The sequence below is a fragment of the Rhizobium sp. NFACC06-2 genome (genome assembly GCF_900101425.1).
In the GTDB taxonomy this organism is placed as follows: Bacteria; Pseudomonadota; Alphaproteobacteria; order Rhizobiales; family Rhizobiaceae; genus Agrobacterium; species Agrobacterium leguminum.
Genome location: NZ_FMVA01000001.1, coordinates 275620 through 332809, shown reverse-complemented (window position 1 = coordinate 332809; position 57190 = coordinate 275620). Strand labels below are relative to the sequence as shown.

52 protein-coding genes and 1 other RNA gene (2 of these 53 running past the window's edge) are annotated in these 57190 nt (G+C 60.3%); 38 read left to right on the top strand and 15 right to left on the bottom strand.

What is annotated here, in order from left to right:
* The 3 genes from F3H58_RS01805 to F3H58_RS01795 all read right to left on the bottom strand — a co-directional run.
* On the bottom strand, positions 1-162 hold the 5' end (the start) of the coding sequence (locus F3H58_RS01805) for a thiamine pyrophosphate-binding protein (RefSeq protein ID WP_188128733.1). Its footprint begins 1506 nt before the window's first position; 162 of the gene's 1668 nt are visible here — the first part of the coding sequence; it begins with the start codon at positions 160-162; its stop codon lies beyond the left edge, outside the window.
* Positions 159-1361 (bottom strand): succinate--glutarate CoA-transferase, encoded by a 1203-nt coding sequence (gene caiB, locus F3H58_RS01800; RefSeq protein ID WP_149741008.1) that lies wholly within the window; start codon positions 1359-1361, stop codon positions 159-161. The genes F3H58_RS01805 and caiB overlap by 4 nt, the downstream gene beginning before the upstream one ends.
* 62 nt (positions 1362-1423) lie before the next feature.
* Positions 1424-2410 (bottom strand): alpha/beta hydrolase, encoded by a 987-nt coding sequence (locus F3H58_RS01795; protein ID WP_149741007.1) that lies wholly within the window; start codon positions 2408-2410, stop codon positions 1424-1426.
* A 147-nt stretch (positions 2411-2557) separates the two neighbouring features.
* On the opposite strand from F3H58_RS01795, the gene ettA reads away from it, so the two are divergent.
* The 3 genes from ettA (at position 2558) to metF (ending at position 6276) form a co-directional block, all read left to right on the top strand.
* Entirely contained in the window at positions 2558-4207 is a 1650-nt protein-coding gene (gene ettA, locus F3H58_RS01790) for an energy-dependent translational throttle protein EttA (protein WP_149741006.1), read from the top strand.
* A gap of 160 nt (positions 4208-4367) precedes the next feature.
* Entirely contained in the window at positions 4368-5381 is a 1014-nt protein-coding gene (locus F3H58_RS01785) for an ArsR/SmtB family transcription factor (protein ID WP_149741005.1), read from the top strand.
* A 1-nt stretch (position 5382) separates the two neighbouring features.
* Entirely contained in the window at positions 5383-6276 is an 894-nt protein-coding gene (gene metF, locus F3H58_RS01780) for a methylenetetrahydrofolate reductase [NAD(P)H] (protein WP_003522177.1), read from the top strand.
* A 466-nt stretch (positions 6277-6742) separates the two neighbouring features.
* Here metF and F3H58_RS01775 read toward each other — a convergent pair whose 3' ends face one another.
* The 7 genes from F3H58_RS01775 to F3H58_RS01745 form a co-directional block, all read right to left on the bottom strand.
* Positions 6743-7969, bottom strand: a complete 1227-nt coding sequence (locus F3H58_RS01775) for a lytic murein transglycosylase (RefSeq protein ID WP_065655800.1) — start codon at positions 7967-7969, stop codon at positions 6743-6745.
* Positions 7970-8091: 122 nt separating this feature from the next.
* On the bottom strand, positions 8092-8871 hold the full coding sequence (locus F3H58_RS01770) for a glycoside hydrolase family 25 protein (protein WP_149741004.1): 780 nt from the start codon (positions 8869-8871) through the stop codon (positions 8092-8094).
* 235 nt (positions 8872-9106) lie between these two features.
* A complete protein-coding gene (locus F3H58_RS01765; protein WP_162935840.1) occupies positions 9107-9826 on the bottom strand; it encodes a class I SAM-dependent methyltransferase in 720 nt (239 codons plus the stop codon).
* Complete coding sequence (locus F3H58_RS01760) at positions 9823-11073, bottom strand: BtaA family protein (RefSeq protein ID WP_149741003.1); 1251 nt, start codon at positions 11071-11073, stop codon at positions 9823-9825. Before F3H58_RS01760 ends, F3H58_RS01765 begins: the two co-directional genes overlap by 4 nt.
* A gap of 199 nt (positions 11074-11272) precedes the next feature.
* Positions 11273-12358: a lytic transglycosylase domain-containing protein gene (locus F3H58_RS01755; protein WP_149741002.1), complete on the bottom strand. Its 1086-nt coding sequence runs from the start codon at positions 12356-12358 to the stop codon at positions 11273-11275.
* Positions 12359-12494: 136 nt separating this feature from the next.
* The gene (locus F3H58_RS01750) at positions 12495-13130 is read right to left on the bottom strand and encodes a LysE family translocator (RefSeq protein WP_149741001.1); all 636 of its coding nucleotides are present in this window, start codon (positions 13128-13130) and stop codon (positions 12495-12497) included.
* Positions 13131-13182: 52 nt separating this feature from the next.
* On the bottom strand, positions 13183-14394 hold the full coding sequence (locus tag F3H58_RS01745; protein ID WP_149741000.1) for a pyrophosphate--fructose-6-phosphate 1-phosphotransferase: 1212 nt from the start codon (positions 14392-14394) through the stop codon (positions 13183-13185).
* 319 nt (positions 14395-14713) lie between these two features.
* On the opposite strand from F3H58_RS01745, the gene F3H58_RS01740 reads away from it, so the two are divergent.
* The 19 genes from F3H58_RS01740 to F3H58_RS01650 all read left to right on the top strand — a co-directional run bounded on the left by F3H58_RS01740 (position 14714) and on the right by F3H58_RS01650 (position 35349).
* Positions 14714-15454: a J domain-containing protein gene (locus tag F3H58_RS01740; protein ID WP_003522185.1), complete on the top strand. Its 741-nt coding sequence runs from the start codon at positions 14714-14716 to the stop codon at positions 15452-15454.
* Positions 15451-16230, top strand: a complete 780-nt coding sequence (locus F3H58_RS01735; RefSeq protein WP_003522186.1) for an N-acetylmuramoyl-L-alanine amidase — start codon at positions 15451-15453, stop codon at positions 16228-16230. Before F3H58_RS01740 ends, F3H58_RS01735 begins: the two co-directional genes overlap by 4 nt.
* A 247-nt stretch (positions 16231-16477) precedes the next feature.
* Positions 16478-17017, top strand: a complete 540-nt coding sequence (locus F3H58_RS01730; protein ID WP_149740999.1) for a lytic transglycosylase domain-containing protein — start codon at positions 16478-16480, stop codon at positions 17015-17017.
* Between the two features lie 92 nt (positions 17018-17109).
* On the top strand, positions 17110-18297 hold the full coding sequence (locus F3H58_RS01725; protein ID WP_149740998.1) for an FAD-dependent oxidoreductase: 1188 nt from the start codon (positions 17110-17112) through the stop codon (positions 18295-18297).
* 59 nt (positions 18298-18356) lie between these two features.
* Positions 18357-19547: an NAD(P)/FAD-dependent oxidoreductase gene (locus F3H58_RS01720; RefSeq protein ID WP_149740997.1), complete on the top strand. Its 1191-nt coding sequence runs from the start codon at positions 18357-18359 to the stop codon at positions 19545-19547.
* A gap of 56 nt (positions 19548-19603) precedes the next feature.
* An RNA gene (rnpB, locus tag F3H58_RS01715) (RNase P RNA component class A) lies at positions 19604-20005 on the top strand.
* 402 nt (positions 20006-20407) lie between these two features.
* Positions 20408-20848, top strand: coding sequence for a division/cell wall cluster transcriptional repressor MraZ (gene mraZ, locus F3H58_RS01710; RefSeq protein WP_149740996.1), 441 nt, complete (start codon positions 20408-20410; stop codon positions 20846-20848).
* Between the two features lie 14 nt (positions 20849-20862).
* Positions 20863-21888 (top strand): 16S rRNA (cytosine(1402)-N(4))-methyltransferase RsmH, encoded by a 1026-nt coding sequence (gene rsmH, locus F3H58_RS01705; protein WP_149740995.1) that lies wholly within the window; start codon positions 20863-20865, stop codon positions 21886-21888.
* Between the two features lies 1 nt (position 21889).
* Entirely contained in the window at positions 21890-22444 is a 555-nt protein-coding gene (gene ftsL / locus F3H58_RS01700; RefSeq protein WP_149740994.1) for a cell division protein FtsL, read from the top strand.
* Positions 22444-24186: a peptidoglycan D,D-transpeptidase FtsI family protein gene (locus tag F3H58_RS01695; RefSeq protein ID WP_149740993.1), complete on the top strand. Its 1743-nt coding sequence runs from the start codon at positions 22444-22446 to the stop codon at positions 24184-24186. The genes ftsL and F3H58_RS01695 overlap by 1 nt, the downstream gene beginning before the upstream one ends.
* 57 nt (positions 24187-24243) lie before the next feature.
* Positions 24244-25713, top strand: coding sequence for a UDP-N-acetylmuramoyl-L-alanyl-D-glutamate--2,6-diaminopimelate ligase (locus F3H58_RS01690; RefSeq protein ID WP_149740992.1), 1470 nt, complete (start codon positions 24244-24246; stop codon positions 25711-25713).
* Positions 25710-27143 (top strand): UDP-N-acetylmuramoylalanyl-D-glutamyl-2,6-diaminopimelate--D-alanyl-D-alanine ligase, encoded by a 1434-nt coding sequence (locus F3H58_RS01685; protein WP_065655810.1) that lies wholly within the window; start codon positions 25710-25712, stop codon positions 27141-27143. The genes F3H58_RS01690 and F3H58_RS01685 overlap by 4 nt, the downstream gene beginning before the upstream one ends.
* Before the next feature lie 23 nt (positions 27144-27166).
* Positions 27167-28267 (top strand): phospho-N-acetylmuramoyl-pentapeptide-transferase, encoded by a 1101-nt coding sequence (mraY, locus tag F3H58_RS01680; protein WP_003522196.1) that lies wholly within the window; start codon positions 27167-27169, stop codon positions 28265-28267.
* A 3-nt stretch (positions 28268-28270) separates the two neighbouring features.
* The gene (gene murD / locus F3H58_RS01675; RefSeq protein ID WP_149740991.1) at positions 28271-29680 is read left to right on the top strand and encodes a UDP-N-acetylmuramoyl-L-alanine--D-glutamate ligase; all 1410 of its coding nucleotides are present in this window, start codon (positions 28271-28273) and stop codon (positions 29678-29680) included.
* 5 nt (positions 29681-29685) lie between these two features.
* A complete protein-coding gene (ftsW, locus tag F3H58_RS01670; protein ID WP_149740990.1) occupies positions 29686-30840 on the top strand; it encodes a putative lipid II flippase FtsW in 1155 nt (384 codons plus the stop codon).
* Between the two features lie 6 nt (positions 30841-30846).
* Positions 30847-31983, top strand: coding sequence for an undecaprenyldiphospho-muramoylpentapeptide beta-N-acetylglucosaminyltransferase (murG, locus tag F3H58_RS01665; RefSeq protein ID WP_003522199.1), 1137 nt, complete (start codon positions 30847-30849; stop codon positions 31981-31983).
* On the top strand, positions 31980-33395 hold the full coding sequence (murC, locus tag F3H58_RS01660) for a UDP-N-acetylmuramate--L-alanine ligase (RefSeq protein WP_149740989.1): 1416 nt from the start codon (positions 31980-31982) through the stop codon (positions 33393-33395). The genes murG and murC overlap by 4 nt, the downstream gene beginning before the upstream one ends.
* Entirely contained in the window at positions 33392-34357 is a 966-nt protein-coding gene (murB, locus tag F3H58_RS01655) for a UDP-N-acetylmuramate dehydrogenase (protein ID WP_065655815.1), read from the top strand. Before murC ends, murB begins: the two co-directional genes overlap by 4 nt.
* A gap of 182 nt (positions 34358-34539) precedes the next feature.
* On the top strand, positions 34540-35349 hold the full coding sequence (locus F3H58_RS01650; RefSeq protein WP_149740988.1) for a GGDEF domain-containing protein: 810 nt from the start codon (positions 34540-34542) through the stop codon (positions 35347-35349).
* A 75-nt stretch (positions 35350-35424) separates the two neighbouring features.
* On the opposite strand, the gene F3H58_RS01645 is transcribed toward F3H58_RS01650, so the two are convergent.
* On the bottom strand, positions 35425-36729 hold the full coding sequence (locus F3H58_RS01645) for an MFS transporter (protein ID WP_003522203.1): 1305 nt from the start codon (positions 36727-36729) through the stop codon (positions 35425-35427).
* 543 nt (positions 36730-37272) lie between these two features.
* On the opposite strand from F3H58_RS01645, the gene F3H58_RS01640 reads away from it, so the two are divergent.
* The 9 genes from F3H58_RS01640 to F3H58_RS01600 all read left to right on the top strand — a co-directional run bounded on the left by F3H58_RS01640 (position 37273) and on the right by F3H58_RS01600 (position 49561).
* On the top strand, positions 37273-38199 hold the full coding sequence (locus F3H58_RS01640; RefSeq protein WP_149740987.1) for a D-alanine--D-alanine ligase: 927 nt from the start codon (positions 37273-37275) through the stop codon (positions 38197-38199).
* Entirely contained in the window at positions 38187-39119 is a 933-nt protein-coding gene (locus F3H58_RS01635) for a cell division protein FtsQ/DivIB (protein WP_188128732.1), read from the top strand. The genes F3H58_RS01640 and F3H58_RS01635 overlap by 13 nt, the downstream gene beginning before the upstream one ends.
* Entirely contained in the window at positions 39116-40447 is a 1332-nt protein-coding gene (gene ftsA, locus F3H58_RS01630; RefSeq protein ID WP_149740985.1) for a cell division protein FtsA, read from the top strand. The genes F3H58_RS01635 and ftsA overlap by 4 nt, the downstream gene beginning before the upstream one ends.
* 92 nt (positions 40448-40539) lie before the next feature.
* Entirely contained in the window at positions 40540-42300 is a 1761-nt protein-coding gene (gene ftsZ / locus F3H58_RS01625; RefSeq protein ID WP_003522207.1) for a cell division protein FtsZ, read from the top strand.
* Between the two features lie 265 nt (positions 42301-42565).
* A complete protein-coding gene (lpxC, locus tag F3H58_RS01620; RefSeq protein ID WP_149740984.1) occupies positions 42566-43525 on the top strand; it encodes a UDP-3-O-acyl-N-acetylglucosamine deacetylase in 960 nt (319 codons plus the stop codon).
* A gap of 233 nt (positions 43526-43758) precedes the next feature.
* Complete coding sequence (locus tag F3H58_RS01615) at positions 43759-44625, top strand: outer membrane protein assembly factor BamD (RefSeq protein WP_003522209.1); 867 nt, start codon at positions 43759-43761, stop codon at positions 44623-44625.
* A gap of 15 nt (positions 44626-44640) precedes the next feature.
* Complete coding sequence (recN, locus tag F3H58_RS01610; protein ID WP_020810274.1) at positions 44641-46314, top strand: DNA repair protein RecN; 1674 nt, start codon at positions 44641-44643, stop codon at positions 46312-46314.
* A gap of 114 nt (positions 46315-46428) precedes the next feature.
* Positions 46429-48603 carry an NAD-dependent DNA ligase LigA gene (gene ligA / locus F3H58_RS01605; RefSeq protein WP_149740983.1) on the top strand — a complete coding sequence of 725 codons (2175 nt, stop codon included), beginning with the start codon at positions 46429-46431 and terminating at the stop codon, positions 48601-48603.
* Between the two features lie 64 nt (positions 48604-48667).
* Positions 48668-49561 carry an aminoglycoside phosphotransferase family protein gene (locus tag F3H58_RS01600; RefSeq protein ID WP_149740982.1) on the top strand — a complete coding sequence of 298 codons (894 nt, stop codon included), beginning with the start codon at positions 48668-48670 and terminating at the stop codon, positions 49559-49561.
* Between the two features lie 6 nt (positions 49562-49567).
* Here F3H58_RS01600 and F3H58_RS01595 read toward each other — a convergent pair whose 3' ends face one another.
* Both F3H58_RS01595 and F3H58_RS01590 read right to left on the bottom strand, forming a co-directional pair.
* Positions 49568-50101, bottom strand: a complete 534-nt coding sequence (locus F3H58_RS01595; RefSeq protein WP_149740981.1) for a GNAT family N-acetyltransferase — start codon at positions 50099-50101, stop codon at positions 49568-49570.
* Between the two features lie 182 nt (positions 50102-50283).
* A complete protein-coding gene (locus F3H58_RS01590) occupies positions 50284-51213 on the bottom strand; it encodes a DMT family transporter (protein WP_188128731.1) in 930 nt (309 codons plus the stop codon).
* A gap of 197 nt (positions 51214-51410) precedes the next feature.
* On the opposite strand from F3H58_RS01590, the gene gcvA reads away from it, so the two are divergent.
* From gcvA to F3H58_RS01575, 3 genes are read left to right on the top strand one after another with little or no spacing between them, the layout of a single operon-like run.
* Positions 51411-52313: a transcriptional regulator GcvA gene (gene gcvA / locus F3H58_RS01585; RefSeq protein WP_065655819.1), complete on the top strand. Its 903-nt coding sequence runs from the start codon at positions 51411-51413 to the stop codon at positions 52311-52313.
* 22 nt (positions 52314-52335) lie between these two features.
* A complete protein-coding gene (locus F3H58_RS01580) occupies positions 52336-52989 on the top strand; it encodes a 3'-5' exonuclease (protein ID WP_502706408.1) in 654 nt (217 codons plus the stop codon).
* Positions 52990-53012: 23 nt separating this feature from the next.
* Positions 53013-53504 (top strand): CreA family protein, encoded by a 492-nt coding sequence (locus tag F3H58_RS01575; protein ID WP_020810267.1) that lies wholly within the window; start codon positions 53013-53015, stop codon positions 53502-53504.
* A 31-nt stretch (positions 53505-53535) separates the two neighbouring features.
* Here F3H58_RS01575 and F3H58_RS01570 read toward each other — a convergent pair whose 3' ends face one another.
* Positions 53536-54003, bottom strand: coding sequence for a chemotaxis protein CheW (locus F3H58_RS01570; RefSeq protein WP_003522339.1), 468 nt, complete (start codon positions 54001-54003; stop codon positions 53536-53538).
* An 87-nt stretch (positions 54004-54090) separates the two neighbouring features.
* Between F3H58_RS01570 and F3H58_RS01565 the strand changes: the two genes are divergently transcribed.
* The 3 genes from F3H58_RS01565 to F3H58_RS01555 all read left to right on the top strand — a co-directional run bounded on the left by F3H58_RS01565 (position 54091) and on the right by F3H58_RS01555 (position 56095).
* Positions 54091-54387, top strand: a complete 297-nt coding sequence (locus F3H58_RS01565; RefSeq protein ID WP_223215538.1) for a hypothetical protein — start codon at positions 54091-54093, stop codon at positions 54385-54387.
* Between the two features lie 141 nt (positions 54388-54528).
* On the top strand, positions 54529-55137 hold the full coding sequence (gene sco / locus F3H58_RS01560) for a cytochrome oxidase assembly protein Sco (protein WP_149740979.1): 609 nt from the start codon (positions 54529-54531) through the stop codon (positions 55135-55137).
* A 79-nt stretch (positions 55138-55216) separates the two neighbouring features.
* Positions 55217-56095, top strand: a complete 879-nt coding sequence (locus tag F3H58_RS01555) for a 50S ribosomal protein L11 methyltransferase (RefSeq protein ID WP_149740978.1) — start codon at positions 55217-55219, stop codon at positions 56093-56095.
* Between the two features lie 146 nt (positions 56096-56241).
* Here F3H58_RS01555 and F3H58_RS27075 read toward each other — a convergent pair whose 3' ends face one another.
* Complete coding sequence (locus F3H58_RS27075) at positions 56242-56415, bottom strand: hypothetical protein (RefSeq protein WP_003522343.1); 174 nt, start codon at positions 56413-56415, stop codon at positions 56242-56244.
* 293 nt (positions 56416-56708) lie between these two features.
* Here F3H58_RS27075 and F3H58_RS01545 point away from each other — a divergent pair, with 293 nt between their 5' ends.
* Positions 56709-57190, top strand: the 5' portion of a protein-coding gene (locus F3H58_RS01545; protein ID WP_149740977.1) for an aminopeptidase P family protein. 1360 nt of this gene lie beyond the right edge of the window; 482 of the gene's 1842 nt are visible here — the first part of the coding sequence; the start codon lies at positions 56709-56711; its stop codon lies off the right edge, out of view.

Genomic DNA, 57190 nt, shown 5'->3' with positions numbered 1-57190 from the left:
TTCCTGGCGGCAGACCACGGTTTCGATGCCGCTTTCATAAAGCGCATCCAGTACGGCGAGATAGCTTTCGCCCGGAACGCAGGAAACGCGGGAGACGCCATTGGCCTTCAGCGCTTCGACGATCAATTGCCCGCCTGTTCTTTTCATTCCGGCTGCAGTCATGGCGTCGTGGTCCTTTCGATGTTTTCCAGTTCGGCCAGCACCTGCGCCTGATGTTCGCCGAGCTTCGGGCTCGGGCGTTCATAGCGCAGCGGCGTTTGCGACATGATAATGGGTGTTCGGACCCCGGGGATGACGGTGCCGTCTTCCGCCTCCAGATCGACGCGAAGGCCGCGCGCCTTCACCTGCGGATCGGCGAACATTTCCTCGATGGAATTGATCGGTCCGGCAGGGACGGCATTCTTTTCGCAGGCGGTCAGAAGATCGCGCTTCTGCCATTTCAGCGTTTCGGTGGAAACGATCTGCCGGACTTCCGCTTTATGGGCCACGCGGGCCTTGTTCGTCGCGTAACATTCGTCATCGGCAATCGCGCCGATGCCGAGGATATTGCAGAGGCGGCGGAACTGGCCGTCATTGCCGACCGCGAGGATCAGGAAACCGTCAGCCGTCGGCACCACCTCATAGGGGGAAATATTCGGATGGGCGTTGCCGAGCCGGACGGGCGGCTTGCCGGAAATCAGGTAATTCATGTTCTGGTTGGCGAGCACGGCCGATTGCACATCGAGAAGAGCCATGTCGATATGCTGGCCTTCGCCTGTGCGGATGGCGTGGATCAGCGCCGCCTGAATGGCCGATACGGAATAGATGCCGGTGAAAATATCGGCAACCGCCACGCCCGCCTTCATCGGCTGGCCGTCGGCTTCGCCCGTTATCGACATGAAGCCGGACATGCCCTGAACGATATAGTCGTATCCGGCGAGATCGGCATAAGGCCCGGTCTGGCCGAAGCCGGTGATGGAGCAATAGATCAGCTTCGGATTGAGCGCCTTCAGGCTCTCGTAGTCGAGGCCATATTTGGCAAGCCCGCCGCGCTTGAAATTTTCGATGACGACATCGGCGGTGCGCACCAGCCGGCGCACCAGCTCGCAGCCCTCGGGCGTTTTCAGATCGGCGACGATGGAGCGTTTGCCGCGATTGGTGGCGTGGTAATAGGCGGCGGAGAGGTTTTCTCCATCTTCGCTTTCGACGAAAGGCGGTCCCCATGCGCGGGTATCGTCGCCGCCCTCGGGGTTTTCGACCTTGATGACATCAGCGCCCATATCGGCCAGCATCTGCCCTGCCCAGGGACCGGCCAGAACCCGCGCCAGCTCGATGACGCGAATGCCTGATAGCGGCGGTTTCCTGTTCAGCATGTCGGTCATCGGTCCCCCGGTATTTGTGTCTGCCGGTTTATAGACCGCCGCTTGCCGCGTCGCATGTGATTTTATCTCATGGACTTATTCCGTTTCGGCAAAGGCCCTCGATCGCCGACGACGCGGCCGCACCAGACGGCAAAATCCGCCGCGACGGGCTGCCAGCCTATTTCGTTCAAGGTCTCGTGTCGCATGCCCTTGTAGATCGTGTGCTCGACACGGCTGAAACCTGCCTCGCGGAAACGCTCCGCCAGCCAGACGATCTCCTTGCCGTCATTGGTGGCTTTGTCCTGATCGCCGCTGACAAGCAGAAGCGGCAAGGTTTTTGGCAGGCGCTTGATGAGTTTCGGTGCGCGATAGGAGAGTTCGAAGACATCCTGCCACAGGGAAACGCTCGCCTCGAACTGGCAGAGCGGGTCTTCCACATAGGCGTCCACCGCCGCCCTGTCGTGGCTCAGCCAGTCGGCATGGGTGCGTCTTTCCGGCATTTTCGCATTCCACACGCGGAAGGTTGCCTTCGGCAGAATGGCGCTCGGCACATCCGAGCCTTTCAGCATCTTTTCAAGCCGCAGCACCACCTGCGCGAGGCGGCCCATGATGCCGGGATTGAGATTGGAATTCCAGATCGACAGACCATCGAAGGCATCCGGGTGGCTGACGGCGGTGTTGAGCGCGACGAGGCCGCCCATGGAATGGCCGAACAGGATGACCGGCAGGCCGGGATGTCTTTCACCGACCATCACGCGCATCGCCACGACGTCGGCCACGACCTTGTCCGCGCCATCCTTCCAGGCAAATCGACCGAGAGGCGCATCCGCGGCTTTCGTGCGGCCGTGGCCGCGATGGTCATGGGCATAGACCTCTAAACCCTGTTTCGCCATGACATCGGCAAAACGGCGGTAACGGCCGGCGTGCTCGACAAGGCCGTGGCAGATCATCAGCACGCCACGAGCGGGGGATAGAGCAGAAGGTTGATGACGGAAGGCGATCGATGCGCCGGAAGGGGCTTCCAGCCTCTCAATCCGGCTGAACGCGAAGTTATCGGTCGTCTCATTCATGGCAGCACCCATCGTCTCATCACGCAGCTTGTCATAATCATGGGGTCATAATCGTGCCAGAGGTTGCCCCAAGGTCCTATTTACCCTACATAGCGGCAAATTTCCCGATACGTACTCTTAAAAATCCGATGTGGAGCATTCGCTACAATGGCACGTCAATTCATCTATCACATGGCTGGGCTGAACAAGTCCTATGGCGCGAAGAAGGTTCTGGAGAACGTCCATCTCTCCTTCTACCCCGATGCCAAGATCGGTATCCTCGGCCCGAACGGCGCCGGTAAGTCGACCGTTCTCAAAATCATGGCCGGCCTCGACAAGGAATATACCGGTGAAGCCTGGCTGGCCGAAGGTGCTACGCTCGGTTATCTCGAGCAGGAGCCGAAGCTCGACGAAAACAAGACCGTGATGGAAAACGTCATGGAAGGCGTGGCGAGCAAGACGGCCATCGTCGACCGCTACAACGAATTGATGATGAACTATTCCGACGAAACGGCGGATGAGGGCGCAAAGCTCCAGGACATGATCGACAGCCAGAACCTCTGGGATCTGGAAAATCAGGTCGAAATGGCCATGGACGCCCTGCGCTGCCCGCCCGGCGATTCGCCGGTGACTGGCCTTTCGGGCGGTGAGCGTCGCCGCGTGGCGCTTTGCCGCCTGCTGCTGTCGCAGCCGGACCTGCTGCTGCTCGACGAACCGACCAACCATCTGGATGCCGAAACCATCGCATGGCTCGAAAAGCACCTGCGCGACTATCCCGGCGCCGTGATGATGATCACCCACGACCGTTACTTCCTCGACAACGTCACGGGCTGGATTCTTGAGCTCGACCGCGGCCGCGGCATTCCTTACGAAGGCAATTACTCCGCTTACCTGCAGGCGAAAGCCAAGCGCATGCAGCAGGAAGCCCGCGAAGATGCCTCGCGGCAGAAGGCAATCAGCCGTGAACAGGAATGGATCGCCTCCAGCCCCAAGGCCCGCCAGACGAAGTCCAAGGCACGTATCAAGGCCTATGACGAGCTGGTGGAAGCAGCGGAAAACCGTCGTCCCGGCGATGCGCAGATCGTTATCCCGGTTGCCGAGCGTCTCGGACGTGTGGTCATCGAGGCTGAGAACCTCACCAAATCCTATGGCGACCGCGTGCTGATCGAGAACCTGTCCTTCAAGCTCCCGCCCGGCGGTATTGTCGGCGTCATCGGCCCGAACGGCGCCGGTAAGACGACGCTGTTCAAGATGATCACCGGCCAGGAAAAGCCTGATAGCGGTTCTGTGACCGTTGGTGACACCGTTCAGCTCGGTTATGTTGACCAGAGCCGTGACGCGCTGGCGGGTGACAAGACCGTGTGGGAAGAAATCTCCGGCGGCAACGACATCATCAAGCTCGGCAAGTTCGAAGTGAACTCGCGCGCCTATTGCGGCGCCTTCAACTTTAAAGGCGGCGATCAGCAGCAGAAGGTCGGCAACCTTTCGGGTGGTCAGCGCAACCGCGTGCACCTCGCCAAGATGCTGAAGGCCGGCGGCAACGTGCTGCTACTCGACGAACCGACCAACGACCTTGATACGGAAACGCTGGCAGCGCTTGAAGAAGCTCTGGAAGCCTTCGCCGGCTGCGCCGTTATCATCAGCCACGATCGTATGTTCCTTGACCGTCTGGCCACGCACATCCTCGCTTTCGAGGGTGACAGCCATGTGGAATGGTTCGAAGGCAACTTCGAGGACTATGAAAAGGACAAGGTCCGCCGCCTGGGCCCGGAAAGCATCAAGCCCGGCCGGGTTAGCTACAAGCGCCTGACACGCTGATCCTTTTCCAGATGACTTAAAAAGGGCCCGCCGCAAAGCGGGCCTTTTACTGTGTAATAAGCGGGCCTGATGAAGGTATAAGCCACTTTGCGCTTGCATCTCGCGCCACATCGACATAAAGATATCTTTATATCTTGATTAGTATGTGAGGCGCGACAGAGTGGCGTTCGGTCTGGACAAATTGGTGGATCTCTTGAAGGCGGCGGGTGAACCGACGCGCTTCCGATTGCTGGCGCTTCTTTCTGCCGGCGATCTGACGGTCACTGACCTTACCGAAATTCTCGGCCAGTCTCAGCCGCGTATTTCCCGCCACCTCAAGCTTTTGACGGAAGAGGGGCTGATCGAGCGGTATCAGGAAGGCGCATGGGCTTATTTTCGCCTGCGGCAAGATGGTGAGCCCGCCATTGTCATCCGGCAGCTGCTTGGCGCCGCATCGCCCTCGGACGCCGTTCTTCAGCGTGACAGCGAACGTCTTGCCACCGTCAAGCGGGTGCGCGCGGAGCGGGCGCAGGATTATTTCAGCCGCAACGCCTCCGCGTGGGACGAGCTGCGCCGCCTGCATGTCAGCGACGAGGCCGTGGAAGGCGCGCTCCTGAAGCTGGTGGGCACCACGCCGGTCGATTCGCTGCTCGACCTCGGCACGGGCACCGGCCGCATCCTGCAGCTTCTGAGCGGTATCTATCGCCGCGCGATCGGTGTGGATGCCAGCCGTGACATGCTGTCGGTGGCGCGTGCCAATCTCGACAAGGCGGGCGTGGTCAATGCATCCGTGCGCCATGGCGATATTCTCAACCTGCCGCTGGAAGGCCAGGATTTCGATCTGATCGTCATCCATCAGGTCCTGCATTTTCTCGACCAGCCGGAAATTGCGCTGTCCGAAGCCGCGCGCATGCTGCGCCCCGGCGGGCGGCTGATCGTTATCGATCTTGCGCCGCATTCCTTCGAATATCTGCGCGACGAGCATGCGCATGTGCGGCTCGGTTTCTCGCATCCGCTGATGGAAGAGTGGCTGAAGAAGGCCGGACTTTCTCTGGAGCGTGCCGTCGATCTTCATTCTGAAAAAGCGTCCGACGAAGCTCTGGATGTTACGATTTGGGTTGCCCGTGACCAGCGGCTGCTGATGGCAGACGATGTGGTGCAAGAGGCCGTTTTACTTGCTGCCGGGAGGGCATGATATGTTGAGGTCGGAAACCGCGCGCCGTGATGGCGATATCCGGTTGTCTTTCGAGTTTTTCCCGCCCAAGAATCCCGAGATGGAAACCCAGCTCTGGGAAACGGTTGCCGAACTGAAGAAATGGAACCCGGATTTCGTGTCGGTCACCTATGGCGCCGGCGGTTCCACCAAAGCGCCGACGCTGGATGCGGTGCGCCGGATGATCGGCGACAGCCATCTGGCGACCGCTGCGCATCTGACCTGCGTGGATGCCAGCCGTGAGGACGTGCATCAGGTCATCGAAGAGTTTCGTAATGCCGGCGTTCGTCATTTCGTGGCGCTGCGCGGCGATCCCTCCACGGGCATCGGCACGGCCTACAAGCCGCATCCGGAAGGGTATGAGAACGCCGCCGCTCTGGTGAAGGGGCTGCGTGAAATTGCCGATTTCGAGATTTCCGTGTCGGCCTATCCGGAAAAGCACCCGGAAAGCGCAAGCGAAGCGGTCGATATCGATATGCTGAAGCGCAAGGCGGATAATGGCGCGACGCGGGCGCTGACGCAGTTCTTCTTCGATAATGACGTGTTCGAACGTTATATGGAGCGGGTGACGGCTGCGGGCATCACCATTCCGGTGGTTCCGGGCATCATGCCGATCCAGAACCTCACCCAGCTCAAGCGTTTCGCCGGCCGCTGCGGCACCAGCATTCCCGGTTTTCTGGATGAGCGTTTCGAAGGTTATGACGACGATCTGGAAGGTCGTGCCCGCGTGGCCGCGGAGGTTGCCGCCGAGCAGATCGCCGATCTTCAGCGGCGTGGCGTCAATGAGTTCCATCTCTACACCATGAACCGCGCGCCGCTGGTTGATGCGGTGCTTGAAAATCTCGGGCTGGAGCGTCTGCGCCGCAGCGCCGCCTGATTTTACCAGAGCAGATTACCGAGATGAAAAAAGCGCAGGTCCCTCAGGGCCTGCGCTTTTTAAACTCGTGTCATCTACGGTTCTTATCTGCGTTTGGTCTTCACGTCTCGTCAGATGAAAAGCATCATCGCTACGAACAAAAACGCCAAACCGACTGCCAAGGCATTGAGAGATTTTGTAAGTCCCATGGGTGCCTCCTCTTGTTGACAGGTTCGATAATATGACCGTTTTGTGGCAGTTGAAAAGCGGTTTTTGTGATGCAGTGCAGCACGTCTCCGAATGACATAAAAAAGAAATTTCTGTAATTATTTGAAAATAAAAGATTATTTTCTTATCACGCAGTGCTTCATATGTTTAAAAAAAGTAAATGACCGGGGTGTTATCCCCAGTCATCAGGTCGAGATTAACGCTTTATGCCTTGATTCCGTCCGACAGATTAAGGGCCGGAAGGCGCCGTTAAGATTGCTTAAAGCGCCTGCAGAAGTGCGGTCGAAGGCCAGCCATCGGCGGGCATTCCGAGACGCTGCTGCTCCTTCTGGATGGCGACGCGGGTGCCGGAACCGAGAATGCCATCCACCTTGCCGACATTGTGTCCGCGCGCCTCAAGCTTGGTCTGAAGCTCCTTCATGGTCGCGTCATCGAAGCCGGGCTCGGGATTGCCCTTGTTGTAGACGGGAGAGCCCATGAGGCGGGTGGCGAAATAGGCGGCTGAGGTCGTGTAGATGAACGACTGGTTCCATTCCAGATAGATGTTGAAGTTCGGATAGGTGATGAAGGTCGGTCCCTTGCGTCCCTGCGGCATGATGAGGGCTGCGGGCAGGGTGGCGAAGTTTCTGTTGCCGTCGCGCGGGGTGACGCCCAGTGCGAACCAGTCACCGGCGGTCAGCGGGCCGCCGAGGCCGGATTTTTCCCAAGGCAGGTTTTCCGGCAGCGAGACTTCCTGAATCCAGGGTTCGCCCTTCTTGAAACCGAGATGCTGGATGAACTTCGCAGCCGTCAGGATCGCATCCGGGGCGCTGCTCTTGACGTTGATGTGGCCGTCGCCATCGCCGTCGACGCCGAAGGCGATGATGTCCTTGGGCAGCATCTGCACCTGACCGATTTCACCGGCCCATGCGCCGGTATTGGTGGCGGGATCGAGATCGCCGTGCTGGACCATTTCGATCAGCGCCAGCAGCTGCGGGCGGAAGAGTTCCGGGCGGCGGCAATCATGCGAGAGGGTTACAAGCGCGTTGCGGGTGTTGAAATCGCCCTGAACGGCGCCGAAATCCGTCTCCATGGCCCAGAAGGCGGCGATGACGCCGGCCGGAACACCGAATTCGTTTTCGGCGCGGGCGAAGGTGGAGGAGAGTTCCTGAAGTTTCTTGCGGCCGATATCCAGACGGGCCTGGCTGACGGTGCGCTGGGAGAATTCCAGGAAGGTCTGGCGGAAGACGCCCTGTGCACGGTCACGCGAGAGCACCTTCGGGTCGATCTGCGCGCCGGCAAGCGCCTTCTGGATCGCGTCGGCCGGAATGCCCTTGGCAAGCGCGTCGGCTTTCACGCCTTCGAGGAATGCACCGAGATCGCCGCCGCAGGCAACCTGCTTGGGATCGTCAGGCGCGGCCACTGGCGGTGTGGCGAGGGCGGAGCCGGTGGAAAGAAGCGACAAAGCGGCGGCAAAAACGATGCTGCGCGACCGGAACGTGGGCATGGGAATTTCCTCGATAGGTTGTTAGCCCGCTTTACCCATATGTTTGCGACAAAAAAACGGACCGAATGATCTGACGTTGCAGAACAACGCCGATTTTTCAAAAGTGTTGCTTCTTGGCCGTGTTATTTGGCGGAAGCAATCCATTTCCGCCAGTTTTTCTCCGTTCCGGCAAAGACATTGATGTCGGTCGGACCGTTCACGCCGGGGACGACGCCGGTTGCGGTATATTGCCAGAAGGCCCATTTGCGATCTTCGTAAATCTTGGCCGGATGGGCGGCGACGGAGCGGACCCAGAAATGGTAATCCTTGAACTGGCCGACGAGATTGTCGCGATGGAAGTCGACCGAGGTATAGATGATCGGACGCTTGCCATAGTGGGCTTCGATGCGGTCGAGGAAACGCTGCATCTCGGCGCGAACGATGCCGGGCGCCGGGCGCGTCTTGCAGGTGGGCGAGGCCGGGTTCCATTCCACGTCGAGAACCGGGGGCAGGGTGACGGCCTCCTTCGGCACGTTGCGAATGAACCAGTCGGCCTGGGCGTCTGCTGTCGAACAGAAATAATAGAAGTGGTAGGGCGCGTGCAGAACATCTGCCGCCGCCGCGCTGCGCCAATGGTCGCCGAATTTCGGATCGATGCGGTCCGATCCCTCCGTCGCCTTGATGAAGACGAAGGACACGCCTGATTCGCGCACGGTCGGCCAGTCGACATCGCCATTCCATTTGGACACGTCGATGCCGTGCACCTCATGGCGGTGCGGGTTGTTCGTGCCGAAATCCTGCGGATCGGTATCGGAAAATTTCGGCCTGGAAACGGATGCGGTTTCCAGCAGGTCATAGCTGGTGGAGGTGCAGCCGCCGATCAACAGCAAAGCCGACAATAGTGCCGATAAACGCAGCCGCATTGAAACCCTGATGAAAGTGTTGCCCATCCCGCGGCCGCAAAACGGCGCGCCGTATCTCCCGATTTACGCATAACATGGTAAACAAGCGGTTATGGCAAGGGGCAAGGTGCTTTTTTGCATCTCGCAAGCCGCTGGATTTGAAGCGATCTGCGATTTTTACTGCTGAAACGTCGCCCGGCGGAGCCTTGAAGACTACGCCACAGGCGCGCAGGCGGGATTCGCAATCCGCCGGGAATCAGGCGTCGGCCAGGATGCGGTGGATTTTCGGCTGCTGCGCTTCGGCAACCGGAAGCGTGATGACAGCCCGCCAGGCATAACCCCGGGCGATTTCCTCGAATTCGAGATTACCGTCAAAACGGCCGGCCATATTGGCCAGAACATAGCGGAGATTGGCGCGGGGCGTGACGTGGAAACGGGTGAGCCAGGCTTGCAGAAGGGTGCGGAACCACTTCGGCAATTGTTCCTGCTGGCCGAAATCGACGATATGCAGCGAGCCGCCGGGTTTCAGCGCCGTGAGCGCCTGTTCGATCGCCTTTTCCCAGTCCGGTATCATCGACAGCGCATAAGGGATCATGACGCGGTCGAAGCCGTCGGGCTGGCCGAATTCGGAGGCGCGAAAAGCAGTGGCATCGGCCACGCGCAGAATGGGGCGTTCCGCCTTGCCGGCGAAATTTTCGGCTGCGGTCAGCAGCATTTCGGCGGAAATGTCGAGGCCGAACAGTCTTGCCTGCGGAAATTTGCGGCTGGCCAGCAGCAGGTTGCGGCCGGTGCCGCAGCCGACTTCCAACAGCGTGCCGCCCTTCGGCACGTCGAGGCCGGAAATGGTCCGGTCACGGCCGAGAAGGTAATATTTGCGGGTGATATCGTAGATATGCCGCTGGTGGCGATACATGCGGTCCATCAGGCTCGCATGCGCGCTATCTGCAAGGCCCACATTCTCGCCGATGGTTTTCATGCCATAGCCCTCTGATAGATATGGAAGCCGCCGTAGATGGCCGAGCGGTCCATGGCGTTGAGCTCGTTGGAGCGCTCTTCGAGATAGACCCACTGGTTGCGGATATCGGGCGAAAGCCGGCCTTCGATGACGCTCTTTTCGGCCGCGGTGCGGAAGATGACGCGCGCACTGGGCGCGGCGGTGCGGCTGATCTGCGACCACAATTCGTTGAGCTGCGTGTCCGTCATCCAGTCCTGCGCATCGAGGAGGATATAGCGGTCGACGGCGCTTGCCGGCTTTCTGGAGAGAAGCTCGGTATAGGTGGCGTGGTGAACCGCGACGCGTGCCGTGTTGTTGCGGATCGTCTCGTAATATTCCGGCTTGAGATAGGCGGGCAGCGCGCCCTCATGCGGCTCGGGATAACGGCGTGCAAAGGCCTGCCAGGCGAAATAATTGTCGCTGAGCGGGAAGTTGCAGGCGAGCTTTTCCAGCCGTTCCTTCAGCACGGATGCGACCGTGCCATTGGCGGAAAGGCTGGCCAACTCGTCATATTGCCGGGGCGGGATGCCGAGGCCGAAGAGCGAGCTTTTGCGCTTCGTCAGCCAGCGCACCACCGGCTTGTCGAACAACGGCGCCACCTTGCTGTCGAAAAACTGGCGCTGTTCGTCCAGCGTGCGGGTCTTGGCCATTTCGGTCAGCTTTACGCCGTGCAGCCGGGCCATGAGATGGCCGACGCCGATGAAGCGGCCGAGCAGGCCGGTGCGATAGATGTTCCTGTCGAAGACAGAGATGCGGCGGCGGCCGGAAAGGGTGCGCTTCGACCAGTAAGCCTTGGTCGTGGCGTCGAGATGCTCGGCGATGAAGCGGTCGTAACCGTGGCTGTTGCTGCGCGTATTGGCGCGGCCGAAGTGGCGCACCACGTCCTGATGGGCGGGCAGATGGCGGAAGGCGGCGAGCTTCAGCTTGTTCAGCGCGATGTGGTGCGGGTTGAGGTCCACGACATCGATGCTGGCCGGATTGCGGGAGAGATAGGCCAGCATGTTGCAGCCGCCCGAGCCGATGGTGACGATGCGGTGACCTTCGCCAAGCTCCATCGCTTCCATGTCGATTTCCGGGTCTTCCCATATCTGCGGATAGACGAGGCCGGAAAAGAGGACGCCGAAGAAGCGCTCGGACAGACCGCTTTTGGAGAGTGCCTTGTGCTGGAGCAATGCGGACTTCAGTTTCGTGTTCTTGCTGAAGCCGGTCTTGGGTGCCGCACTCGTCATATGTTCACCTCTCAGTCGATTGAGAGGCGTCTACAGCCGTGACACTACAATTTGATGACAGGGGCTGTGGGCAAAGCCGGGGAATAGGGCTGTCGGTGGAAAACCAGCCCGCGCCGCCCAATCAGGATGACGAAATGAAAACACCCGGCGGCTTAAGAAAAGCCGCGCGGTTGCATTCGCATAACGGAGCCGGAGGCAATCACTTGCGCAAAACGTGCAGCATGCCCTTGCGCTTGGCGTCGTAATAATAACCGCGCGCATAAAGCCGGACCGCGTTGTCGCGGTCGTTGCCGGCCACAACCCATGCGCCGCGCAGATATTTGACGGCGTATTTGAGGTTGGTTTCGGCATCGAAAAGGCCGGAGGCGGGGCCATCGAAGCCCATGGAGCGGGCCGTGGCGTGCCGGATCTGCATCAGGCCGAAATTGCCGCTGCTATAGGCGCCGGGATTATATCGGCTCTCGCGCTGCACGACGCGGTGAACCAGATCTTCCGGCACATCATACATGGTGGCGTATTTGGTAATGAGGCCGCTCAGCTTTTCGCGTCCGGCCGGCGCGGAATTGAGCGGCGCCGTCATCGATTCGTTCTGGCGGATGGCGGCCAGCGCGGCGTTGGTGGGACCGGCGGCATAGGCCAGAACCGTGCTGTCCGGCTTCGGCAGCGGAATGACTTTGCGTTCCGCCGTCAGTTCGGTGCCGATGGAGGGCGAGCCGGGCGGCGGCGGTGCGGGCGGGAAGCTGCCCTTGACGGCAACCACCTGCGGCAGATCGGCGGCGGCATTATGGGTAGCCGGCTTGACCGCCACGTCAGCCGTTTCGATGGCTGCGGCCGCCGGAGTGGCGCTTGTCGGTGCCAGCGCCGTGGCCGTGGTCGGCGGAGATGTCGTCACACCAGCTTGGGCGACTTCGTTCTGCTGCGGCTGCATCTGGGCGGCTATGGCTGCGGCTGCAGCAATTTCAGAAGCCGGCGGCAGCGCCACGCGTCCGCCCTTGACGGCGACTGCGGTGGGAAGTGCTGTAGGCTGGGAAGGGGTTGTGGTTTCGGCGGTCTGCACCGTTGCTGCTGCTGCCGGGGTCGCGCCCGCTGCTGCTTCGGCCGTTGCCGGCTGCGCCGATGTCTGCGCAGGAGTGGTCGCGGGATTGACTGTCGCGATCGTCGGGCCGTTCGGCCCTTCCTTTGCGGTATATTCGACGCTGGTACATGCGCTCAATGCCAGTGCCAGACCCACGGTGGAAGACAGAAGAAGTGCACTTCTTCCGCGGAATTTGCCGGAATTTCGCATGTTGCCGCCTTCGTTATGCCTGTCTTTCGATACCCCCGCGTCGAGCGAAGCAGGCAGTGTCCCGTCGCGCCTTCATTAACCTATTGTAAGGATAGCGGCAAGCCGGGACGTTTCTCCCCGGCTTTCGGGCGGTTTTTCAGGCGGCGATGCGCCTGTATCCGGCGCTGACGGCGCGGCCGGAAATGAAGTGAGTGCGGTATTTCGGCCGGATTTTTTTATCGCCCGACATGCGGCGCACAATCGCCAGAGTAGGCCCGGCAAACAGCGCCTGCGCGGTCAGAATCACCAGCGCCAGAAGCAGGATGGCGGCCTGCGCCATGGCAAGCGTTTCAATTGCATTGCCGGAGGTGGACACGAATTGCGGCAGCAACGCCAGAAAGAAAGCGAAGTAGCGCGGGCGCAGGGCGGCAATGGCGTAACAATCGCGGAAAATACCGCTCCAGGATTTGCCCGGCAGGTTGTCATTATCGGCATTGGCGGCCTGGGCGGCAGGCGTGGCGAAGGTCCACAGGAGGAACAGCATCAGCCAGCCGATGCCGGCCCATTGCACGATTTCCACGAAGGATTGCGGCAGCCAGGCGAGACCGGCCACCGGAATGGCGGAAATCGTCATGGCCGTGACAATGCCGAGCGCGCCGCCGATGACGGAGGCGAAGACCGTCTTTTTGCCGCGAATGGCGGCATAAGAGGCAACAGAAAATACAAGGGGAGAGGGGAGTGCGAACACAACGGCACATGCTGCACAAAAAATCAGCCAGGCCTGTCCAGACATTCTCTTCCTCCTTGCCCTCCCTGTCGCCGTATTATTTTAGCCTATCGTAAAATCAGGCCGCTGTGAACGGCTGACCGACGTGTTCCATCACTTCGGTAAACCATTTTGCAGAGAGGTCGAAATGCTTTCCGCCCTTGATACGCGGAAACTCGATGGTCCGCAATTTGCCATTCTGGCCTTCGTCATGGCCGGTGACGCCGGAGACCTTGTTGAGCGCGCTTTCGACGGCGAGATCGACCATGCCCTGAATGAGGCGCAGGTCGTCGCTATTGGCGGCGGCGGAGCGGGCGAAATAGCCTGATTTCTGCACCATCGAGCGTTCCGCACCGATGAGGCTGGCGAACTGCTTCTGGAACCAGCCGCCGACATTGATGGTGTCGATCTTCACATGGCCGAAAGCGTCGCGCTTGACAGCCTCGCCGGAGGCTTCGCGTTCGGCGACGATGGAATCGAGGCCCGCACCTTCGGAAACGAACAGCGTGACATAGCCGTTCCTGTCCATGATTTCCTTCAGGCGCTCGGCTTCCGCCTCGATGTCGAAGGCCATTTCCGGCAGGTAGATGCCGTCGATGTTCTTCATCTGCGTGTTCATCATCAGGCCTTCGACATATTCATTGCCGCTGGTCTTCTGGATATAGGCACGGGCGGTGGCGGCCGTCAGCCAGCCGCAATGGCGGCCCATGACTTCGTGAATGACGAAGGTTTTCGGCGCTGCGCTCTGTTCGTTGCTGACATTGTCGAAGAAGGAGGCGCCGACTTCGGCGGCCGTCCAGGCGCCGAGCGACTGCTTGATCGGCACCACGTCGTTGTCGACCGTCTTCGGCAGGCCGACGACGGTGAGGTTGTAGCCGTTGGCGCCGAGATAGGCGGCGAGGTCCGCAGCCGTCGTATTGGTGTCGTCACCGCCGATGGTGTGAAGAATGGTGATGCCGTCAGCCGCCAGCCGGTCAGCCGCGACGCGAAGCGGATTGTCGCCTTCCTTGACCAGGCCGCGCTTGGCGCAATCGGCTGCATTGGTGAGCTTGACGCGGCTGTTGCCGATCGGCGAACCGCCGTAACGGTGCAGCAGATGCGCCTTTTCCCGCATATCCCTGGTGATCTCGATGCGATCACCCAGAAGCACGCCCTGATAACCCGAGCGGTAAGCGATGATGTCGATCTCGGGCGCGATGTCGCTGTAACGCTCGATCAGGCCGCCCACGGCCGAAGAGAGACAGGGCGCAAGGCCACCCGCGGTCAGCATTGCGACTTTCTGTTTGGCCATCATGGCTCTCCTTTTCACATATACCCAAAGACATGTCTGGCAAATGGATGCGACAGCCGCGTGTAGGTGTAAAGTGAATTTATGAAGAAAAACGCCGATTTCTCGCGGTTTTTCAGCGGCTTGAGCAAAGTGGCGGAATATAATCGTTTCAATCGGCATAGCCGGTGGTCGGCTTCCCGCCATCTGTGGAAAACTGTCGCGTCATCGTCTGGCGCGCTCTTGTTCCTGAAGCAAAACTGTCGCAAAGATGAATAAAAGTTAATGCCGCCGGCCCGCTGGACATATTGCATTCGCGGCAATATCCCGTCATGCTTGTCGCATGATGTTCGATTTCGCCTGTCTGCAAATTTCATCCCTGTGGGAACGGCTGCTCGGCGCAATCGGCGACGCGGCAGGCGGTGCGCTCGGGCGCGTGGTGGAAGCCATCCGCACCCTTTTCGAGGGCGATCCGGAAACCCGCCGCAAGGTTTCCTTTTCCGTGGCAATCATCGCGCTCTCCGCCAAGATGGCGAAGGCCGACGGTGTCGTCAACGATGCGGAAGTGCGCGCCTTCCGGCAAATCTTCGATTTTCCGGAAGAAGAAGCCAAGAACGTCGCCCGTCTTTATAATCTCGCCCGTCAGGACGTTGCCGGTTACGAAGCCTATGCCGAGCGGCTTGCCGGTCTGTGCGGTTCCGGACATGCCAATTGCGAGATGCTGGAAAGCGTTATTGACGGCCTGTTCCACATCGCCAAGGCCGATGGGCTGATCCATGAGCGGGAACTGGCCTTCCTCGGCCGGATCGCGGAAATCTTCCGTATCACCGAAGATCACTTCGAAACGATCATGGCGCGGCATGTCCACATGGACGGGCGCGACCCCTATCGCGTGCTCGGCGTTTCGCCTTCCGACGATTTTTCCGATATTCGCCGGCGTTATCGTTCGCTGGTTGCCGAACACCATCCTGACAAGCTCATCGCACGCGGCGTTCCCATGGAATTGCATGCGGCCGCGAATGAGCGTATGGCGGCTCTCAACGCCGCCTATGCGGCCATCGAGAAAGAACGCCGCGTCGCATGAGTGAATGTCTGCCGGATTTTACCCCGGATTTCGGGGGCGCAGCCGTTGCGCCTTCGCCTAACCATGGTGAAAGGCTGGGTGTGGCCGGCCCCGATATTATCCTGCTGCATTATACCGGCATGACGACGGCCGACGGCGCGCTGTCGTGGCTCTGCAATCCGGAAAGTCAGGTTTCCAGCCATTATTTCGTCTTCGAAGACGGGCGCGTCATCCAGATGGTTCCTGAAACCCGCCGTGCCTGGCACGCGGGCAAAAGCATCTGGGCGGGGGATGAGGACATCAATTCCCGCTCCATCGGCATCGAGATCGCCAATCAGGGCCATCCCGGCGGCCTGCCGGAATTTCCGAAGAAACAGGTGCAAGCCGTCATCGAATTGTGTCGCGATTGCGGCCAGCGCTGGTCTATCGCCCCTGAAAGGGTGCTGGCGCACTCGGATGTCGCGCCGATCCGCAAGGTCGATCCGGGTGAAAAATTCCCGTGGGACATCCTGTCGCAGCACGGTGTTGGCCATTGGGTGGAGCCTGCGCCGATCCGTGGCGGGCGTTTTTTCCAGCGCGGCGATCATGGCCAACCGGTCGAAGCGCTGCAGTCGATGCTGTCCATTTATGGTTATGGCGTTGAAATTACAGGCGCTTATTGCGAGAAAACCGAAGGCGCCGTGGCTGCCTTCCAGCGGCATTTCCGTCCCGCTCTGGTGGATGGCATCGCGGATTTCTCCACCATCGACACGCTGCATCGGCTGATCGCCAGCCTGCCGAGATTTTCGGCCGCCTGAACGCGGATTCTGGAAAATCGTTCCCGGTTTTCTTGCCGTTCAAGTCGCTTTTTTTACCGTGCCACAGTTAATCCGCATTGAGGAAGTTTAAGAACGTTACTGCATGCGGTGTCGTTCTTCAGGGGAACCTGCCGTCAATATCAATCAAGGAGACCGGACAGCGGAAGGTCGTGATCGACTTTCCGGGCGCAAATTAATTGTGCCGCTTCATTGTTTCTGTCATCCGATCTGGAGACTTTTTCTACATATGAACAGGGTTGTTGTTGCTGTCGTGGCGGGCGTTGTTGTGCTCGCTTCGCAGGCGGGGATTGCTTTTGCCAAAGACGAGGACGTCAAGACCAAAACCGTGACGCTGGAGACCTTCTTCCGCAAGCCCGGTTATCCCATTCCCGAAAAAAGCCTGCCTTCCTCGCTCAGGAACGACTATTCCGATCTGATCGTCAAATATGCCAAGCGTTACGGCGTTCCCACCAATCTGGCGCATGCCGTGGTTTCGGTGGAAAGCAAGTTCAATCCGAAGGCTCGCGGCAGCGCAGGCGAGGTCGGGCTGATGCAGATCAAGCCGGCGACGGCGCGGATGATGGGCTATCGCGGCACGACCAAGGCGCTCTACGATCCCGAGACCAATATTCGCTGGGGCATGCAATATCTGGCGACGGCGCATCAGCTTGGCGGCGGCCAGGTGTGCAGCACGATCCTGCGTTACAATGCAGGCCATGGCGCCACCCGGATGAACCCGGTCTCCAAGCGTTATTGCGGCAAGGTGCAGGCGCTGCTGGCCGGCTGAGGCCGCCATCGATCGTCTGCGGAATTGCGAAAAGCGATTCCGGTTCGGCCCGGCATGCTGTAGTCAGAAGCAAATCTGATACGGAGCATGACATGCCGGATTTCAAATATATCGTCGTCGGGGCCGGGATGATGGGAGCGGCTGCGGCGCGGCATCTCTCAATGCAAACGGATGGCGTGGCGCTGATCGGCCCGGACGAACCCACCGATCGCAAGACCCATCAGGGTGTGTTTTCGAGCCATTACGACGAAGCGCGCATTACCCGCGGTTTTGATGGCGATCCGGTCTGGGCGGAACTCGCGCAGCGCTCCATCCGCCGTTATGCGGAGATCGAGGCCAAAAGCGGCATCCGCTTTTTCACGGAAGCGGGCTGCCTGTTTACCGGAAACGGCAGGGGGCTTGCGGGGGACTATGTCTCGCGCGCGCTTGCCTCGGCCGACCGTCTCGGCCTCGGTGTGGAGACACTCGGCACTGATGAGCTGGCTGGCCGGTTTCCTATGTTCTCCCTGCCGGCCGACCATAGCGGTTATTTCGAGGCGCAATATGCCGGCCACGTCAATCCGCGCGCCCTGGTGAAGGCGCAATGCACGATTGCCGTCGCGCAGGGCGCGCGGCTTGTGCGCCAGACGGCGGCGCATATTCGAGATACTTCCCATGGCGTCGAGGTTTCTACTCGAGAAGGGGCGGTTCATACGGCTGAAAAGGTCATCGTAGCGGCCGGCGGTTTCACCAACATGGCCGAGCTTCTGCCTTCTCCGGTCAATATGGCGGCCACGGGCCGCACCATCGTCTTTTTTGAGCTGGATGAGGCGCGGCAGGCGCTGTTCGGTGCGATGCCCTCCACCATCGTACTGGCGGAGACCGAGGACGACATCGTCTATATCCTGCCGCCGGTGCGTTATCCCGATGGCAAGGTCTATCTGAAGATCGGCGGCGAGAGCGAAAAGGGCAGGCTTGAAACGCTCACCGACGCAGTGGACTGGTTCCATTCGGACGGCACGCCGGGTGAGGTTGAGTTTCTGAAAAAGCGGGCGCTCTCCTTGATGCCGGAGCTTGCCGGCTGCCCGGTCACCTCAGGCTCCTGTGTTGCTTCCATTACCCGCAGCGGCTATCCCTATATTGGCTATACGCAATCCTCCAATATCGCGGTTCTGACCGGCGGCAATTTCGTCTCCGCCAAATCTTCGGACGAAATCGGCCGGCTGGGCGCCATGCTGCTTTTGAACGGTCAGTTGACCGAGGATGAATTCGCCGCCGAAATGTCGCCGGTTTTCGTCTGACATTCAGGGACGAAGCAGCTACAAGGTTGCGACGGAAATGAGCGGGTGAAGAGGGCGGCATGTCGGGACATTTCAGATACATCGTCGTGGGTCGCGGCATGATGGGGGCCGCTGCCGCCCGCCACCTGGCCGAAACGGTCGATGGCGTCGCGCTGATCGGCCCCGGCGAACCTGCCGACATCAAATCGCATCTGGGCGTCTTCGCCAGCCACTATGACGAGGCGCGGATTACCCGCACCATTGACAGCGATGCCGACTGGGCGCTGCTCGCCAACCGCTCGATAGCGCGTTACGCCGATATCGCCGCCAGAAGCGGCGTTGAATTTTATGCACCGGTCGGCTGCCTGATGGTGGGGCCTGAACGGGGCGGCGATAATCCTTTTGTCGACGATGTCCGCAAGGCGGCGGCGCGGCTCGGGGTTTCGACGGAACTGCTGGGCGGTGAAAGTCTGAAAAGTCGCTTTCCTTATTTCTCTTTTGAGCAGGGTTGTGAGGGCGTGTTCGAAAGGGACAATGCCGGATACGTCAATCCGCGTGGGCTGGTGAAGGCGCAGGCTATTCTCGCTGAAAAGGCGGGTGTCACGCTTGTCGACGATATCGTCGTCTCGACTCGGGAAGAGGATGGTCGCGCACGGGTGGAGACGGCCTCGGGCGCGGCTTATACCGCAGACCGGGTGCTGGTGGCGGCCGGCGGCTTCTCGATCACGAAAGATCTGCTGCCGCAGCCGGTGGCCCTCGATGTCTATGCACGCACCGTCGCTTTCTTCGAGGTAGATGAGGGCGATCTGGATCAATATGCGGACATGCCGTCGCTGATCTATGAGCCGCGCGACACGATGAAACATATCTATCTTCTGCCGCCGGTACGTTATCCCGATGGCAAATTCTACCTGAAGATCGGCGGCGATCCCGACGACAAGAGGCTCGGCAGCGACCCGGAAATCCGGGAATGGTTCCGCGCCGGCGGACGTGAAAGCGTGCGTGATCATCTCTCCGAGATCGTCGGATCGCTGGTGCCTTCCATCGATCTCTCGCGTGTCTCGATGGCCGCCTGCGTCGTCTCCAAAACGCAAAGCGGTTATCCGGCCATCGGCTTCACCGCCTCGCCGAAGATTGCGGTTCTGACCGGCGGTAACGGTACGGCGGCCAAGAGTTCCGATGAGATCGGACGGCTCGGTGCTGTGCTGCTGCGGGACGGAAAAATCGCCGACGGCGCCTTTGCTACGGATTTCAAGCCGGCATTTCTTTGATCCTTGCCTGCGCTTTTCGGTGGCTTTCGCCTCGGAACATGGTTATGCAGCCCATGCCAGTTGGCCGGGCAGCCGCGCTTTACCAATGTCGAAAGACGGTAAGGTGAGGAAAGTCCGGGCTCCACGGAAATACGGTGCCGGATAACGTCCGGCGGGGGCGACCCCAGGGAAAGTGCCACAGAGAGCAAACCGCCATGCATCGCATGGTAAGGGTGAAAGGGTGGGGTAAGAGCCCACCGCGCTTCTGGTAACAGCGGCGGCAAGGTAAACCCCACCGGGAGCAAGACCGAATAGGGATGACATGGGATTGGCGAAAGCCCGTTCACAGCCGGTTTCCAGGCCCGTCATCCGGGTGGGTTGCGCGAGGCGGCATGCAAATGCCGTCCCAGATGAATGGCTGCCACGTTCCGGGTCAAACCGGGGCCATACAGAACCCGGCTTACAGGCCAACTGGCGAATTTTCCTTTCCGACCCTGAATTGCGGGTCTCATGTGGGATTTGGTTATCCCGTTGCTTCATAAAAGAGAAATGGGTGTTTTGCGGCGAATTTCCACGCAGCGAAAGCGCATCGCCGCGCGCCCCGGTAAACCATTCGTTAAACTTAACGGCTTATGAATTTCCGATGCGAAGTCGGTATCGTGCCGGCTTCTCCCATTGACGCCCATAGTGTCCCATGATATCCCAAATGCACACCACATTGGGTCGTGTTTTTGACCCGCAATCGCTGAAACGAGTGAGGAGCCTACGAGGGGCTGCTGCAGGGCACGTCGCCCTGGCGCTTGGCGATGTGTCGTGCGTACCGGTGTCGTCTGCAAAGTGGATGGTTCGCTTTGCGGAATGTGGTTTTGGCGAGTTGAGTAATGGACCGCTTTTTATCGAACGTGACGAACAGGATCGACGCCAAGGGGCGCGTTTCGGTTCCGTCTCCGTTTCGTTCGGTGCTGGTCAGGCGCGGCATTCAGGAGCTTTATTGTCTTCAGGATTTCGCCTTTCCGGCCATCAGTGTCGGCGGTCCGGATTTGCTGGAGCGCTACGAGCGGCAGATTGCGTCGATGGATGCCTTCTCGCGGCAAGCGAACGCGATGTCGCTGCTGGTTCACGGCGGCGGCGTTTTCATGAAGCTCGACCAGGAAGGTCGATTGATGGTGACGGATTTCGTGCGGGAATTCACCGGCATATCCACCGAGGTCACCTTCGTCGGACGGGCGGATCATTTTCAGCTTTGGCAACCGGATGCGTTTTTGGCGGCGCAGGCGGAAGCAAGAGCGGGGCGCGGTTTTTCGGCTGCTCGCCCCGCCTAGGACGGGGACACGGAATGGCGGCGAATTCTGGCGGACGATCTTCTGATGCCGATGGCGGACCTCAGCGTCACATACCGGTCCTGCTTCGCGAAGTCATTGCCGCGCTGGAGCCATCATCCGGCAAGATCATTCTCGACGGCACGTTCGGCGCCGGCGGCTACACCCAGGCCATCCTTGATCAGGGCGCTGATGTCATCGCGCTCGACCGCGATCCGACCGCGATCGCCGGCGGTCAGGCAATGGTTGCCGCCAATGGCGGCCGGTTGAGCCTCATTCAGTCGCAATTCTCCGATCTCGCGAAACATGCGCCGCAAGGCGGGCTCGATGGCGTCGTTCTTGATATCGGCGTTTCCTCCATGCAGATCGACGAGGCCGAGCGCGGTTTTTCCTTTCAGAAAAACGGCCCTCTCGATATGCGCATGTCGGGTTCCGGCGTTTCGGCGGCCGATGTCGTCAACCGTGCGAAAGTCAGCGATCTGATCCGCATCTTCGGTTTTCTCGGTGAAGAAAAGCAGCCGGGCCGCATCGCCCGCGCCATAGAGAAGAAGAGGGCGGAAGAGCCGTTCCGCACCACCCGCGATCTGGCCGGCCTCATCGAAATCGTCACGCCGCGTAAGGCCAAAGACAAGATTCATCCCGCAACGCGGGTGTTTCAGGCGCTGCGCGTTTTCGTCAATGACGAGCTGGGCGAGCTGGCGCAGGCGCTTTTTGCCGCCGAGCAGGTTTTGAAACCCGGCGGCCGGCTGGTCGTCGTCACCTTCCATTCGCTGGAAGACCGTATCGTCAAGAAATTCTTCTCCGACCGTTCGGGCAAGGCCGCCGGTTCCCGGCATCTGCCGATGGTGGAGGACAAGCCCGCCATTTTCGATAACATCGGAAAGCCGATGGTCGCCGCCAGCGATGAGGAGGCGGAGCTCAATCCGCGAGCCCGATCCGCCAAATTACGGGCCGGTCTGCGCACGACCGCACCGGCGCGCGCGGCGGATTATTCGATCTTCGAGCTTCCCGATCTCGCCAGCCTTGAAAAGATGGGAGGCTGATATGCTGCGCACTTTCGATGTCATCTTGGTGGGTGTGATGGTCGCCGCGGCCGTCGTGACCTATTCGATCAAGCACAAGGCCGATCTGAAGCTTGAGGAGGTCCGCAAGCTGGAGGCCGAGATCAAGCTTGAGAAGGATACGATTGATCTCTTGAGGGCCGACTGGGCGCTCTTGACGCAGCCGAACCGTCTGCACCGGCTCGTGAATGCCTATCAGGATGAACTTGGCCTTTCGCCGACGCTGCCGACGCAACTGGCGCAGCCGCGCGAGCTGCCCATGCTGCGCTCGCAACTGCCGCAGCCGCCCGAGCCGGAAGGAATGAGCGTCGAGGATGTCATCGCCGCCGCCGTCAACGGTTCCAAGCCGGGTGCGACGCTTGGCGCGGCCACCAAAAAGAAATCACCGCCGGCTGGCCAGATTGCCGTCAACGGCACTCCGGTTCCGACACCCCGGGCGCGTGTTTCCCGTCCCACAGCGGCTCCGGCCGTCTCCGCCGTCGCGGGCGATGAAACCGACGACATGGATGACACGATAACAGGATCGGTGAACCGCTGATGTCTTTTCTCTCCCGCGTCATGGTTTTGAAGAGCAAGGCTCATTTTTCCGCCAGCACCACCGGTGTTTATACCGACCATGCGGCTTTTGAGGGCGCCCGCAAGAAGCGCGCCGCCCAGGCGAAAAGCCGCGTCGGCCTGATCATTTTCGGTTTCGTCGCCTTTTACGCCGTCGTTGGCGGGCGTCTCGTGCAATATGGCATGGCCGAGCAGGAAACGGTATCGAGCATCGCACCCGCCGACCGCTTGATGGCGTCGCGCCCCGATCTTCTCGACCGCAATGGCGAGGTTCTGGCCACTGATATTCGCACCGTCTCGCTTTTCGCCGAACCGCATCGCATCGTCGATATCGATGAGGCTATCGAGAAGCTGCGAACGGTTCTGCCGGATCTCGACCAGCGCAGCACCTATCAGAAGCTTTCCTCCAATTCACGCTTCCAGTGGCTGCGCCGCCAGCTGACGCCGAAGCAGCAGAGCCAGATTCTGGCGCTCGGCATTCCAGGCGTCGGCTTCCGCCCGGAAAAGCGCCGCTTTTATCCCGGCGGGCCGACCGCTGCGCATGTCGTCGGTCACGTCAATATCGATAATCGCGGCGTTGCCGGCATGGAACGTTACGTCGATAGCCAGGGCCTTGCCGATCTGACGGCGCTTGGCATGACCAGCGACCAGCCGCTGGAGCCGGTGAAGCTTTCCATTGATCTGCGCGTGCAGTCCATTGTCCGCGAAGTCGTGACCTCGGCCATCACCAAGTTCCAGGCGATCGGCGCGGGCGCGGTGGTTCTGGATGTGCATACTGGCGAAGTCCTCGCCATGGCCTCGGTGCCGGATTACGATCCGAACAACCCGGCCGAAGGCGCCAAGGAAGGCTGGCTCAACCGCATGTCGAACGGCACGTTCGAAATGGGCTCCACCTTCAAGTCCTTTACGATTGCCATGGGCCTCGATTCGGGTCGCGTCCGTCTCGGTGACATGTTCGATGCGCGTTATCCGATCCGCATTGGTGGCTTCACCATCAAGGACTTCCACGGCAAGGGCCGGATGCTTTCGGTGCCGGAAATCTTCCAGTATTCGTCGAACATCGGTACGGCCAAGATCGCCGACACTGTCGGCACCGAAGGCCACAAGGAATTCCTCACAAGGCTTGGCCTCCTGACCCGGATGCAGACCGAACTGCCGGAAGTGGCTTTGCCGTCGCAGCCGCGTGAATGGAAGAAGATCAACTCCATCACCATTTCCTTCGGTCACGGCGTTTCCACGACACCGCTGCAGACAGCGGTTGCCGGTGCGGCTCTCGTCAATGGCGGCAAACTGATCGAGCCGACATTCCTGCCGCGCACCCGCGAACAGGCGGATCAGGTGGCGAAACAGGTGCTGAAACCGGGCGCCAGCAAGGATATGCGCTTCCTCTTCGAATGGAACGGCGTCAACGGTTCAGGCCGCAACGCGCGCGTCGATGGTTTCAACGTCGGCGGCAAGACCGGTACGGCCGACAAGGTCGTCAACGGACGTTACGTGCACGACAAGAACTTCAACGCCTTCCTCTCGGCCTTCCCAATGGACGATCCGCAATATGTCGTGCTGTCCTTCATCGACGAGCCGAAGACGGACAAGGGCAATGGCGCGGCACTCGCCGGCACATCCGCAGCGCCGATGGTGCGCGATATCATCACCCGCACGGCGGCGGTGCTGGGCGTGAAGCCGAAGTTCGGCAAGGATGGCTCGGCCTTGCTCGTGTCTTATTGATTGTTAGCTTATGATGTTCCGGCGATTCGCGCCGGGGGGACAAGACGGACACAGTCGATGAATTTGCGAGATATATCCGGAAATGCGTTTCCGGAATTGAAAGAATTGCTCCTGTCTGAGATCGGGGCGATCGAAATCGGGGGGATCACCGCAGACAGCCGCAAGGCTGCGCCGGGCAGCCTGTTCGTGGCGGTTGCGGGCACCAAGGCGGATGGCGCGGCCTATGTGAAGGACGCGGTTGCCAAGGGCGCGGTCGCTGTCGTTTCCGGACACGCGCTGGATGCCGATGTGCCGGTGCTTTCGGTCACCGATCCACGCCTTTATCTCTCCCTTGCCGCTTCCCGTTTTTACGGAAAACAGCCGGAAACCATGGTCGCCGTCACCGGTACTGCGGGAAAAACGTCCGTTGCTTCCTTCGTGCGGCAAATCTGGGCTTTCGCCGGCCATCCCGCAGCGCAGATCGGTACGACAGGTGTGATTGCACCCGGCCGCGAGGACTACGGCGCGCTCACCACGCCCGATCCGGTAACGCTGCATGCGCTTCTGGCCGAACTTGCGGCCGAAGGCGTGACGCATGCGGCGATGGAGGCGTCCAGCCATGGTCTTGACCAGCGCCGTCTCGATGGAGTGAGGCTGGCGGCGGCCGGTTTCACCAATCTCGGCCGCGACCACATGGATTATCACCCCACCGTCGAGGACTACATGGCCGCGAAGATGCGGCTCTTCGATACGCTGATGGAAAAGGGCGCTCCCGCCGTGATCTTCGCCGACGATCCATGGTCGCAACAGGCGATCCGCGCGGCGGGCGAAGCCGGTCTCGATGTGCGCACGGTCGGTCGCAAGGGCGACTATCTGGCCCTGAAGCGTGTCGAGCACTTCCGTCACAAGCAGATGATCGAAGTGCATCATGACGGCGAGATTTATGAAGTCGACATCCCATTGGCGGGTGATTTTCAGGTTGCGAACGCTCTCGTCGCGGCCGGTCTTGCCATGTCCACCGGCGTTCCCGCGGCAACCGCGCTGAAGGCGCTCGAAAAGCTGATCGGTGCTGCCGGCCGTCTGGAACTCGTGGGCCAGACGAAGAACGGTGCGCTTGCCTATGTGGATTACGCCCACAAGCCGGATGCGCTGGAAAATGTGCTCACCTCGGTCCGGCCCTTCACCTCCGGCCGCATCATCACCGTCTTCGGCTGCGGCGGCGACCGCGACAAGGGCAAGCGCCCGATCATGGGCGAGGTTGCGACGCGGCTTTCCGACATCGTCATCGTCACCGACGACAATCCGCGTTCGGAAGATGCTGCAACGATCCGTTCCGAAGTCATGGCGGCAGCGCCCGGCGCTTTGGAAATCGGCGACAGGGCGGACGCTATCCGGCATGCGGTGTCGCTGCTTTCGCATGGCGATACGCTGATCGTCGCGGGCAAGGGTCATGAAGAGGGGCAGATCGTCGGTTCGGTAACGCTGCCGTTTTCCGATCATGAACAGGTGCGCGCTGCACTGGCAGGGCTGGAAGGATCGAAGATTTGAGCTGGTTATGGACAGTCGCCGACATGATCGCCATCACGGCGGGACGCCCCGTGGGCAACCTGCCGACCGGGATCACCGGCATTTCCATCGACAGCCGGACGGTCAAGCCGGGCGAAGCGTTCTTCGCCATCAAGGGCGACCGGGTGGACGGTCATGATTACACCAGTTTCGCCGTTGCGAACGGGGCGGGACTTCTGGTCGTTGCGGAGGCCAAGCTGCCGGCGCTCGGCCGCCTGACCGTGCCGATGATCGTGGTGGAAGATGTGCTTGCCGCACTCGGCAAGCTCGCCATCGCGGCGCGTGAAAGAACGTCGGCGCGCATCATTGCGGTGACCGGTTCGGTCGGCAAGACCACCACCAAGGAAATGCTGCGGCAGGCGCTCGCCCCTTCAGGCCGGGTGCATGCGGCGGTGGCCTCCTTCAACAACCATTGGGGCGTGCCGCTGACGCTGGCGCGTATGCCTGCCGACACGGAATTCGGCGTGTTCGAGATCGGCATGAACCATTCCGGCGAAATCCGGCCGTTGGTGAAGCTGGTGCGCCCACATGTAGCGATCATCACGACCATTGCTCCGGCCCATCTTGGCAATTTCAAGAACATCGAAGAGATCGCTAGCGCCAAGGCGGAGATTTTCGAGGGTCTGGAGGAGGGCGGTTCCGTCATCCTCAACCGCGATAACGCCCAGTTCGAACAGCTTGAAGAAGCGGCGCAGGAACAGGGTATCGAGCATATCCTCACCTTCGGGCAGCATGCCAAGGCGGATTTCCGCCTCGCGGATTTCGAGAGCACGACGACGGGCTCGACGATCTGGGCGATCCTGAACGGTGAAACCAGCGAGTTGCACATCAATATTCCCGGCCGGCATATTGCAGATAACGCAATGGCCGTGCTGGGCGCCGTTGCCGTCACCGGCGCCAATCTCGACCGCGCCTTCGAGGCGCTGGGAACGCTCGAGGCGGTAAAGGGGCGCGGCCAGCGCCATCAGCTGGCAATCAACGGCGGCACCTTCCTGCTGATCGATGAAAGCTACAATGCCAATCCGGCCTCCATGCGCGCGGCGATCGCCGTGCTGGCGGAAACGCCGACGCAGGGTCACGGAAGGCGCGTCGCAGTCCTCGGCGACATGCTGGAGATGGGCGAGTTTTCCGCGCAGTTGCATGAAGAATTGGCCGGCCCACTGCTCGCGGCCGGTATCGAACATGTCTGGCTGGCGGGTGAGGCGATGGCGGCGCTGCGCGATGCGCTGCCTGATAGTGTGACCGTCATCTGGTTCCCGACGACGGCGGAACTGACCGATTTCGCCCTGCAATGGGTGCAACCGGGAGACGCGCTGATGGTAAAATCGTCACTTGGCCTCGGTTTCGGCAAGATTGTCGCCGCCCTGCTTGACAAGTATCCGGCATTCCCCGAGACGGAACGCCAAGTCTGAAATAGCCTTTTGAAAGGGCAATTATGCTGATCTGGCTCGTCGAACTGTCGGATAAAATTCAAATCTTCAACCTGTTCCGGTACATCACCTTCCGGGCGGGTGCTGCAATGTTCACCTCTGCGTTGATCGTCTTCCTGTTCGGACCGGCGATCATCAATTCGCTGCGCGTGCGCCAGGGCAAGGGCCAGCCCATCCGCGCCGATGGTCCGCAGACGCATTTCAAGAAGGCCGGCACGCCGACCATGGGCGGGCTGATGATCCTTGCCGGCATTCTCGGCGGTTCGCTGCTCTGGGGCGATCTTTCTAATGTCTATGTCGTCGCCGTTTTGATGGTGACGCTCGGTTTCGGAGCCATCGGCTTCTACGACGACTATCTGAAGGTGACGAAGCAGAGCGACAAGGGCTTTTCCGGCAAGGCCCGTCTCGGCATCGAATTCCTGATTGCGGCGATTGCCGTGTTCTTCATGATGAAGATGGCGCTCGCTTCCGCCCCGCATGGCGGCACGCTCGGCAGCTCCATCGCGTTTCCCTTCTTCAAGGAATTCGTGATCAATCTCGGCTACTTCTTCGTGCTGTTCGGTGCTTTCGTCATCGTCGGCGCGGGCAATGCCGTGAACCTGACGGATGGCCTTGATGGTCTCGCCATCGTGCCTGTGATGATCGCCGCCGCCACCTTCGGCGTGATCGCCTATCTCGCCGGTAACGCGGTTTTCGCCAATTACCTGCAGATCAACTTCGTGCCCGGCACGGGTGAGCTTGCCGTCATCGTCGGCGCGGTCATCGGCGCGGGCCTCGGCTTCCTGTGGTTCAACGCGCCGCCCGCCGCCATCTTCATGGGCGATACGGGTTCGCTGGCGCTCGGCGGCCTGATCGGCTCCATCGCTGTCGCGACCAAGCACGAGATCGTTATGGTCATCGTCGGCGGTCTGTTCGTCATGGAAACACTGTCTGTCATCATCCAGGTCTTCTGGTTCAAGCGCACCGGCAGGCGCGTCTTCCTGATGGCGCCGATCCATCACCATTTCGAGAAAAAGGGCTGGACGGAAAGCCAGGTGGTGATCCGTTTCTGGATCATCTCCGTTGGCCTCGCGCTGCTCGGCCTCGCCACCCTGAAGCTGAGGTGAGCGATGATCCCGGTCACGTCGTTCAAAGGTAAGAAGGTCGCGCTTTTCGGGCTTGGCGGTTCGGGTCTCGTCACGGCCCGCGCGCTGGTGGCGGGCGGGGCGGATGTCGTTGCTTTCGATGACAATCCCGACAGTGTCGCGAAGGCCGAGGCCGAAGGCATCAAGACGGCGGATCTTCGGACGATTGACTGGCCCTCCTTTTCCTCCTTCGTGCTGGCGCCCGGCGTGCCGCTGACGCATCCGAAACCGCATTGGTCGGTCGACCTTGCGAAAGCTGCGGGCGTCGAGATCATCGGCGATATCGAGCTTTTCATCCGCGAGCGCCGTGCGCATGCGCCGGACTGCCCTTTCATCGCGATTACCGGCACCAACGGCAAGTCGACAACGACGGCGCTGATCGCGCATATTCTCAAGGCGTCCGGCCGCGATACGCAGCTTGGCGGCAATATCGGAACGGCGGTGCTGAGCCTCGATCCGCCGAAGGCGCAGCGCTTCTATGTTGTCGAGTGCTCGTCCTACCAGATCGATCTCGCACCGACGATCAATCCGACCGCCGGCATTCTGCTCAATCTGACGCCCGATCATCTCGACCGGCACGGGACGATGCAGCACTATGCCGACGTCAAGGAACGGCTGGTGGCGGGCAGTCAAACGGCCATCGTGGGTGTTGATGACAGCCATTCGACGCTGATTGCCGACCGTATCGAACGCGCCGGCGTGAAGGTGGAGCGCATTTCCAAGCGCAATGTCGTTTCCGAAGGTCTCTATGCCGAAGGCAGCCGCATTTTCCGTGCGCATGGCGGCACTTCTTTGCTGCTCACCGATCTCGAGGGTATCCAGACCCTGCGCGGCAGCCACAATGCGCAGAATGCGGCGGCGGCAATCGCCGCCTGCCTTGCGGTCGGGGTTTCCGAAGAGGAAGTTCGCGCAGGCCTGAAGTCTTTTCCCGGCCTCAAGCATCGTATGCAGCCGGTCGGCCGACGTGGCAATGTCACCTTCGTCAATGACAGCAAGGCCACCAATGCCGATGCTGCGGCACCGGCGCTTTCAAGTTTCGACCGTATCTACTGGATCGCCGGCGGTTTGCCCAAGGCAGGCGGCATCGCCAGCCTCTCGCCGCTTTTCCCGCGCATCGCCAAGGCCTATCTGATCGGCGAGGCGGCCGCGGAATTTGCCGCGACGCTTGGCGAGGCCGTACCTTATGAAATATCCGGCACGCTGGACAAGGCCGTGCAACATGCGGCGGCGGATGCGGAAAAAGATGCGACGGCCGGCAATATCGTGATGTTATCCCCGGCTTGCGCAAGCTTCGATCAATATAAGAACTTTGAGATCAGAGGTGATTCGTTCGTCGCGCAGGTCGCGGCGCTCGATGGCATGACGATGCTGGTTGACTCTGGAAAAGGGGGCTGAAGGCCATGGTAAGCCGAGTTGATCGCGGTCCGGTCGCGGAGTGGTTCTGGACCATCGACCGTTTCTTTCTGGCGGCGTTCATCGCGCTGATGGGCATCGGCCTGATGCTGTCCTTTGCGGCCTCGCCTGCGGTTGCCGAGCGCATCGGCCTCAACAGTTTCTTCTTCGTCGAGCGTCAGGCGATGTTCATGGTGCCGTCGCTGGCAATCATGGTCGGCCTATCCTTCCTGTCGCCGCGTCAGGTGCGGCGCGTCGCGGTCATCATGCTTATCGTTTCGCTGCTGATGATGATCTTCGCGCTGTTTTTCGGCATCGAGGTCAAGGGTGCGCGGCGCTGGATTTCCATCGGCACTTTCTCGATCCAGCCATCGGAATTCATGAAGCCGGCCTTCGTCATCGTCTGCGCCTGGCTCTTTGCCGAACGGGCGCGCCATCCTGAAATTCCGGGCAATCTCTTCGCCATCATCACCTTCGGCATCGTCGCCGCACTTCTGATCGCCCAGCCGGACTTCGGCCAGACGATCCTGACCTCCGTGGTCTGGGGCGGCATGTTCTTCATGGCCGGCGTGCCGTGGTTCTGGATCATCATGCTCGGCGGTCTCGGCGTCGGCGGTATCATCACGGCCTACCTGATGTTGCCGCACGTCGCGGGCCGTATCGACCGGTTCTGGACGGGTGAGGGCGATACGTTCCAGGTGGACACGGCGCGCGAGGCGATCATTCGCGGCGACTGGTTCGGTCGCGGGCCGGGCGAGGGCATCGTCAAGCGCATCATTCCCGACAGCCATACCGACTTCATCTTCTCGGTTGCTGCTGAAGAATTCGGCATCGTCTTCTGCATGTTCCTGGTGGCGATCTTCGCCTTCATCGTGTTGCGCGGCCTTTCGCACGCCTTCAAGGAAAAGGACGATTTTTGCCGCTTTGCCGTGGCCGGCCTTGTGCTGCAGATCGGCATGCAGTCGATGATCAATATCGGCGTCAATCTGGAACTGATGCCCGCCAAGGGCATGACCTTGCCGCTGATTTCCTATGGCGGCTCGTCGATGATGGCGATATGCGTGACCGCCGGCTTCCTTCTGGCGCTGACACGCCACAGACCCGAAAAGCGGGCGCAGGAGCGGAGTTTCTTCCGCGTCGGTTCCGGCGTTCCCGCGGAGTAAACGATCATGAGCAAGGGTATTGTTCTTCTTGCCGCCGGGGGAACCGGCGGCCATGTTTTTCCAGCCGAGGCGCTCGCGCACACGCTGAAAGCGCGCGGTTATCAGGTGCACCTCGTTACCGACAGCCGCGCCGAGCGTTATGCGGGCAAGTTCCCGGCGGATGAAATCCATGTTGTGCCGTCCGCCACCATCGGCTCGAAAAATCCGATTTCCGTGGCGCGTTCGCTCTGGAAGCTGTGGGTTGGTCTGCGCGCCGCGCGCCGGCTGGTGGCGAAGCTGAAGCCTGTCGCAGTTGTCGGTTTCGGCGGTTATCCCACCGTGCCGCCGCTTCTGGCATCCACCGGGCTTGGCGTTCCCTCCATCATTCATGAGCAGAATGCGGTGATGGGCCGCGCCAACAAGGCGCTGGCAGGCCGGGTGAAGGCAATTGCCGGCGGTTTCCTGCCGCCCGCCAACGGCCAATATTCCGACAAGACGGTAGCGACCGGTAATCCCGTGCGCCCAGCGGTGCTGGCGGCGTCGGAGATACCCTATACGCCCTCGCAGACGGGTGAGACATTCCAGCTTGTCGTTTTCGGCGGCAGCCAGGGTGCGCAGTTCTTCTCGAGCGCGGTGCCTGCGGCGATCTGCCTGCTGAAGGATGAGCAGCGCAAGCGCATCGTCGTCACCCAGCAGGCGCGGCCGGAAGACAAGGACAGCGTGATCGCCTCCTATCAGAAGCTCGGTGTGAAGGCGGATGTTTCGCCCTTCTTCGGCGACATGGCGTCGCGCATCGGCGAGGCCGATCTGGTCATCAGCCGCTCGGGCGCATCGACCGTATCGGAGCTTTCGGTGATCGGCCGCCCGTCGATCCTCGTTCCCTATCCGCATGCGCTCGATCACGATCAGGCGGCGAACGCGGCAGCGCTTTCGGCGGCGGGCGGGGCAAGCGTCATCAAGCAGGCGGAACTGTCGCCGCAGAAGCTTTCCGGCCTGCTGTCCTCAGCGCTTTCGGAGCCGGACCGTCTTTCGGCAACGGCGGCGGCAGCAAAGGCGACGGGCAAACCGCATGCGGCGGATGTGCTGGCCGATCTGGTCGAGGCGATTGCTTCCGGCCGGTCCGTACAGGAATTCAAGAAAAAGAATGAAGGAGTTGGGGCATGAAGATGCCGAAAGCCATAGGCCTTGTGCATTTCATCGGCATAGGCGGGATCGGCATGAGCGGCATTGCCGAAGTGCTTCACAATCTCGGCCACCGCGTTCAGGGGTCGGATCAGGCCGACAACGCCAATGTGCAGCGCCTGCGCGACAAGGGCATCGAGGTTTTCGTCGGCCATACGGCGGATAATATCGGCGATGCTGAGGTGGTGGTCGTTTCCACCGCCATCAAGAAGAACAATCCGGAACTCATCGCGGCGCGTGAAAAGCACCTGCCGATCGTTCGCCGGGCCGAAATGCTGGCCGAGCTGATGCGTTTCCGTAACGCCATCGCCATCGGCGGCACCCACGGCAAGACCACGACCACCTCCATGGTCGCGACTCTGCTGGAAGCCGGCAATCTTGACCCGACCGTCATCAACGGCGGCATCATCAATGCTTATGGCACCAACGCCCGCATGGGCGAGGGCGAGTGGATGGTGGTGGAGGCCGACGAATCCGACGGCACCTTCCTGAAGCTGCCGGCCGATGTGGCCGTTATTACCAATATCGATCCGGAACATCTCGACCATTACGGCAATTTCGACGCCGTACGCGCCGCATTCCGTCAGTTCGTCGAGAATGTGCCGTTCTACGGTTTCGGCGTCATGTGCCTCGATCATCCCGAAGTACAGGCGCTGGTTGGCCGCATCGAGGACCGCAAGGTCATCACCTATGGCGAGAACCCGCAGGCCGACGTGCGGTTTTCGAATGTCCGCATCGACGGCACGCGCTCGGTGTTCGACGTGGAGATCCGCCGTCGCCGCACCGGCAAGATATTCTCCTTCAAGGATCTCGTCCTGCCGATGCCCGGCCGCCACAACGTCTCGAATGCGACGGCGGCGATTGCGGTTGCCAATCGTCTCGGAATTTCGGAAGCCGATATCAAGAAGGGCCTTGCCTCCTTCGGCGGCGTCAAGCGGCGTTTCACGCTGACGGGCGAAGCCAATGGGGTGCAGGTTTTTGACGATTACGGTCACCACCCGGTCGAGATCAAGGCTGTGCTGAAGGCGGCGCGGGAGGCCTGCAAGGGCCGCATCATCGCCGTGCACCAGCCGCACCGCTATAGCCGGCTTTCCAGCCTGTTCGACGATTTCGCGCATTGTTTTAACGATGCCGACACGATTATCCTTGCTCCGGTCTATGCCGCGGGCGAAGATCCGATCGAGGGTGCAAGCTCGGAAGCGCTGGTTTCGGCCATCAAGGCCGCCGGCCACCGGGACGCCCGTTTTCTCGAAAAACGGGAAGATCTCGCCTCAGTGGTTGCAGGCATTGCGAATCCGGGTGATTTCGTGGTTCTCTTGGGGGCTGGAAATATCACGCAATGGGCAGCAGTACTGCCTTCGGAATTGAAGAGCATATCAGGAAAGTCTGAATGAGACAGGTCGATGGGGTTAAATTGCTGGGGAGGCTCGGCGACGGGGTAAATGAATTGCGGGGACGTCTGACACCGGATGCGCCCATGGACCGCGTGACGTGGTTCAGAGCTGGCGGTCTTGCAGAAGTCATGTTCCAGCCGCACGATACCGACGATCTGATTGCCTTCCTGAAAATTCTGCCGGAAGACGTGCCGTTGACCGTGGTTGGCGTCGGCTCGAACCTTCTGGTGCGCGATGGCGGCATTCCGGGCGTTGTCGTCCGTCTGTCGGCCAAGGGCTTTGGCCAGGTGGAGCTTGCCGGTGAAAACCGCATCAAGGCGGGCGCGATCTGCCCGGACAAGCATATTGCCGCTATGGCCATGGATAATGGCATTGGCGGTTTCCATTTCTATTACGGCATTCCCGGCTCCATCGGCGGTGCGCTGCGCATGAATGCGGGCGCCAATGGCGGCGAGACGCGCGAGCGTGTGGTGGAGGTCTATGCGGTCGACCGTCAGGGCAACCAGCATGTGCTTTCCAATGCCGATATGGGCTACAGCTATCGCCATTCCGGCGCCGATGCAGGTCTGATCTTTACGGGCGCGCTGTTTGAGGGTTATCCGGAAGACAAGGCGAAAATCCGTGCCGATATGGATGCCGTGCGCCACCACCGCGAAACCGTGCAGCCGATCCGCGAGCAGACGGGCGGTTCCACCTTCAAGAACCCCGAAGGTCATTCCGCCTGGGAACTGATCGATGAGGCGGGCGGTCGCGGTCTGGTCATCGGCGGCGCGCAGATGTCGTCGCTGCATTGCAATTTCATGATCAATACCGGCCATGCGACCGGTTACGATCTGGAATATCTGGGTGAGACCATCCGCAAGCGGGTGTTCGAGAAGTCGGGCATCCGGCTGGAATGGGAAATCAAGCGCCTTGGCCTGTTCATGCCGGGCCGGGAAGTGGAGCCGTTCCTCGGGGCTTAAGCCTCGGCGAATGCTGCCAATTGCAAGAAAAACCTGCTGTTGATCTGGCCGTTTCATGTATCGTAACGGTCAATCAACAGTTTTTGCCATATTATCGGGGCGAAGCGACGTCTCGTCCTTCTATTAAATTACTTTTTATCAGGAAATACCAACGGCATTACGTGATCTAGGCGCTTTTGAGCATGATGTTGGGTCTTTGGAAAAAACCGATCGAAATGATAAGTTTTTCGGTCGCCACGTCGGAGGGCCGCAGGCGGCTCGAGCCACTGGAATTCTCCATTCGTATCGCTTGTCTCGTGACGATCATTGTCATCCTGATGTGCATGGGCGGCCTGACGTTTCTCGCGCAGTTCGGGCTGGTAACTGATCTCTTCAACGGCATCATGTTGAGTGTGACGCTCGGCGGGACGGTGGCGTTTACGATTACATTGCTGGTCTGCTGGCTGAATTCCAGGGAAGTGAAAATTCTCGTGCAATCCCACGAGCGCTTCCTGCATCTGAGCCATACGGACGCCCTGACCGGCCTCAGCAACCGGCTCGGCCTTTATGCTGCATGCGCTGAACTGGGCAGCGACTATTGCGTCGCCTTTATCGATATCGATCATTTCAAGAAGGTGAATGACAGATACAGCCACCTTGCCGGTGATCTCGTCATCTCAAACGTCGCCCGCAGGATAAGGGAGCATTTCGATCCTTCTGCGCATGTCGCCCGCCTGGGTGGCGAGGAATTTGTCGTTGTGCAGGAAACCAGCCCGCTCGCCTTTCTGCAGATGTGCGAAAGGGTTCGCGCAGCCATCGAGACCACCCCGGTGGAGTATCAGGATTTGCGGATCACGGTGACGATTTCGATTGGCGTGGCGTTTCGCGGCGACGCCGACATTTTCGACAAGGTCATGCACAATGCCGATCTGGCGCTCTATCGGGCAAAGGAAGGAGGGCGCAATCGCGTCTGCATGACCGGTCATGTGGAGCGGCGCCAGGCCGTGGCGTAAGCGTTAAAACAGGCAAACAAAAGCCCGCGAAACGAAGGTTTCGCGGGCTTTTTAATGTCTGGCAATCCGTTCGGATCAGACTTCGTCCTTGCGCGACAGGAGGATGCAGGCGAGCGTGATGAGCGCCGATACGCAGAGATAATAGCCGACATACCCCATGCCGTAGTTCACCTGCAGCCATGTGGCGATGTAAGGCGCCAGCGATGCGCCGAAGATGCCGGCCATGTTGAAGGTGATGGACGAGCCGGTGTAACGCACGCGGGTCGGGAAGGGGGCGGCGAGCGCCGTTCCGATCAGGCCGTAGGTCATGCCCATCAGCATCATGGCAAGAGCCGCGAAGACGAAGATCGAGCCTTCGCCACCGGACATCAGGCCGGGCAGCAGGAAGGAGAACAGGCCGATCAGCACCGTCGTCAGGATCAGGATTTCACGGCGACCGAATTTTTCGGCGAGCTTGCCGGCGATCGGAATGAAGATGCCGAAAACGATGGAGCCGAGGATCTGCACTTCCAGCGCGTCGAGGAACGGGATTTTCAGGACCTTGACGTTGTAGGACAGAAGATAGGCGGTGCCGATGTAGAAGAGCACGAAGGTGGCCAGCGCCACGAAGGTGCCGAGCACGAGGCTGCGCTTGTGGTTGCGGAACAGTTCCGCGACCGGCACGGCCACACGTTCTTCCTTTTCGATTGCCTTCTGGAAGTCGGGCGTTTCGGTGATGGACAGGCGAACCCACATGCCGACCGCGATCAGGATGATCGACGCGACGAAGGGAATGCGCCAGCCCCAGCTCAAAAGCGCTTCCTGAGACATGAAGTGCAGCAGGATCCAGAACACGCCGGACGAAAGGAACAGGCCAACGGGTGCACCGAGCTGCGGGAACATGCCGTACCAGCTGCGCTTGCCCGGAGGTGCATTTTCCGTGGCGAGCAGGACGGCGCCGCCCCATTCGCCGCCAAGGCCGAAACCCTGACCGAAGCGGCAAAGCGCGAGCAGCAGCGGGGCCAGAACGCCGGCGGTCTCATAGGAGGGCAGGAGGCCAATCACGACCGTGGAAACGCCCATCGTGAGCAGGGCGGCGACAAGGGTGGTCTTGCGGCCGACCCGGTCGCCATAGTGGCCGAAGACCACAGCGCCCAGCGGGCGGGCGAAAAAGGCGATGGAGAAGGTGGCGAAGGACGCCAGAAGCGCCGTCATCGGGTCATTGTTCGGGAAGAACAAAGTGGGGAACACGAGCACTGCGGCCGTGGCGTAAACGTAGAAATCGAAAAACTCGATGGTCGTGCCGACCAGGCTGGCAGTGAGAACTCGTGCAGGCGAATTTGTCTTTACAACGTTCGAAGTGTCAGCGGTCGGCGATACCGGAGATATCGCGTCGGTCATGGTATTGGTTCCATTTTGGATGATTGCAATGTCATGCCTTGGGAGGCGATGACTGCGTTAACGCAATTTTTGTTCTTATGGAATGCTAAAAAAGAAATAATGCAGATAATGTGATCCATCAGTGCGACACGTGTGGTTATGCCTCTGGGGGATGTTTTGGCGATTGAGAGACTGATTCAGGCCGCGGTTTTAAAACGCTGAAACGCCAGATAATTTTCCCTGGGGAATAACCCCGTCTGTTAACGTTTCGGCCTTGCCTTTATTGCGGAGCGGCAGACGCGCGAGCATCGTTTTATTTCCGATCATTGAAAACCTGCATGTTGCAATCCATGCAACTCTCTGATTCCAAGGAGGGAATCCGGATCGGTGCTGATTCTTTAACGAAACTCGGCACGTTGGACGCGGCGGTTAACGAAAGTAAACGATTCATTAACCTTAATGGCGTTTAACTGATCTCAAGGGTCATGTGCCAGAATCACTGTTCGTCAAATTCGGTCGGTTCGGAGCGTGGTTCGTAACGGAGAGTTGGTGTCAGAGGTATCGATGAGCGGCAAGCACGTAGCTGTTCTTTTGGGTGGATTTTCGTCGGAGCGGCCGGTCAGCCTGTCGTCGGGCAACGCTTGCGCGCAGGCTCTGGAAGACGAGGGCTACAAGGTCACCCGGGTCGATGTGGGGCGCGATATCGCCGCCGTGCTAGCCGAGCTGCGCCCGGATGTGGCCTTCAACGCGCTGCACGGTCCCTTTGGCGAAGATGGCACCATTCAGGGCATCCTCGAATATCTCGCCATTCCCTATACCCATTCCGGCGTGCTCGCTTCCGCGCTCGCCATGGACAAGGCGCAGGCCAAGAAGGTTGCCGCTGCTGCCGGCATCCCGGTGGCTGCCGAGCGCGTCATGAACCGCTTCGATTTCACCAGCGAACATCCGCTTGCACCCCCTTATGTCGTGAAGCCGGTGCGTGAAGGTTCGAGCTTCGGTGTCGTGATCGTCAAGGAAGACCAGTCGCATCCGCCGCAGATACTCACCTCTTCGGAATGGCGCTACGGCGATCAGGTGATGGTCGAGCGCTATATTCACGGCCGCGAACTGACCTGCGGTGTACTCGACGGCGAGGCGCTGGGCGTTACCGAAGTGGTGCCGCTCGGTCACAATTTCTATGATTATGATGCGAAATATGCGGCTGGTGGCTCGAAACATGTCATTCCCGCAGAAATTTCACCGAAAATTTACCAAAAGATTCAAACATTGGCGGTTATGGCGCATCAGGCGATCGGGTGCCGTGGCGTAAGCCGTTCAGACTTTCGTTACGACGACCGCTTCTCAGAAGATGGCGAAGTTATCTGGCTTGAAGTGAATACGCAGCCGGGCATGACGCCGACCTCCCTGGTGCCGGAAATGGCGGCCCATGCTGGCCGCTCCTTTGGTGACCTTGTCAGCTGGATGGTGGAGGACGCTTCGTGTTTGCGGTGACCGGCAAAAAGTCGACGGCAAAAAAGCGCGAGCAATATGCGGCGACGGCCAATGCCGACGATCGCAGGGTGCTGCCGCGTCCGCTGCGTCGCTTCGTGCGTTTCGGTGTCAGCCTTGCGACCGGGCGCATTCATATTCCTGCCCATACCGGCACGATTTCCGCCGTCGCCTTTTACGCGATGATCGGGCTTTACGGCATGTCGCTCGGCGGGCACACCAATATTGTTACCCAGACCACGACATCGGCCGCAGGCTTTGCGGTCGAGGACGTGAAGGTTTCCGGCAATCTGCAGACCTCCGAAATCGAAGTGTTCCAGCTTCTCGGCCTCGATGGCAGCACCTCGCTGATCGCGCTCGATATCGATGCGGCACGCCGCAAGCTGGTGCAGCTTCCCTGGGTGGAAGATGTCGATATCCGCAAGGTGTATCCCAAGACCGTGGAAGTGCGGCTGAAGGAGCGTCAGGCCTTCGGCATCTGGCAGCATGGAACGGAACTGTCGCTCATCGAAAAAAGCGGCAGCGTGATTGCGCCGCTGCGGGACAATAAGTTCGCCGCCCTGCCGCTCTTCGTCGGCCGCGACGCGGAAACGGGTGCTGCCGGTTTCGTCGAGCAGCTGGCCGACTGGCCGGAAATCCGCAACCGTGTCCGCGCTTATGTCCGCATTGCCGGCCGTCGCTGGGATCTGCATCTCGATAACGGCATCGTCGTCAAGCTGCCGGAAGAAAACCTGCCGCAGGCGCTGCAATTGCTGGCGCGGCTCGATCTCGAGGAAAAGGTTCTGTCGCGCGATGTCGCCGCCGTCGATCTCCGGCTCGCGGACCGCACCACGATCCAGCTGACCGAGGGTGCCACGGAACGCCGTCAGGCCGCCGTCGATGCGCGCACCAAGGCTCTCAAGAAGGCGGAGAAGAACACATGAGCTTATTCGGTTCTTCCCATTTCGGCCTGCCTCGCCTGAAGCCGCTTTCTTCCAAGCGCAGCCACATCGTTTCGGTGCTCGACATCGGCTCGACCAAGGTCGTGTGCATGATCGGCCGGCTGACGCCGCGCCAGGAAAGCGAAATTCTGCCCGGTCGTACGCATAAGGTCGAAATCATCGGCATCGGCCATCAGCGTTCGCGCGGTGTGAAATCCGGCGTGATCGCCGATCTCGACGCGCTGGAAGGTGTCATCCGTCTTTCGGTAGATGCGGCCGAGCGCATGGCGGGCCTTACCGTCGACAGCCTGATCGTCAATGTTTCCGCCGGACGGCTGGCAAGCGATATCTATACCGCGAGCATCGATCTCGGCGGCCAGGAAGTGGAAGCAAGCGATCTGCGCAAGGTTCTGGTGGCGGCAAGCCAGCAGTCCATGCGCCAGGACCGGGCGATCCTGCATTCTTTGCCAACTGGCTATTCGCTGGATGGCGAGCGCGGCATTCGCGATCCACTCTCCATGTATGGTGATCTTCTCGGCGTCGACATGCATGTGGTCACGGTCGAGCGCACGGCGCTGAAGAACCTCGAGCTTTGTGTCAATCGCGCGCATCTTTCGGTCGAGGGCATGGTGGCGACGCCCTATGCCAGCGGTCTGGCGGCGCTGGTGGACGATGAAGTCGAACTCGGCTGCGCGGCCATCGACATGGGCGGCGGCACCACGACGATCTCGGTTTTCGCCGAAGGCCGTCTCATTCACACCGATGCGATCGGCCTTGGCGGCCATCACGTTACGACAGATCTTGCACGTGGCCTCTCGACACGAATCGAAGATGCGGAGAGACTGAAGGTGGTGCATGGTTCGGCTTTGCTGAATGGCGCGGATGAGCGCGACATGATTTCGATCCCGCCGATTGGTGAAGATGATCGCGATCAACCATCGCAAGTTTCAAGAGCATTGGTCACCCGCATCGTGCGGGCACGTATCGAAGAGACGCTGGAATTGATCCGTGATCGCATCCAGAAGTCCGGCTTCAGCCCGATTGTCGGCAAGCGCGTCGTCCTGACCGGCGGCGCAAGCCAGCTGACGGGGCTGCCGGAAACGGCACGGCGCATTCTTGCCCGCAACGTTCGTATCGGCCGCCCCATGGGGGTCGCCGGTCTTCCGGTGGCGGCGAAGGGACCGGCATTTTCAACCGCCTGCGGACTGATGATCTATCCGCAGGTGGCGGACATCGAAATTCATGCGGCGCAAGGCGGAATGTTCTCGCCGTTTGGTAACGGTAGCGGCCGGATAGCCCGGGTGGGGCAATGGCTGAAAGAGAGTTTTTGAGTGGCCTCGTGGCGTAAGCCGGAGGTTTCAGAGTTGAGTTTTCAAGAATCGGCCAGCGGGGCGATGCGGCCAGAGAAAGAAGGAATGTTAAAATGACGATACAGCTGCAGAAGCCTGATATCACAGAGCTGAAGCCACGCATCACCGTCTTCGGTGTTGGCGGTGGTGGTGGTAACGCTGTCAACAACATGATCACGGCCGGCCTTCAGGGCGTCGACTTCGTCGTCGCCAACACGGATGCGCAGGCGCTGACCATGACGAAGGCAGATCGGGTCATTCAGCTCGGCGTCAACGTCACCGAAGGCCTTGGCGCCGGTTCCCAGCCGGAAGTCGGCCGCGCTGCCGCTGAAGAATGCATCGATGAGATCATCGACCACCTGAACGGCACCCACATGTGCTTCGTCACCGCCGGCATGGGCGGCGGAACCGGTACGGGTGCTGCACCTGTCGTCGCACAGGCGGCCCGCAACAAGGGCATCCTGACGGTCGGCGTCGTCACCAAGCCTTTCCACTTCGAAGGCGGCCGCCGTATGCGTCTTGCCGAACAGGGCATTGAGGAACTGCAGAAGTCCGTCGATACGCTGATCGTCATTCCGAACCAGAACCTCTTCCGTATTGCCAATGACAAGACGACCTTCGCCGACGCCTTCGCCATGGCCGACCAGGTTCTCTACTCCGGCGTTGCCTGCATCACCGACCTGATGGTGAAGGAAGGTCTCATCAACCTCGACTTCGCCGACGTTCGCTCGGTCATGCGTGAAATGGGCCGCGCGATGATGGGCACCGGCGAGGCTTCCGGTCCGGGCCGTGCGATGCAGGCTGCGGAAGCGGCAATCGCCAACCCGCTGCTCGACGAAACCTCGATGAAGGGCGCACAGGGCCTGCTGATCTCCATCACCGGCGGTCGCGACCTGACCCTGTTCGAAGTCGACGAAGCTGCGACCCGCATTCGCGAAGAAGTCGATCCGGATGCGAACATCATCCTCGGCGCAACCTTCGACGAAGCTCTGGAAGGTCTCATCCGCGTCTCCGTCGTGGCGACCGGCATCGACCGCGTTGCTGGCGTCGGCGAGCAGAACGTTGCCGATATGCGTGCCGCAGCAGCCGTTGCCAAGCCGCTTATCCGTCCTTCCGCGGCCGTTGCTTCCGCTCCGGCCGCAGTTCAGCCTGCTCCAGCAGTATCGCAGGCACAGAAGGCCGTAGACCCGATCGCCCAGACCATCCGTTCGGCAGAAGCCGAAATGGAACGCGAACTCGGTTTCGCCGCACACCAGCAGCCGGCTCAGGATTTCCGTCCGCAGAGCAAGCTGTTCGCATCTTCTCCGGCTGAAGCGCCGGCGGCTCTCCGTCCGGCCCAGCCGGTTCAGCAGGCCGCTCCGGCACCGGTCGCTCCGGCGCCCGTCTATCATGCTCCGGAACAGGTTGCCGCTCCGGCGCCGCGCATGCAGCAGCCGCAGGCTCCTGTCTATCAGGAACCGGCACCGGTTGCCCGCCAGCCCGAGCCGGTCCGCATGCCGAAGGTCGAAGACTTCCCGCCGGTCGTCAAGGCCGAGATGGAACATCGCACCCATGCCGCTCCTGCCGCCCAGGAAGAGCGTGGCCCGATGGGTCTTCTGAAGCGCATCACCAACTCGCTTGGTCGCCGCGAAGAAGAAGAAGTTCCGTCCGACATGATGGATGCGCCGAGCATGGCGCCGCAGCAGCGCCGCGCCCCGCTTTCGCCGGAAGCCAGCCTCTACGCACCGCGTCGTGGCCAGCTTGACGACCACGGCCGCGCAACGCCTTCTTCGGCCAGCCACCACGACGACGACCAGCTGGAAATCCCGGCCTTCCTGCGCCGCCAGTCCAACTAAGGGCGATTCCATCGGCCTCTTCGAACGCCCGGGTTTCACGATCCGGGCGTTTTGTTTATTTTACGTTATTAACACTAAATTAATTCGTATTTTCAAAGGTTTACGCGTGTAACAATCCGAAACGAACAGTGATTTGTCGTGGCACCTACATGTGCGTATGTATGAGGCTGGGTAAAGGAAAACACGGACTTGGCCGGTTGCCAAACCGGCTCGAAAACTTGAACGGCGCTCAAGCGGCGCGGTTTGCAAAACAAGGCATATTCGCATGACTATCGGACTGCTCGGATTTCAGACAACTATCGCAAATGCTGTTCAGCTCAAAGGCATTGGCGTGCATTCCGGCAATCCGGTTTCGATGACCTTCCAGCCCGCAGAAGCCGGAACGGGCATCGTCTTCCACCGCCTTCATGACAATGGCAGCGTTACCGAGTTGAAGGCGGTTTCGGCCAATGTCGGCAATACCGACCTGTGCACCGTGCTCGGCCGTTCGCTTTCCCAGTCGGTTGCGACGATCGAGCACGTCATGGCCGCCATCTACGCCATGGGCCTCGATAACCTCATCGTTGAAGTCGACGGTCCGGAAGCGCCGATCATGGACGGCAGCTCCGCTCCTTTCATCGAGGCGATCGAATCGGTCGGCATCAAGGGCCTCGGCGTGAAGCGCCGTTATATTCGCGTCACCAAACCGGTGCGCATCGATTCGGGCGCCTCCTGGGCGGAGTTCCGTCCCTATGACGGTACGCGCTTCGAGGTCGACATCGATTTCGACACGCCGCTGATCGGCAAACAGTCCTGGAAGGGCGACCTGACGGCGGAAAGCTTCAAGAACGAGCTGTCGCGCGCCCGCACCTTCGGCTTCATGCGCGATGTGGAGCGCCTGTGGGCCGCCGGTTATGCGCTCGGCTCCTCGCTTGAGAACTCGGTCGTCATCTCCGACGACAACAGCGTCATCAACATGGAAGGTCTGCGTTACGCCAGGGACGAATTCGTCCGTCACAAGACGCTGGACGCCGTGGGCGACCTGGCGCTCGCCGGTGCGCAGTTCATCGGCTGCTACCGCTCCTATCGCGGCGGCCACAAGGTCAATGCGAATGCGCTGAAGGCGCTTTTGAGCGACCGCACTGCCTATGAGATCGTCGAAGCGCCGGCCGCCCGCAACCAGATGGTGCGCGCCCGCGAATTCGTTGCGGTCAACATGCCGGAATTCGCACCCTGGTCTGCGTGAATTCCTTCGCAGGCTATCAATTGACAGAAAAAGCCGCTCCCTTTGGGGCGGCTTTTTCGTGATGCGAACAAGAAGTTGCGTAATATCGCCTGATATTCATGCGATTGCACGGGTCGATGCCATAAAAATGCGTTAATGCGTCATCATTGCGTTGCCCTGCGGATGCTTTTATGGCTAGAACGCCAGTGCAAAGCCGATGCTTATGTATTTGCGCGGGAAGTGGGAACTGTCGAATGAAGCATGTAGGGTCTGGTGCAATGAAGGGTACGATGCGGGGGATCGCCGTCTCGTTGATGTTGGTCGGCGCGAGTGTCGCCGTCACGGCCTGCCAGTCCGATCCGGATATCGACATCACCAAGCTCGGCGTCGAGACCGATCCGCCGGATGTTCTGTACAAGCAGGGGCTTGCCAACATGAACGCCGGCAACATGACGGAAGCCTCACGCAAGTTCGAGGCGATCGACAAGCAGTACCCCTTCACCGAATGGGGCCAGAAGGCGCTGGTGATGCAGACCTTCATTGCCACGCGCACCAACAAGAACGATGTGGCCATTACCAATGGCAGCCGGTTCCTGCGCCAATATCCGCGCTCCAAGGATGCCGCTTACGTTCAGTATATGATCGGTCTTGCCTATTCGAAGCAGATTTCCGACGTCACGCAGGACCAGCGCGCCGCACAGCGCACCGTCGAGGCGATGAACAAGGTCGTCAACGACTATCCCGATTCGGAATATGTCGCCGACGCACAGGCCAAGATCCGTTTCGCACGCGACCAGCTCGCCGGCCGCGAAATGCAGGTCGGCCGTTATTATCTTGAGCGCAAGGAATATCTCGCCGCTGTTTCGCGTTTCCGCATCGTCGTCGAGCAGTACCAGAACACCAACCAGATCGAGGAAGCGCTGGCACGTCTGACGGAAGCCTATTATGCGATGGGCCTGGTGGACGAGGCGCAGACCGCCGCCGCCGTTCTCGGCAACAACTATCCTGACAGCCAATGGTATTCGGATTCCTACAAGCTGCTGAAGGGCAGCGGGCTGGAACCGCGGGAAAACAAGGGGTCCTGGATTTCGCGCGCCGGCAAGAAGCTCATCGGCGCCTGAGACGGGGCATAGGCCATGCTGGTCCAGCTCTCGATTCGCGATATCGTTCTCATCGAAAGGCTCGACCTCGGTTTCGAGGCGGGCCTTTCCGTGTTGACGGGCGAAACGGGTGCGGGCAAATCCATTCTTCTCGATAGTCTCTCGCTCGCGCTTGGCGGCCGTGGCGATGGCGGCCTTGTGCGGCACGGGGAAGAGAAGGGGCAGGTCACCGCCACTTTCGAAGTCCCGAACAATCACCCGACACGGCTTCTCCTGCGTGAAAACGGTCTCGACGACGATGGCGACCTGATTTTCCGCCGGGTGCAATCCTCCGACGGTCGCACCAAGGCCTATATCAACGATCAGGCCATCAGCGTGCAGATGATGCGCCAGCTCGGGCAATTGCTGGTCGAAATCCATGGCCAGCATGATGATCGCGCGCTTGTCGATACCGATGCACATCGGACGCTGCTGGATGCCTTTGCCGGGCTGAGCGATGAGGCTCGTGCCGTTCAGGGCCTCTACCGCACCTGGAAGGATGCCGAGCGTGCGCTGAAGACGCACCGCGCCAAGGTGGAGGCGGCAGCGCGCGAGGCGGATTACCTTCGCTCTTCCGTCGAGGAACTGGAAACGCTCTCGCCGCGCGACGGTGAAGAGGACGAGCTGGCCGAACGCCGGGCGGTGATGCAGAAATCCGAACGCATTGCCGGCGATATCGCCGAGGCCAGCGAGTTTCTGAACGGCAATGCGTCGCCTGTGCCTGTCATCGCCTCGATGATGCGGCGTCTGGAGCGGAAGAGCCATGAAGCGCCGGGATTGCTGGAAGACACGGTGCAATTGCTGGATGCCGCGCTCGACAGCCTTTCCAATGCGCAGATGGAAGTGGAGGCGGCGCTGCGGCGCACCGAATTCGATCCGCGTGAGCTGGAGCGGGTGGAGGAGCGGCTGTTTGCGTTACGTGCCGCCGGCCGCAAATATAACGTTGCCGTGCCCGATCTGCCGGCTCTCGCCGAAAAAATGGTGGCCGATCTCGCCGATCTCGATGCCGGCGAAGAAAAGCTCGGCAAGCTCGAGGCCAATCTCGGGGTGGTGAAGGCCGATTTCGACCGTGCCGCGCAATCGCTTTCCGACAAACGCCGCCATGCGGCGGATGCGCTTTCCAACGCGGTGATGGCAGAACTGCCGGCGCTGAAGCTGGAGCGGGCGCGGTTTACCGTCGAGGTGACCTCCGATGCCGAACAGGCGACGGCCGATGGTATCGACACGGTTGAATTCCACGTCCAGACCAATCCGGGCACACGGCCGGGACCGATCATGAAGGTGGCCTCGGGTGGTGAATTGTCCCGCTTCCTGCTGGCGCTGAAAGTGGCGCTGGCGGATCGCGGCTCAGCGCCGACGCTGGTGTTCGATGAAATCGATACGGGTGTCGGCGGCGCGGTGGCGGATGCCATCGGCCAGCGGCTGCGCCGCCTGTCGAAAACCGTGCAGGTTCTGTCCGTTACCCATGCGCCGCAGGTGGCGGCACGGGCGGCGACCCATCTTCTCATTTCCAAAGGCCCATCCGGCGACGGCAGCGAGCGTATCGCCACGCGCGTGGCCACCATGGAGCCGAAACACCGTACCGAAGAGATTGCCCGCATGCTTGCCGGTGCGTCGGTGACGGACGAGGCGAGGGCTGCTGCGGCTCGCCTGCTGGCGGCCAAGGACTGACGGCTACCGATAGCGTTGCGAGAGCGGATTCGGCTTGTGAGTCCAGCGGCAAAACTGTTTTTAATGTTTGTTATTTCGGCTAAAAGCGTTCGGTAATTCGCAAAAGAGGCCGTCATGTCGAAAGACCAGAAATCCGTCGAAAACCTCACCGAGCTTGAAGCCTCTTCCGAGCTTGCGTTTCTGGCGGCCGAGCTTGCCCGCCACGATGCGCTTTACCACGGCAAGGATGCGCCGGAGATTACGGACGCGGAATATGACGCGCTGAAGCGGCGTAATGACGCCATCGAGGCGGCTTTCCCGGCGCTGGTGCGGGCCGACAGCCCGTCGAAAAAAGTCGGTTTCGCGCCCCTCCCCACCTTCGCACCTATCGTGCATGCGCGGCCGATGCTGTCGCTCGACAACACGTTTTCGGAAGAGGATTTGCGGGATTTCGTGAGTTCCGTCTATCGCTTCCTCGGGCATCTGCCGGACGATTCCATCGCCTTCACCGCCGAGCCGAAGATCGACGGGCTTTCCATGTCGATCCGCTACGAGAACCGCAGGCTGAAGACGGCGGCGACGCGCGGCGACGGCACGACGGGCGAGAATGTCACCGCCAATATCAGGACCATCAAGGAAATTCCGAACGAGCTGCCTGCCGATGCGCCCGATGTGGTGGAGGTGCGGGGCGAAGTCTATATGGCCAAGAGCGACTTTCTGGCGCTCAATGCCCAGATGGAGGCTGAAGGCAAGCAGACCTATGTGAACCCGCGCAACACGGCATCCGGTTCCCTGCGTCAGCTCGACGCCAATGTGACGGCGAAACGCAAGCTGCGGTTCTTCGCCTATGCGCTGGGCGAGGTTTCGAATGGCGGCCAGCCGGCGCGGATCGCCGATACGCAATATGGCATCGTGGAGAAATTCCGGGAGTGGGGATTTCCGGTCAATCCGCTGATGAAGCGATTCACCTCCGCCGCGCAATTGCTTGAGCATTATAATGAAATAGGCGTCGCGCGGCCCGATCTCGATTACGATATCGACGGCGTGGTCTATAAGGTTGACCGGCTCGATCTGCAGGAACGGCTGGGCTTCCGCTCGCGCAGCCCGCGCTGGGCTACCGCCCATAAATTTCCGGCCGAGCAGGCCTTTACCACGGTTGAGAATATCGAAATCCAGGTGGGGCGCACCGGTGCCTTGACGCCGGTGGCGCGGCTGACGCCGATCACCGTCGGCGGTGTCGTCGTCACCAATGCGACGCTGCATAATGCCGATTATATCGAAGGCATCGGCAATAGCGGCGAGCGCATCCGCCCTGAAGATCACGATATTCGCATCGGCGACACGGTAATCGTGCAGCGTGCCGGCGATGTCATTCCGCAGGTGCTGGACGTGCTTCTGGAAAAGCGCCCGACTGATGCGGTGAAATATGCATTCCCGGAAAAATGTCCGGTCTGCGGCAGCCATGCGGTGCGGGAGCGTAATGAGAAGACCGGCAAGCTCGATTCGGTCACGCGCTGCACGGGTGGGTTCGTCTGCCGGGCGCAGGCGGTTGAACATCTCAAACATTTCGTCTCGCGCAATGCCTTCGATATCGAAGGGCTTGGCACCAAGCAGATAGACTTCTTCTTCGAAAGCGACGATCCGGCGCTCTCGATCAAGACTGCGCCTGAGATTTTTACCCTGAAGGCGCGGCAGGAAGCCTCGCAACTGACCAAGCTCGAGAATATCGACGGCTTCGGCAAGGTCAGCGTCAGAAAGCTGTTCGACGCCATCGATGCCCGCCGCGAGATCGATCTGCACCGGCTGATCTTCGCGCTCGGCATCCGCCATGTGGGCGAGACCACGGCGAAGCTTCTGGCGCGCTCCTATGGCACTTACGACCATTTCGAAGAGAGCATGAAGGCGGCAGCCGACCCGGCGAGCGATGCCTGGGTCGAACTCAACAGCATCGACGGCATCGGCGAAGTGGTGGCCCGCGCCATCATCGAGTTCTACAAGGAGCCGCGCAATCTCGATGTCATCGACCGGCTGATACGGGAGTTGCAGCCGAAGGAGGCCGAAAAGCCTTCCACCGACGGCAGCCCGGTGGCGGGCAAGACGGTGGTGTTTACCGGCTCGCTGGAGAAATTTACCCGTGACGAGGCCAAGGCGCGCGCCGAAAGCCTCGGCGCGAAAGTGGCCGGCTCGGTTTCCAAAAAGACCGATATTCTGGTGGCGGGGCCGGGAGCCGGCTCCAAGCTTGCCAAGGCGACGGAACTGGGCGTGCAGACCATGGACGAGGACGAGTGGCTGGCCCTGATCGGCGGTTGATACACCGTCATGGCAATGTTGTTCTCTGCCGCTAGAGCTTTGCGACTGACACGGAGAGCACCGCATGGATGACCGCATTGTCGTCAGCACAGAGCAGGTCCGGGCGCTGGTTGACAGCCAGTTTCCGCAATGGGCGGGGTTAAATATCCGGCCCGTGGAGCTGAGCGGCTGGGACAATCGCAGCTTCCGTCTTGGCGATGAGATGCTGATCCGCATGCCAAGTGCCGCCCGGTATGTTGCGCAGGTGGAGAAGGAGCACCGGTGGCTGCCGGCGCTTGCGCCGCTCCTGCCTTTTCCGGTCCCTGCGCCATTGGCGCTCGGGCAGCCGGGACAGGGTTATCCGTTCCACTGGTCCGTCTATCGCTGGCTTAAGGGCGAACCGCTCGCCAGGTATCTGGAACGTGTTGATCTTTCAACCATCGCCGTCGATGTTGCCGCGTTTTTAAGAGCATTGCACGGGGTGGATGCTTCAGATGGCCCACCCGCAGGCGCACATAACTTCCAACGCGGCGGCTCGCTTTCGGTTTATGACGGGGAGGCGAAGGGTTCGGCGGTGCGGCTTGCCGATGAGGTGGATCAGGCGCTGGCCATGGAGATATGGCAGCTTGCGCTTTCGAGCCACTGGCGGAAGCAGGGAGTGTGGGTGCATGGAGACATTGCCGAGGGCAATCTGCTGGTGAAGGACGGCCGGCTTTCGGCCGTCATCGATTTCGGCAGTTCCGGCGTCGGCGATCCGTCTTCCGATCTCATCCTCGCGTGGAATGTGCTCGATGCGGGAAGCCGCGCCGTTTTTCGCCGGGCGCTGGATCTGGATGAGGCGACATGGCAGCGCGGGCGTGGCTGGGCGCTGTGGAAGGCTTTGATCGTGCTGGATGCGGAGCGCGGACGTAACGACAAAATGGCCGAATGGTCGCGCCGGACCATTCGGGAAGTGTTTGCGGATCACCTGGGCAACTGACCGGAACTATCGAAGACGCGCCATCACGTGGGCATCGACGTATTTTCCGTCACGATAGGCGTCGTTGCGCAGGGTGCCTTCCCGTTCGAAACCGAATTTCTCGTAAAGCCGGATTGCCGGGAGATTGTCGGTGAAGACGTTCAGCTCTATGCGGCGTATATCGTGCCAATTGTCGGCCGTGTCGATCAACGCCGCGAGGATATATGATCCGACGCCCTTGCCCGCAAAATCGTCGTGAACACTGATCACCAGATCGGCGATGTGGGACTGCCTTCCCGCCCTGCGAAACAGTCCTGCATTGGCAACGATCTTTCCACGCCATTCGCCAACGATGGCGATATCGTTCGGGCCGCGGTTTTCCATCGATTTCCGCGTTTTTTCAACGGACTGAAACGGCTGTCGGAGCGTGCCGTGACGGACGCCGGGCAGGTTGAACATTTCGGTCAGGGCTTCGGCATCGTCCAGACGCGCCGCGCGCAGGACGACTTCGTTCAAGCTGAATTGCGAATCTTCATTATCGGCAAATTTCATGTTCTGCATGCCTGTCTCCTTGGGCGTATGGGAGCAGGTTTGCGAACCCTGCTCTGGTGGCAGGGTGGAAATGGATCGCTTAACGCGACGACATACCTCTGCCTGCCGGGTGGCCGGTAATGGTATGGCGACGGGTGGTGTTCTGTTTCGTTGCGATCATGCGCGCAGAATGCTTTTGCCGCATGGCCCTGTCAAGCGGGTGCGTTGCGCAGCAGGCTTCTGAGTTTTGCCGGCAGCCTGCCGTCGATCGCGGCAAGACCGGCGGCGATCATCGCCATGCCGGCGAAGTGCTTCATCTCCAGCTGCTCGCCGAGAAGCAGCGAACCGAGCAGGATGGCGCTGACGGGAATGAGGAAGGTGACGAGGGCGAGGTTGGTGGCGCCGGCGCTGGCGAGGATGCGGAAGAAGATCAGGTAGGCGAGCGCCGTCGATAAGAGGGCGATGCCGACAAGTGCGCCCCAGGTTCCGAGGCCCGGCATGGCGAGCGTCCATGGCTTATCGATAACAAGGGCGGCCGGGATGAGCATCAATGTCGAAGAGGAGATCTGGCCGGTGGCGGTCATCAGCGGCGGCACGCCCATGGCCTTGAAACGGCGGCCGAATATGCCCGCGAAGGAATAGGAGATGGCCGCGCCGAGAATGGCGACCTGGCCCCAGAGGCCGGATGAGCCGGTGAAGGCGGCAGGGCCGATCATGGTCGCCACGCCGGCAAAGCCGATCAGCACGCCGGTGAGCTTGTTGCCAGTCATCTTCTCGTCGGCGGTGAGAAAATGGGCGACGATGACGGTGAAGAGAGGCGTGGTGGCATTGAGGATCGAGGCTAGTCCGCTGGCAATGTGGGTCTGGCCCCAGACGATCAGGCAGAAGGGGATGATGTTGTTGAGCAGGCCCATGCCGAAAAAGGCGCGCCACACCGCCCATTCACGCGGCAGGCGAAGGCCCATGATGCGGCAGACGATGAGAAGCGCGATTGCCGCCAGGCTGACGCGCAGCGCTACGATGGTGACGGGCGGCAGTTCCTTGACGGCGACACCGATGAAAAAGAACGATCCGCCCCAGAGAAGCGAGAGCGCTACGAGCATCGCCCATTCACCGGCATCCATCTGTTTCTGTATCGCCATCGTCATCTCCCAAAGCATGAGTATCGACATGATCGCAGGCGGGCTCGCCGCCATCCACCCGATATCGGTTGAGTTTGGCTCAATCTGGAGATGGGTGGTTTTCACTGCGTTTCAGGTCTAGTTGCGTCTATTTACTCTCTGTTTTATGGTGTTTTCAAACGATTGTTTCTCGTTCGATAATTGAGATGAGCTAAATCATGGCAGCCGAACTTCCTTCTTTGAAAGGGTTGCAGGCCTTCGAGGCCGCAGCACGGTATCGCAGCGTCACGCTTGCTTCCAATGAGTTGAATGTCACGCCCGGTGCCGTCAGCCTGCAAATCCGGGAGCTGGAGGCGCGGCTTGGTGTGCAATTGTTTTTCCGCAAGCCGCGCAGCATACAGCTGACGCGTGAGGGGGAGCGTTATTACGGCGCGCTTCGCACCGCCTTCCGGATGATGCGCGAGGCGACGGCGGAACTGACGGCGCGCTCCGAGATCACGGTTCTGACGCTGAGCTGCACGCCGACTTTCGCCGTTCAATGGCTGATGCCGCGATTGCCTGCCTTCCAGCAGCAACACCCGCAGGTGGATGTCCGCATCAGTGTGACGAACCGATTGGTGGATTTTTCGAGGGACGATGTCGATCTGGCGGTGCGGCACGGGTTCGGTCGGTATGAAGGGCTGGAGAGCATCCGCTTCATCGATGACAGCACTTTGCCGGTTTGCTCCCCGCAGCTTCTGGAAAAATATGGGCCGCTTCAGGAGGCGGGGGATCTCAAATCCATTCCGCTTCTGCACGATGAAAACCGCAATGAATGGCGGCGCTGGCTGGAGGCGGCGGGAGCATCGGATGTCGATGCCTCCGGCGGCACCGTCTTCATCGACAGCAATGGCGCGCTGGATGCGGCCAAGGCCGGGCACGGCATTGCGCTGACCCGGCGTTCGCTGGTTTCCCGCGAGCTTGCGGAAGGCGCATTGATTGCGCCCTTCGGCAAGGACATGGCCAGCACGCTCGCCTATTTCCTCGTTTATCCGCGGCGCATGCTGGATAATCCCGATCTGGTGACGCTCATCGACTGGATGCTTTCGGAAGCGGGTTCTGCCGAGGCCGGTTCTCTTTGACGTCAATCCGGTCTATGCCGGAATGAAACAACGGGAATCACTCTTGAAAACCATCGCCATCGATTTCGAGACCGCCAATGAGGAACGGGGCAGCGCCTGCTCCGTTGGGCTTGCATGGATAGAGGGCGGCGAGATCGTTCGCGTCGAGGAACGGCTGATCCGGCCGAAGGACATGCGGTTTTCGCCCTTCAACATCGCCGTGCATGGCATCCGCCCGGCCGATGTCGAAGATGCGCCGGAATTTCCCGAGGTGATGGAGGAGTTCATCGACGACTTCCACGGCGCCACCATGATCGCCCATAATGCCGCCTTCGATTTCAGCGTCATGCGCGCGTCCTTCGACAAATACCGGCAGTCCTATCCAGACCTTTCCTATCTGTGCAGCGTCAAGATCGCCCGGCATGTCTGGCCCAATCTGGCGTCGCACAAGCTGAATGTCATCGCCCATCACCTCCAGCTGCGTTTCGTGCACCACAATGCAGCGGAAGATGCCGTCGTCTGCGCGGCCGCGTCGATTGCGGCGGCCAAGGCTTTGCGCGTTGCCCATATCCGCGATCTGCCGGAAAAGATCGGCATGGTCGCGGGGCGTCTCACCTCCACCGGTTACCAGCCCTGCAGCATGAAAAAAACGCGCCGTCTCCCGGGTTGCGTCACCGTTCCGCGCACTTATGTTTGAAGCAGCGTAACGGAGAAGATGCGATGACGATGAAAACTCTGTCGGGTTTGTTTGCGGGCTTTCTGGCATTGCTTCCGGTGACAGCTGCGCATTCGCAGGTGGTGGGCGAGGTCGGCGTCGACTGGATCGGCAATGACATCGTCATCGAGGCGATCGCCGATCCGAAGATCAAGGGCGTGACCTGCCATGTGACCTATTTCGAGCGCGGCGTCATCGACCGGCTGAAGAACGGCAACTGGTTCGAAGACCCTTCCAACAACGCCATTTCCTGCAGCCAGACTGGACCGGTGGAGATCGGCGATATCGATCTCTCCAAGGGCGGGGAAGAAGTGTTCCGGCAGGGCATGTCGCTGGTGTGGAAGAAGCTCGTCGTCAGCCGCGTTTATGATAGGGCGAACGATACGCTGATCTATCTGGTACATGCGCGGGAACTGACCGACGGTTCGGCCAAGATGGCGATTTCCACGGTGCCGCTTTATAACCAGCAGGTCACATGGCAAAAGGGCAAGCCGTAAGGCCTGCCCCCTCAATTGCGTTATGCCTTGATCAGGCCGCTTCGCGTGCCAGCTCGTCTGCGATGACGGTGTCGAGGTTGAGGAAGCAGACCATGCTCTTTTCCAGCGCCACTATGCCGCGGCAGAAGCTGCGCTGTTCTTCCGGAATGATATCGGGCGCGGGCTGCAGGTCTTCGGAGCGGATGGTCATCATGTCGGAGACCTGTTCCACCAGCAGGCCGACCAACTTGCCGCCGATATCGGTGACGATGATGGCGGAGCGTTCGGAGGGTTCGGTCATCTTCATGCCGAGGCGGCCGGCCATGTCTATGACGGGAATGACAGCGCCGCGCAGGTTGATGAGGCCGAGCACATAAGGCGGGGTGTGCGGCATCGGTGTAACCGGCGCCCAACCGCGGATTTCGCGGATCGCCATGATGTCGATGCAGAATTCCTGATCGCCCAGATGGAAGGAAACGATTTCGAGATATGCGCCGGATTGCTTGATGGCGTTGGACATGACGGCAGGTTTCCTCTGATGGCTCTCTAACAGGCCCACGCAGGATTGAGCTTTATGCGGTGGCCGGAGAATGGACCGGGAGACATCATGTCGAGGCTTAAAAACCGCTATGGTCATAATGCACAGCAAGATTTTAAACTTTCCCTAACATTTGCGCCGGTCTCGCCGGCAAAACCCAGTATTTTGGCGGTTTTCGCGCTCACACAAACAGGTTATGATGGGCATATGAACGCACTCGTTTCCCATCCGCTGAAGTTTATTCTGGCTAGTCTTGCCGCTGTGGCCTCGCTTGCCATCGTGCTTCTTGCCTTTGACGGCTGGGTGCGGCACGGCACGGATATTTTCCTGTCCACGGTACAGAGCGGCATCGCCTGGTGCCTGTGACGCTTTTTCCGGCTGCGGATTTGTGACAAATCAGCGCGGTTCCCGCAAATACGCCCAGTTGATTTGCCGTCCCCGTCGCCTTTCGTTATCTGTCTGCCAGGGCCTGCGATATGCCGCCGGCTTTCGGGGTAGGATTGGACAATGAGAAATATTCGCATCGTATTGTGGGCCGTCGTGCTCGTTCTCGCCGGCGTTGTCAGCTGGTTGACGATCGAAATGACGAAGACGCGTAATGAAATGGTGGAGACAGCCTATGGCGTGCCCTTCCAACTCACCGCGCAAAACGGCCAGCCGATCACCGAAAAGGCCTTTCAGGGCAAGCCGACAGCGCTGTTCTTCGGTTTCACCCATTGCCCGGAAGTCTGCCCGACAACCCTTTTCGAGCTGAATGGCTGGATGGAGAAGGTGGACCCGGCCGGCGACAAGCTGCAGGCCTATTTCGTCTCCGTCGATCCCGAGCGCGATACGCCTGAGATCATGCAGCAATATGTCTCCAACGTCTCGAAGCGCATCACCGGCATCACCGGCCCGGCCGACAAGATTGCCGAAACGCTGAAGGGCTACCGCATCTATGCCAAGAAGGTGCCGGTGGACGAGAAGGATCCGAATGGCGACTACACCATGGATCACACGGCGTCCGTCATCCTGCTCGATGCCAACGGCCGCTTTGCGGGAACGATCGCTTATGGCGAAAACCCTGACGTCGCCGAACAGAAGCTCCAGAATCTTCTAAAGGGTGCGAAGGCATAATTACGCCGGGCTTATTGGACTGGTGAAGGTTTTGTGGCAAAGGCAGATTGAGTAGCCCTAGCCAGAGAAAGCAGCCGCCGTGAGCGAAATCCGCCTCTATGTCACCACGACCGAAATCAAGGCCGGTGAAATCCTCGATCTCATGTCGGACTATTTCGGCGAGGAGGATGTCGCGATCGCCACGACCGAGGTGGATGAGAAGCGCGATATCTGGGAAGCCTCCGTCTATCTGATGGCCGAGCAGGAGGAGGAGTTCCGCGAGCGCGTCAGCGCTTTGCTCGCTCCCGCTTTTCCCGGTCTCGTCATTGAGAAGGAAATCGTTCCCGATGTCGACTGGATCGCCAAATCGCTCGAGGGGCTGAAGCCCGTGCGGGCAGGGCGGTTCATCGTCCACGGTGCGCATGATCGTGACAAGGTGCAACCCCACGATCTGGCGATCGAGATCGAGGCGGGGCAGGCTTTCGGCACCGGCCATCACGGCACGACGGCCGGCTGCCTTGAGATGATCGCGGACGTGCTCCGTGCACGGACGGTGCGCAACGCGCTCGATCTCGGCACCGGCAGCGGCGTGCTGGCGATTGCGGTGCGCAAGATGCGTCCCATTCCCGTGCTGGCAACGGACATCGATCCCGTTGCCGTCAAAGTGGCCAAGGAAAATGTGCGGCTGAACGGCATTGTTTCCGGGATGGCGCTGGAAACCGCACCCGGATTTCACTCCGACGCCTTCCGCAAGCATGGTCCGTTCGATCTCATCATCGCCAATATTCTGGCGCGGCCGCTTATCAAGATGGCGCCGCAGCTTGTCACGCATCTGGCGCCCGGCGGCACCGTCATACTGTCCGGCATTCTGGCCTCACAGCGCTGGAAGGTGCTTTCCGCCTATAATGGCGCCCGGCTTTCCCATGTCCGCACCATCTGGCGCAACGGCTGGGTCACGCTGCATCTGCGTAAAGACTGAACCAGCGGCAGCATCCCTTTCGGGCAAAAGAAAAGGCGGCGCTTTCGCGCCGCCTGGAAACCCGCGAGCATGGGAGGAGCTTGCTCAAGCGGGTCGACGTATTCCTGTTCGGCGCGGTGGAGGGAGGATCGCCGCGCCGGACGTGATCAGAATACGTAGCTGGACTTTGCCTTGCGACGCAGATCGGCGCGGTTCATGCCGAGCGCTTCGAGCGACTTGTCGTCGAGGTTCAGAAGGGCGGCGTTGACATGGCGGCTGACCTGACGCTCGCGTGCTTCAACGACGCGATCGAAGGCGGTGCGGAGGAAAGATTTTGCCATTGCTTCAAATCCTTGTTTGCCAGGAGAGTGTCTCTCTCGCTGTGTTGATCTGAAGATAAGCGATGTGTTTTTGTTTAGTTAGAGGGGATATCTCAGGGTAGATATGCATTTATCGCATGTCACTTCGCCTTGAGTATTACTTATTTCACAAAATATGCACAATTTATCGCCGCAAGCTGGTCTGTCATATATGGCTTGAAACTGGCTTTGTCCGCGTGGCATTGTCGTTGTGCGCCAATGATTTGACGGCGCAACTTGCAGCTTTTCTCCATGACAGTTCCCGAAAGACGCCCATGTTCCAGACCTTCGAAAACAAATCCGCGCCGCAATTTGGCAAGGCCCGCGTCGAGGCGCTGCGCGCCGGTTTCGATGCCCTTGGTATCGACGGTTTTCTGGTGCCGCGCGCCGATGAATATCAGGGGGAATATGTGCCGGAGTGCGCCGAGCGCCTGTCCTGGCTGACGGGGTTTACCGGTTCCGCCGGCATTGCGCTGGTGACGCGCACGGAGGCGGTGGTTTTTGTCGATGGCCGTTATACAACGCAGCTCAAGTCGCAGGTCGATCAATCGGTCTTCAGCGGCGGCGATCTGGTTGGCGCGCCGCCCTCCGTCTGGCTGGCCGAACATGCTCCACAGGGTTTCCGGCTCGGCATCGATCCATGGCTGCACACCGGCGCGGAGTTGAAGCGGCTGGAAAAGGCGCTTGCCGGCAAGGGCGGTTCGGTCGTTCTCCTGGAAAAGAATCCGCTCGATGCCCTTTGGCAGGACCGTCCCTC

What these genes read in the sequence shown, in the direction of transcription:
- murD (WP_149740991.1), top strand. Translation starts at nt 28,271, where the DNA reads ATGATCCCGGTCACGTCGTTCAAAGGTAAGAAGGTCGCGCTTTTCGGG.
- murG (WP_003522199.1), top strand. Translation starts at nt 30,847, where the DNA reads ATGAGCAAGGGTATTGTTCTTCTTGCCGCCGGGGGAACCGGCGGCCAT.
- ftsW (WP_149740990.1), top strand. Translation starts at nt 29,686, where the DNA reads ATGGTAAGCCGAGTTGATCGCGGTCCGGTCGCGGAGTGGTTCTGGACC.
- murB (WP_065655815.1), top strand. Translation starts at nt 33,392, where the DNA reads ATGAGACAGGTCGATGGGGTTAAATTGCTGGGGAGGCTCGGCGACGGG.
- ftsA (WP_149740985.1), top strand. Translation starts at nt 39,116, where the DNA reads ATGAGCTTATTCGGTTCTTCCCATTTCGGCCTGCCTCGCCTGAAGCCG.
- F3H58_RS01695 (WP_149740993.1), top strand. Translation starts at nt 22,444, where the DNA reads ATGTCTTTTCTCTCCCGCGTCATGGTTTTGAAGAGCAAGGCTCATTTT.
- F3H58_RS01730 (WP_149740999.1), top strand. Translation starts at nt 16,478, where the DNA reads ATGAACAGGGTTGTTGTTGCTGTCGTGGCGGGCGTTGTTGTGCTCGCT.
- F3H58_RS01795 (WP_149741007.1), bottom strand. Translation starts at nt 2,410, where the DNA reads ATGAATGAGACGACCGATAACTTCGCGTTCAGCCGGATTGAGAGGCTG.
- F3H58_RS01740 (WP_003522185.1), top strand. Translation starts at nt 14,714, where the DNA reads ATGATGTTCGATTTCGCCTGTCTGCAAATTTCATCCCTGTGGGAACGG.
- F3H58_RS01575 (WP_020810267.1), top strand. Translation starts at nt 53,013, where the DNA reads ATGACGATGAAAACTCTGTCGGGTTTGTTTGCGGGCTTTCTGGCATTG.
- F3H58_RS01615 (WP_003522209.1), top strand. Translation starts at nt 43,759, where the DNA reads ATGAAGCATGTAGGGTCTGGTGCAATGAAGGGTACGATGCGGGGGATC.
- F3H58_RS01650 (WP_149740988.1), top strand. Translation starts at nt 34,540, where the DNA reads ATGATGTTGGGTCTTTGGAAAAAACCGATCGAAATGATAAGTTTTTCG.
- mraZ (WP_149740996.1), top strand. Translation starts at nt 20,408, where the DNA reads ATGGACCGCTTTTTATCGAACGTGACGAACAGGATCGACGCCAAGGGG.
- F3H58_RS01760 (WP_149741003.1), bottom strand. Translation starts at nt 11,073, where the DNA reads ATGACGAGTGCGGCACCCAAGACCGGCTTCAGCAAGAACACGAAACTG.
- F3H58_RS01645 (WP_003522203.1), bottom strand. Translation starts at nt 36,729, where the DNA reads ATGACCGACGCGATATCTCCGGTATCGCCGACCGCTGACACTTCGAAC.
- gcvA (WP_065655819.1), top strand. Translation starts at nt 51,411, where the DNA reads ATGGCAGCCGAACTTCCTTCTTTGAAAGGGTTGCAGGCCTTCGAGGCC.
- F3H58_RS01565 (WP_223215538.1), top strand. Translation starts at nt 54,091, where the DNA reads ATGTCGAGGCTTAAAAACCGCTATGGTCATAATGCACAGCAAGATTTT.
- F3H58_RS01770 (WP_149741004.1), bottom strand. Translation starts at nt 8,871, where the DNA reads ATGCGGCTGCGTTTATCGGCACTATTGTCGGCTTTGCTGTTGATCGGC.
- F3H58_RS01745 (WP_149741000.1), bottom strand. Translation starts at nt 14,394, where the DNA reads ATGGCCAAACAGAAAGTCGCAATGCTGACCGCGGGTGGCCTTGCGCCC.
- F3H58_RS01580 (WP_502706408.1), top strand. Translation starts at nt 52,336, where the DNA reads ATGAAACAACGGGAATCACTCTTGAAAACCATCGCCATCGATTTCGAG.
- F3H58_RS01735 (WP_003522186.1), top strand. Translation starts at nt 15,451, where the DNA reads ATGAGTGAATGTCTGCCGGATTTTACCCCGGATTTCGGGGGCGCAGCC.
- F3H58_RS01750 (WP_149741001.1), bottom strand. Translation starts at nt 13,130, where the DNA reads ATGTCTGGACAGGCCTGGCTGATTTTTTGTGCAGCATGTGCCGTTGTG.
- F3H58_RS01755 (WP_149741002.1), bottom strand. Translation starts at nt 12,358, where the DNA reads ATGCGAAATTCCGGCAAATTCCGCGGAAGAAGTGCACTTCTTCTGTCT.
- lpxC (WP_149740984.1), top strand. Translation starts at nt 42,566, where the DNA reads ATGACTATCGGACTGCTCGGATTTCAGACAACTATCGCAAATGCTGTT.
- F3H58_RS01765 (WP_162935840.1), bottom strand. Translation starts at nt 9,826, where the DNA reads ATGAAAACCATCGGCGAGAATGTGGGCCTTGCAGATAGCGCGCATGCG.
- ettA (WP_149741006.1), top strand. Translation starts at nt 2,558, where the DNA reads ATGGCACGTCAATTCATCTATCACATGGCTGGGCTGAACAAGTCCTAT.
- metF (WP_003522177.1), top strand. Translation starts at nt 5,383, where the DNA reads ATGTTGAGGTCGGAAACCGCGCGCCGTGATGGCGATATCCGGTTGTCT.
- rsmH (WP_149740995.1), top strand. Translation starts at nt 20,863, where the DNA reads ATGGCGGCGAATTCTGGCGGACGATCTTCTGATGCCGATGGCGGACCT.
- recN (WP_020810274.1), top strand. Translation starts at nt 44,641, where the DNA reads ATGCTGGTCCAGCTCTCGATTCGCGATATCGTTCTCATCGAAAGGCTC.
- ftsZ (WP_003522207.1), top strand. Translation starts at nt 40,540, where the DNA reads ATGACGATACAGCTGCAGAAGCCTGATATCACAGAGCTGAAGCCACGC.
- F3H58_RS01775 (WP_065655800.1), bottom strand. Translation starts at nt 7,969, where the DNA reads ATGCCCACGTTCCGGTCGCGCAGCATCGTTTTTGCCGCCGCTTTGTCG.
- murC (WP_149740989.1), top strand. Translation starts at nt 31,980, where the DNA reads ATGAAGATGCCGAAAGCCATAGGCCTTGTGCATTTCATCGGCATAGGC.
- F3H58_RS01570 (WP_003522339.1), bottom strand. Translation starts at nt 54,003, where the DNA reads ATGTCCAACGCCATCAAGCAATCCGGCGCATATCTCGAAATCGTTTCC.
- F3H58_RS01720 (WP_149740997.1), top strand. Translation starts at nt 18,357, where the DNA reads ATGTCGGGACATTTCAGATACATCGTCGTGGGTCGCGGCATGATGGGG.
- F3H58_RS01640 (WP_149740987.1), top strand. Translation starts at nt 37,273, where the DNA reads ATGAGCGGCAAGCACGTAGCTGTTCTTTTGGGTGGATTTTCGTCGGAG.
- F3H58_RS01600 (WP_149740982.1), top strand. Translation starts at nt 48,668, where the DNA reads ATGGATGACCGCATTGTCGTCAGCACAGAGCAGGTCCGGGCGCTGGTT.
- F3H58_RS01690 (WP_149740992.1), top strand. Translation starts at nt 24,244, where the DNA reads ATGAATTTGCGAGATATATCCGGAAATGCGTTTCCGGAATTGAAAGAA.
- ligA (WP_149740983.1), top strand. Translation starts at nt 46,429, where the DNA reads ATGTCGAAAGACCAGAAATCCGTCGAAAACCTCACCGAGCTTGAAGCC.
- mraY (WP_003522196.1), top strand. Translation starts at nt 27,167, where the DNA reads ATGCTGATCTGGCTCGTCGAACTGTCGGATAAAATTCAAATCTTCAAC.
- F3H58_RS01590 (WP_188128731.1), bottom strand. Translation starts at nt 51,213, where the DNA reads ATGGCGATACAGAAACAGATGGATGCCGGTGAATGGGCGATGCTCGTA.
- ftsL (WP_149740994.1), top strand. Translation starts at nt 21,890, where the DNA reads ATGCTGCGCACTTTCGATGTCATCTTGGTGGGTGTGATGGTCGCCGCG.
- caiB (WP_149741008.1), bottom strand. Translation starts at nt 1,361, where the DNA reads ATGACCGACATGCTGAACAGGAAACCGCCGCTATCAGGCATTCGCGTC.
- F3H58_RS01595 (WP_149740981.1), bottom strand. Translation starts at nt 50,101, where the DNA reads ATGCAGAACATGAAATTTGCCGATAATGAAGATTCGCAATTCAGCTTG.
- F3H58_RS27075 (WP_003522343.1), bottom strand. Translation starts at nt 56,415, where the DNA reads ATGGCAAAATCTTTCCTCCGCACCGCCTTCGATCGCGTCGTTGAAGCA.
- sco (WP_149740979.1), top strand. Translation starts at nt 54,529, where the DNA reads ATGAGAAATATTCGCATCGTATTGTGGGCCGTCGTGCTCGTTCTCGCC.
- F3H58_RS01725 (WP_149740998.1), top strand. Translation starts at nt 17,110, where the DNA reads ATGCCGGATTTCAAATATATCGTCGTCGGGGCCGGGATGATGGGAGCG.